Origin of the sequence: Vibrio sp. RM-41-2B, from assembly GCF_024744415.1 — a bacterium.
Lineage (GTDB): Bacteria > Pseudomonadota > Gammaproteobacteria > Enterobacterales > Vibrionaceae > Vibrio > Vibrio diabolicus.
On sequence record NZ_JAMQWD010000016.1, the window covers coordinates 57,672 to 115,342 of the forward strand.

The 57,671-nt window shown below is 45.3% G+C and carries 41 protein-coding genes and 2 tRNA genes (2 of these 43 cut by a window edge); 18 read left to right on the forward strand and 25 right to left on the reverse strand.

Annotated elements, in window-relative coordinates; genetic code table 11:
- The 10 genes from infB to rlmE all read right to left on the reverse strand — a co-directional run.
- Nucleotides 1-309: the 5' end (the start) of a translation initiation factor IF-2 gene (infB, locus tag NB463_RS12115; RefSeq protein WP_046875050.1), read on the reverse strand. 2,400 nt of this gene lie to the left of the window's left edge; 309 of the gene's 2,709 nt are visible here — the first part of the coding sequence; the start codon lies at nucleotides 307-309; its stop codon lies beyond the left edge, outside the window.
- A 22-nt stretch (nucleotides 310-331) separates the two neighbouring features.
- Nucleotides 332-1,819 carry a transcription termination factor NusA gene (gene nusA / locus NB463_RS12120; RefSeq protein ID WP_005380084.1) on the reverse strand — a complete coding sequence of 496 codons (1,488 nt, stop codon included), beginning with the start codon at nucleotides 1,817-1,819 and terminating at the stop codon, nucleotides 332-334.
- A 36-nt stretch (nucleotides 1,820-1,855) separates the two neighbouring features.
- Nucleotides 1,856-2,311 carry a ribosome maturation factor RimP gene (gene rimP, locus NB463_RS12125; protein ID WP_005394659.1) on the reverse strand — a complete coding sequence of 152 codons (456 nt, stop codon included), beginning with the start codon at nucleotides 2,309-2,311 and terminating at the stop codon, nucleotides 1,856-1,858.
- 225 nt (nucleotides 2,312-2,536) lie between these two features.
- Nucleotides 2,537-2,613 (reverse strand) — tRNA-Met (locus tag NB463_RS12130).
- A gap of 56 nt (nucleotides 2,614-2,669) precedes the next feature.
- A tRNA-Leu gene (locus NB463_RS12135) sits at nucleotides 2,670-2,753 on the reverse strand.
- Between the two features lie 16 nt (nucleotides 2,754-2,769).
- Nucleotides 2,770-3,108 carry a preprotein translocase subunit SecG gene (secG, locus tag NB463_RS12140; protein ID WP_005380080.1) on the reverse strand — a complete coding sequence of 113 codons (339 nt, stop codon included), beginning with the start codon at nucleotides 3,106-3,108 and terminating at the stop codon, nucleotides 2,770-2,772.
- Between the two features lie 221 nt (nucleotides 3,109-3,329).
- Complete coding sequence (glmM, locus tag NB463_RS12145; protein ID WP_258432203.1) at nucleotides 3,330-4,670, reverse strand: phosphoglucosamine mutase; 1,341 nt, start codon at nucleotides 4,668-4,670, stop codon at nucleotides 3,330-3,332.
- 19 nt (nucleotides 4,671-4,689) lie between these two features.
- Nucleotides 4,690-5,520, reverse strand: coding sequence for a dihydropteroate synthase (gene folP / locus NB463_RS12150; protein ID WP_031780413.1), 831 nt, complete (start codon nucleotides 5,518-5,520; stop codon nucleotides 4,690-4,692).
- A gap of 52 nt (nucleotides 5,521-5,572) precedes the next feature.
- Nucleotides 5,573-7,546, reverse strand: a complete 1,974-nt coding sequence (gene ftsH / locus NB463_RS12155) for an ATP-dependent zinc metalloprotease FtsH (protein ID WP_053809231.1) — start codon at nucleotides 7,544-7,546, stop codon at nucleotides 5,573-5,575.
- 108 nt (nucleotides 7,547-7,654) lie between these two features.
- On the reverse strand, nucleotides 7,655-8,284 hold the full coding sequence (gene rlmE, locus NB463_RS12160; RefSeq protein WP_005388985.1) for a 23S rRNA (uridine(2552)-2'-O)-methyltransferase RlmE: 630 nt from the start codon (nucleotides 8,282-8,284) through the stop codon (nucleotides 7,655-7,657).
- A 138-nt stretch (nucleotides 8,285-8,422) separates the two neighbouring features.
- Between rlmE and yhbY the strand changes: the two genes are divergently transcribed.
- On the forward strand, nucleotides 8,423-8,719 hold the full coding sequence (gene yhbY / locus NB463_RS12165; protein ID WP_005380066.1) for a ribosome assembly RNA-binding protein YhbY: 297 nt from the start codon (nucleotides 8,423-8,425) through the stop codon (nucleotides 8,717-8,719).
- A gap of 84 nt (nucleotides 8,720-8,803) precedes the next feature.
- Here the strand turns inward: yhbY and greA are convergent, their stop codons facing one another.
- A complete protein-coding gene (gene greA / locus NB463_RS12170; RefSeq protein ID WP_005380065.1) occupies nucleotides 8,804-9,277 on the reverse strand; it encodes a transcription elongation factor GreA in 474 nt (157 codons plus the stop codon).
- A gap of 545 nt (nucleotides 9,278-9,822) precedes the next feature.
- On the opposite strand from greA, the gene NB463_RS12175 reads away from it, so the two are divergent.
- Complete coding sequence (locus NB463_RS12175; RefSeq protein ID WP_012841444.1) at nucleotides 9,823-10,833, forward strand: porin; 1,011 nt, start codon at nucleotides 9,823-9,825, stop codon at nucleotides 10,831-10,833.
- A gap of 186 nt (nucleotides 10,834-11,019) precedes the next feature.
- Nucleotides 11,020-12,441 (forward strand): serine-type D-Ala-D-Ala carboxypeptidase, encoded by a 1,422-nt coding sequence (gene dacB, locus NB463_RS12180; protein WP_258432204.1) that lies wholly within the window; start codon nucleotides 11,020-11,022, stop codon nucleotides 12,439-12,441.
- On the opposite strand, the gene NB463_RS12185 is transcribed toward dacB, so the two are convergent.
- Nucleotides 12,420-13,265: a magnesium transporter gene (locus NB463_RS12185; protein ID WP_258432205.1), complete on the reverse strand. Its 846-nt coding sequence runs from the start codon at nucleotides 13,263-13,265 to the stop codon at nucleotides 12,420-12,422. The genes dacB and NB463_RS12185 overlap by 22 nt on opposite strands.
- 418 nt (nucleotides 13,266-13,683) lie before the next feature.
- Nucleotides 13,684-14,871, reverse strand: a complete 1,188-nt coding sequence (gene tyrS / locus NB463_RS12190) for a tyrosine--tRNA ligase (RefSeq protein ID WP_048625949.1) — start codon at nucleotides 14,869-14,871, stop codon at nucleotides 13,684-13,686.
- Nucleotides 14,872-15,001: 130 nt separating this feature from the next.
- Between tyrS and NB463_RS12195 the strand changes: the two genes are divergently transcribed.
- On the forward strand, nucleotides 15,002-16,294 hold the full coding sequence (locus NB463_RS12195; protein ID WP_046875053.1) for a peptidoglycan DD-metalloendopeptidase family protein: 1,293 nt from the start codon (nucleotides 15,002-15,004) through the stop codon (nucleotides 16,292-16,294).
- A 65-nt stretch (nucleotides 16,295-16,359) separates the two neighbouring features.
- Here NB463_RS12195 and vmeK read toward each other — a convergent pair whose 3' ends face one another.
- The 3 genes from vmeK to erpA form a co-directional block, all read right to left on the reverse strand.
- A complete protein-coding gene (gene vmeK / locus NB463_RS12200) occupies nucleotides 16,360-19,464 on the reverse strand; it encodes a multidrug efflux RND transporter permease subunit VmeK (RefSeq protein ID WP_258432207.1) in 3,105 nt (1,034 codons plus the stop codon).
- Nucleotides 19,465-19,473: 9 nt separating this feature from the next.
- A complete protein-coding gene (locus NB463_RS12205; RefSeq protein WP_170903298.1) occupies nucleotides 19,474-20,592 on the reverse strand; it encodes an efflux RND transporter periplasmic adaptor subunit in 1,119 nt (372 codons plus the stop codon).
- Nucleotides 20,593-20,697: 105 nt separating this feature from the next.
- Nucleotides 20,698-21,039: an iron-sulfur cluster insertion protein ErpA gene (gene erpA, locus NB463_RS12210; RefSeq protein WP_005380031.1), complete on the reverse strand. Its 342-nt coding sequence runs from the start codon at nucleotides 21,037-21,039 to the stop codon at nucleotides 20,698-20,700.
- Nucleotides 21,040-21,285: 246 nt separating this feature from the next.
- Here erpA and hemL point away from each other — a divergent pair, with 246 nt between their 5' ends.
- The 14 genes from hemL (at nucleotide 21,286) to NB463_RS12280 (ending at nucleotide 44,041) form a co-directional block, all read left to right on the forward strand.
- Nucleotides 21,286-22,581: a glutamate-1-semialdehyde 2,1-aminomutase gene (gene hemL, locus NB463_RS12215; protein ID WP_012841437.1), complete on the forward strand. Its 1,296-nt coding sequence runs from the start codon at nucleotides 21,286-21,288 to the stop codon at nucleotides 22,579-22,581.
- 346 nt (nucleotides 22,582-22,927) lie between these two features.
- Nucleotides 22,928-24,013: an AI-2E family transporter gene (locus NB463_RS12220; RefSeq protein ID WP_006743285.1), complete on the forward strand. Its 1,086-nt coding sequence runs from the start codon at nucleotides 22,928-22,930 to the stop codon at nucleotides 24,011-24,013.
- A gap of 76 nt (nucleotides 24,014-24,089) precedes the next feature.
- Entirely contained in the window at nucleotides 24,090-25,115 is a 1,026-nt protein-coding gene (rsmC, locus tag NB463_RS12225) for a 16S rRNA (guanine(1207)-N(2))-methyltransferase RsmC (RefSeq protein ID WP_005394693.1), read from the forward strand.
- 226 nt (nucleotides 25,116-25,341) lie between these two features.
- Nucleotides 25,342-28,728: a hybrid sensor histidine kinase/response regulator gene (locus NB463_RS12230; protein ID WP_048625952.1), complete on the forward strand. Its 3,387-nt coding sequence runs from the start codon at nucleotides 25,342-25,344 to the stop codon at nucleotides 28,726-28,728.
- Nucleotides 28,729-29,506: 778 nt separating this feature from the next.
- The gene (locus NB463_RS12235) at nucleotides 29,507-31,189 is read left to right on the forward strand and encodes an ABC transporter substrate-binding protein (RefSeq protein ID WP_005394703.1); all 1,683 of its coding nucleotides are present in this window, start codon (nucleotides 29,507-29,509) and stop codon (nucleotides 31,187-31,189) included.
- A gap of 170 nt (nucleotides 31,190-31,359) precedes the next feature.
- Nucleotides 31,360-32,346 (forward strand): ABC transporter permease, encoded by a 987-nt coding sequence (locus tag NB463_RS12240; protein ID WP_005394705.1) that lies wholly within the window; start codon nucleotides 31,360-31,362, stop codon nucleotides 32,344-32,346.
- A 2-nt stretch (nucleotides 32,347-32,348) separates the two neighbouring features.
- Nucleotides 32,349-33,374, forward strand: coding sequence for an ABC transporter permease (locus NB463_RS12245; RefSeq protein ID WP_005394707.1), 1,026 nt, complete (start codon nucleotides 32,349-32,351; stop codon nucleotides 33,372-33,374).
- A gap of 2 nt (nucleotides 33,375-33,376) precedes the next feature.
- Nucleotides 33,377-34,360: an ABC transporter ATP-binding protein gene (locus NB463_RS12250; protein WP_053809222.1), complete on the forward strand. Its 984-nt coding sequence runs from the start codon at nucleotides 33,377-33,379 to the stop codon at nucleotides 34,358-34,360.
- A gap of 48 nt (nucleotides 34,361-34,408) precedes the next feature.
- Nucleotides 34,409-35,404, forward strand: a complete 996-nt coding sequence (locus tag NB463_RS12255; RefSeq protein ID WP_104970922.1) for an ABC transporter ATP-binding protein — start codon at nucleotides 34,409-34,411, stop codon at nucleotides 35,402-35,404.
- A gap of 63 nt (nucleotides 35,405-35,467) precedes the next feature.
- On the forward strand, nucleotides 35,468-37,207 hold the full coding sequence (locus tag NB463_RS12260; RefSeq protein WP_053809220.1) for a glycoside hydrolase family 9 protein: 1,740 nt from the start codon (nucleotides 35,468-35,470) through the stop codon (nucleotides 37,205-37,207).
- 2 nt (nucleotides 37,208-37,209) lie between these two features.
- Nucleotides 37,210-38,100 carry an N-acetylglucosamine kinase gene (locus tag NB463_RS12265; RefSeq protein WP_053809219.1) on the forward strand — a complete coding sequence of 297 codons (891 nt, stop codon included), beginning with the start codon at nucleotides 37,210-37,212 and terminating at the stop codon, nucleotides 38,098-38,100.
- A gap of 8 nt (nucleotides 38,101-38,108) precedes the next feature.
- Nucleotides 38,109-40,028: a beta-N-acetylhexosaminidase gene (locus tag NB463_RS12270; RefSeq protein WP_053809218.1), complete on the forward strand. Its 1,920-nt coding sequence runs from the start codon at nucleotides 38,109-38,111 to the stop codon at nucleotides 40,026-40,028.
- Nucleotides 40,029-40,112: 84 nt separating this feature from the next.
- Entirely contained in the window at nucleotides 40,113-42,521 is a 2,409-nt protein-coding gene (locus NB463_RS12275; protein ID WP_258432210.1) for a GH36-type glycosyl hydrolase domain-containing protein, read from the forward strand.
- Between the two features lie 107 nt (nucleotides 42,522-42,628).
- Nucleotides 42,629-44,041, forward strand: a complete 1,413-nt coding sequence (locus NB463_RS12280) for a phosphoglucomutase/phosphomannomutase family protein (RefSeq protein WP_258432211.1) — start codon at nucleotides 42,629-42,631, stop codon at nucleotides 44,039-44,041.
- 150 nt (nucleotides 44,042-44,191) lie between these two features.
- On the opposite strand, the gene NB463_RS12285 is transcribed toward NB463_RS12280, so the two are convergent.
- The 9 genes from NB463_RS12285 to mrcB all read right to left on the reverse strand — a co-directional run.
- Nucleotides 44,192-45,223, reverse strand: a complete 1,032-nt coding sequence (locus NB463_RS12285) for an ABC transporter ATP-binding protein (RefSeq protein ID WP_258432212.1) — start codon at nucleotides 45,221-45,223, stop codon at nucleotides 44,192-44,194.
- Nucleotides 45,223-46,848 (reverse strand): ABC transporter permease, encoded by a 1,626-nt coding sequence (locus NB463_RS12290; protein WP_258432213.1) that lies wholly within the window; start codon nucleotides 46,846-46,848, stop codon nucleotides 45,223-45,225. The genes NB463_RS12285 and NB463_RS12290 overlap by 1 nt, the downstream gene beginning before the upstream one ends.
- 99 nt (nucleotides 46,849-46,947) lie before the next feature.
- Nucleotides 46,948-47,961, reverse strand: coding sequence for a Fe(3+) ABC transporter substrate-binding protein (locus NB463_RS12295; RefSeq protein WP_005386566.1), 1,014 nt, complete (start codon nucleotides 47,959-47,961; stop codon nucleotides 46,948-46,950).
- Between the two features lie 152 nt (nucleotides 47,962-48,113).
- Nucleotides 48,114-49,343, reverse strand: a complete 1,230-nt coding sequence (locus tag NB463_RS12300; RefSeq protein WP_046875065.1) for an ammonium transporter — start codon at nucleotides 49,341-49,343, stop codon at nucleotides 48,114-48,116.
- 27 nt (nucleotides 49,344-49,370) lie between these two features.
- Nucleotides 49,371-49,709, reverse strand: a complete 339-nt coding sequence (locus NB463_RS12305; protein ID WP_005396729.1) for a P-II family nitrogen regulator — start codon at nucleotides 49,707-49,709, stop codon at nucleotides 49,371-49,373.
- A 188-nt stretch (nucleotides 49,710-49,897) separates the two neighbouring features.
- Nucleotides 49,898-50,266, reverse strand: coding sequence for a YacL family protein (locus tag NB463_RS12310; protein ID WP_012841428.1), 369 nt, complete (start codon nucleotides 50,264-50,266; stop codon nucleotides 49,898-49,900).
- A 99-nt stretch (nucleotides 50,267-50,365) separates the two neighbouring features.
- Nucleotides 50,366-52,963, reverse strand: a complete 2,598-nt coding sequence (gene acnB / locus NB463_RS12315) for a bifunctional aconitate hydratase 2/2-methylisocitrate dehydratase (RefSeq protein WP_047008968.1) — start codon at nucleotides 52,961-52,963, stop codon at nucleotides 50,366-50,368.
- A 268-nt stretch (nucleotides 52,964-53,231) separates the two neighbouring features.
- Entirely contained in the window at nucleotides 53,232-55,562 is a 2,331-nt protein-coding gene (locus tag NB463_RS12320; protein WP_258432216.1) for a patatin-like phospholipase family protein, read from the reverse strand.
- 122 nt (nucleotides 55,563-55,684) lie between these two features.
- Nucleotides 55,685-57,671, reverse strand: partial view of a penicillin-binding protein 1B gene (gene mrcB, locus NB463_RS12325; RefSeq protein ID WP_258432217.1) — the 3' portion only. The gene runs 386 nt beyond the window's last position; 1,987 of the gene's 2,373 nt are visible here — the last part of the coding sequence; its start codon lies beyond the right edge, outside the window; it ends in the stop codon at nucleotides 55,685-55,687.

The window sequence follows — 57,671 nt, forward strand, 5'->3', positions numbered from 1 at the left end:
AATTGTGCTGCGCTTCACGTATGTACGTTTTTTGCGCACCTCAACCTGAACATTCTTACTCTTACCACCACCCGCGTTCACACTAAGTGTACTACGAGTTTTACGCTGAAGCGTAAGGCGAGTCGGCTCTGAATCACCTGATTTATCACCGTGTTCTTTCTTTAGATGAGAGAGAAGCTTCTGCTTCTCTTCATCAGTAACATTGTCAGAGCTCGCCTTTTTAATGCCAGCGTCAGCAAGTTGTTCAATCAAGCGGTCGACTGGCGTACCAATCTCATCACTCAGTGCTTTAACTGTTAATTGTGTCATGCCGCTTCCTCCTTGCCGAAAATTATGCTTCTTCGCCGAACCAACAGATGTTACGTGCGGCCATAATTAGCTCACCTGCACGTTCTTCGGTCAGGCCTTCGATACCTTCTAAATCGTCAATACCTTGGTCAGCAAGATCTTCCAGTGTCGCTACACCTTTCGCTGCCAATTTAAATGCCATCTCACGCTCAAGACCTTCAAGTGCAAGCAGATCTTCAGCTGGTTCTAGACCTTCAAAAGACTCTTCTTGTGCTAGTGCGATCGTCGTTAGTGCATCTTTTGCACGTCCACGAAGCTCTTCGATAAGTTCTTCATTCAAACCGTCGATTTCTAGTAGCTCGTTAACTGGCACGTATGCGATTTCTTCTAGCGTTGAGAAACCCTCTTCAACAAGAAGTTGAGCGAAGTCTTCTTCAATATCTAGGTACTTCATGAAGTTTTCAATAGATGCTTGTGATTCTTCAGCGTGTTTCTTCTGAAGATCAGCAACTGTCATAACATTCAGTTCCCAACCTGTTAGTTGAGATGCTAGACGCACGTTTTGACCATTACGACCGATAGCTTGCGCTAGGTTGTCAGCTTCAACTGCGATGTCCATTGAGTGTGCATCCTCATCAACGATGATAGAAGCAACATCAGCTGGCGCCATTGCGTTGATAACGAATTGAGCTGGGTTATCATCCCAAAGCACAATATCGATACGCTCACCACCAAGTTCGCCAGAAACAGCTTGTACACGTGCACCACGCATACCAACACACGCACCTACAGGGTCGATACGTTTGTCATTTGTTTTGACAGCGATCTTAGCGCGAGAACCAGGATCACGTGCCGCGCCTTTCAACTCGATAATATCTTCAGCGATTTCAGGCACTTCAACACGGAATAGTTCTGCCAGCATTTCAGGCTTAGAACGAGTGATGAACAGTTGGAAACCACGTGCTTCTGGCGCGACTTTGTAAAGAAGACCACGAACGCGGTCGCCTGGACGGAAGTTTTCACGAGGAAGTTGGTCATCACGTAGGATTACCGCTTCAGCGTTGTTACCAAGGTCAAGTACGATTGTGTCGCGGTTTACTTTTTTCACAACGCCAGTGATTAGATCACCTTCATTGTCGATGAACTGCTCAACGATTTGTGCACGTTCAGCTTCACGAACTTTTTGTACGATAACTTGCTTAGCCGTTTGAGTCGTAATACGGTCAAACGTTACTGATTCGATTTCGTCTTCTACGTAGTCGCCAAGCTCGATTGAGTCATCTTCGTACTGTGCTGCTTCTAGTGAGATCTCTTTTGTAGGGTTCTCAACATCATCAACAACTAACCAACGACGGTAAGTCACAAACTCACCAGTTTTACGGTCAATGGCAACACGTACGTCGATTTCGATTTCGTATTTTTTCTTTGTAGAAGTTGCTAGAGCAATCTCAAGAGCCTCAAAGATACGCTCACGAGGTACCGCTTTTTCGTTCGATACCGCTTCTGCTACCGCTAAAATTTCTTTACTCATTGTATTTAGCCTCTAAGCTTAAACTTTTTTAGGGAACTAAAATTTAGGGATCAGGTTAGCTTTGGAAATGTTACTTAGAGCAAACTCTTCTTGCTGACCGTCTACAGTAATTGTCACTGTTTCGCCATCAACGCCGTGGATAATACCTTTCCACTTACGACGGTTTGCTACAGCCATTTTCAATACGATGCTGACCTCGTGACCAATAAATTGCTCGTAATGTGCTGCTTTAAAAAGTGGTCTTTCTAAACCTGGAGAAGACACTTCTAGGCTGTAAGCAACAGAAATTGGATCTTCAACGTCTAAAACTGCACTAACTTGGTGGCTAACTTCTGCACAGTCGTCCACGTTAATACCATTTTCATGGTCAATGTAGATGCGTAACGTTGAGTGCGCGCCTGCACGAATGAATTCTAATCCAACCAACTCATAGCCTGATGCCTCTACTGGTGCTTCAAGCATTTCAGTAAGTTGTCTTTCTAAACCAGTCATTTAACCACTCCAGAAACAAAAAAAGGGCTCAGAGCCCAATCAAAAAACCAAGCAGTCTCTGAGCTATTTCAAAAAGCTCAGATAACAAAAAACCCCGATAGTCGGGGTTTTATGCTGCTGGACCCTGATACGTTAAGAATAGCCAACAAATGCTTCTCTTAACTCGTAGTGTGGTTAGCACTACGCAAACTTGCCAATCTACGATTTCTTCTTAAAGAAAGAGATTGGTTGCGGGGGCCGGATTTGAACCGACGACCTTCGGGTTATGAGCCCGACGAGCTACCAAGCTGCTCCACCCCGCGTCCGACTTGCTGAGCATTATACTCGCAAACAAGTGATTTACAAGTTTGTAAATACATGGTGCCGAGAGAGGGACTCGAACCCTCACACCTAAGGCACTAGCACCTCATGCTAGCGTGTCTACCAATTTCACCATCTCGGCATCAAAACCTTACAGCTTATTGAGGAATTTCATCACCCGCAGGGGCTGGAACTTCACTCGCTGCATCCTTAACTTGTTCAACAACTGGTTGACCTAATGTTGGGTCTACCCATTGTGATTCAGTCTGGTGCGTAGACATACGACCAAGCAACAAGCTAACGATAAAGAATACGGTTGCTAAAATAGCAGTTGTTCGGGTTAAGAAATTACCTGAGCCGCCAGCACCAAACACTGTGTTTGAAGCACCAGCACCGAACGAGGCTCCCATATCTGCGCCTTTACCTTGTTGAATCAACACAAGGCCAATCACACCAAGCGCTGCCAACAGGTAAATCACAAGTAGAACTGAAAACATTTTTTCCACCTATGTTCCAAATTGTTGAGCCAGCGCCGTTCAAGAGAATAAATCATAATTGAACAAGGCTAGCGACCTCCTAACGGGAGGCGGAGCAATACTAGCGAAAGCCGGTAACGCTGACAAGGGAAAATTAGTAAAAAATCAATGCCAATGCGCTAAGCGCTCAAAAAAAGGGCAAAAGATACCCTTTTCATTCACTGCACACTTTAACGCAATGATTAACAACTTGCTTTTACAGCTTCGGCAATTTTCAATGCAGAGCTTTGAACTAGCTCGCCATCCTCACCTTCCACCATAACGCGAATCAAAGGCTCTGTGCCAGATTTACGCAGCAATACACGTCCTTTATCACCCAGCGTCGCTTCTACTTCGGCGACGGCGTTTAGTACTGCTTGAGCTTCAAGAGGATTACTTTCCCCTGCAAAGCGGACATTTTCTAGAACCTGAGGATACAACGTCATGTCTTGCGATAGCTCATGCAAAGACATATCGCTGCCAACTACAGAAGCCAGCACTTGCAGTGCTGCAACAATCGCATCGCCCGTGGTGACTTTATCTAATAAGATCACATGGCCTGAGTTTTCAGCACCAATTTTCCAGCCTTTTTCTAGCAGTTGTTCCATGACATAACGGTCACCAACAGCGGCACGTACGAATGGAATGCCTAGCTGCTTTAAGCCATTTTCCATGCCCAAGTTAGTCATCAACGTACCAACTACACCACCCTTTAGCTCACCACGACGAAGAGCATCACGAGCAATAATGTAAGCGATTTGGTCGCCATCGACTTTGTTGCCAAGGTGGTCGACCATAATGATACGGTCACCATCACCATCAAATGCTAAACCAAGGTGCGCTTGCTCTTCAACGACACGCTTTTGAAGCGCACGAACATCTGTTGCGCCCACTTCTTCATTAATGTTGATGCCGTTAGGCTCTACGCCCATTGCAATAACTTCTGCGCCAAGCTCTTTGAAGACATTTGGAGCAATGTGGTACGTTGCACCGTGCGCACAATCTACCACAATTTTAAAGTTTGCAAGACTCAATTCAGATGGGAAAGTACTCTTACAGAATTCGATGTAACGGCCTGCAGCGTCATTTAGACGAGTGGCTTTACCAAGTTCTGCAGACTCAACACATTCAATGTCTTTATCCAGCTCAGCTTCAATCGCCAACTCGATATCGTCAGGTAGCTTAGTACCTTCAGAAGAAAAGAATTTAATGCCGTTGTCGTAATATGGGTTATGCGATGCAGAAATCACAATCCCCGCCTCTGCGCGGAAAGTTTGAGTTAAATATGCCACTGCTGGGGTTGGCATTGGACCAGTAAATGTTGCTTTAAGTCCCGCAGCAGCAAGGCCTGCTTCTAATGCAGATTCAAGCATATAACCGGAGATACGCGTATCTTTACCTATAATAACTTTCTTTGTGCCTTGTTTTGCTAGTACACGACCAGCAGCCCAGCCAAGCTTAAGTACGAAGTCCGGAGTGATTGGGTATTGTCCTACTTTACCGCGCACACCGTCAGTACCAAAGTAACGTCTTTTATTCGACATAAACTTTCCTTTATTATTTTTAAATATTGTTTTTCGTCATCTCAACAACTTTCATTGCTTCGATTGTCTCTTCAAAGTCATGCACACGAATGATCTGCGCGCCTTTCATTGCTGCAATCGTAGCGCAAACGACACTCGCATTTGTACATTCAGCCGCAGGCTTATCCAACAATTTAAAAATCATTGATTTACGAGACATGCCAGCCAAAATTGGCAGGCCGAATTCATGAAACTTTTCAAGATGAGCGAGCATATGATAATTGTGTTCTATCGTTTTGCCAAAGCCAAATCCAGGATCGAGAATCAGTTGAGATTTATCAATCCCTGCCGCTTCACATGCCGCGATACGTTCTTCTAGAAAGGCAGATACGTCGCTCATCACATCATCATAATGAGGTGCAACTTGCATGGTTCTAGGTTGACCTTTCATGTGCATCAGACAAATTGGAAGCTTTGCTTCTGCTGCGACTTCGAGAGCACCAGGTTCTTGCAAAGATCGAATGTCATTGATCAAATCTGCACCAGCATCAATAGCTTGACGCATAACTTCCGCTTTACTGGTATCGACCGAAATCCACACATCGTACTTTTCACGAATGGCCTTGATTACTGGGACAACACGTCGAAGTTCTTCTTCTAAAGACACATCTGGCGCGCCAGGCCTTGTCGACTCCCCACCAACATCAACAATGCTTACACCAGCCTTTATCATTTTATCAACTTGAGCAAGGGCGAGTTCAATCGAGTTGTATTTACCACCATCCGAAAAGGAATCCGGAGTCACATTTAGAATGGCCATAACATGTGGACGGGAAAGATCTAAAGATTTGTTATTTGCTGTAATCATCATCATAAACACAAAAACCCCGAGATAACTCGGGGTTTATTATTATCAACACTCTTTATTCAGAGTCTTTCTTTTCAGGCGCTTCGCTAGAAGTCGCTTCTGAAGAGCTAGACTTTTCTGCATCTTTCGCAGCGTCCGTTGCTTCTTCTTTAACTTCTGGCTTTGCTTGAGGCTTCTCGCTGTCTTCAGATTTGCCAGTTGAGTTATCACTCCAACCCGCAGGCTCACGAATTTCAGCTTTGCGCTCCATTAAATCATCAATTTGACGAGCATCAATGGTTTCATACTTCATCAGCGCATCTTTCATCGCATGCATGATATCCATGTTTTCTTGAAGAATCTTCTTCGCACGGTCATAGTTGCGGTCAATGATCTGACGAACTTCATCATCAATCAGCTTCGCCGTATCGTCAGATACATGCTTAGTCTGAGTCACGCTACGACCAAGGAACACCTCACCTTCATCTTCTGCATACAGTAGAGGACCAAGCTTTTCAGAGAAACCCCATTGAGTAACCATCTTACGAGCAATATCAGTTGCACGTTCAATATCGTTTGACGCGCCTGTTGAGACTTTATCAGCACCGTAGATGAGTTCTTCCGCTAGACGACCACCGTACAAGCTAGAGATCATAGACTCTAGATGCTGGCGAGACATGCTGACACGGTCTTGCTCCGGTAGGTACATAGTCACACCCAACGCGCGACCGCGTGGAATGATCGACACTTTGTACACTGGATCGTGCTCAGGTACTAAACGACCAACAATTGCGTGACCCGCTTCGTGATAAGCCGTTGACTCTTTTGTCTCTTCAGACATCACCATTGAACGGCGCTCGGCACCCATCATGATTTTGTCTTTCGCTAATTCGAATTCAACCATAGAAACGTTACGCTTGTTACCACGCGCAGCAAATAGCGCCGCTTCGTTGACTAGGTTTGCTAAATCAGCACCAGAGAAGCCTGGTGTACCACGAGCGATTAGAGAAGGCTCTACGTCACCTGCTAGAGGGACTTTACGCATGTGTACTTTTAGAATCTGCTCACGACCACGTACATCTGGCAATCCAACCACTACTTGGCGGTCAAAACGACCAGGACGTAGCAACGCTGGGTCAAGAACGTCTGGACGGTTAGTTGCAGCGATTACGATGATACCTTCGTTACCTTCGAAACCATCCATCTCTACTAGCATTTGGTTTAGTGTTTGCTCACGTTCATCGTGACCACCACCAACACCAGCACCACGCTGACGACCTACCGCATCGATTTCATCGATGAAGATAATACAAGGCGCTGCTTTCTTAGCTTGTTCGAACATGTCACGTACACGAGATGCACCGACACCCACAAACATTTCTACGAAATCTGAACCCGAGATGGTAAAAAATGGTACTTTTGCTTCACCAGCAATGGCTTTCGCTAGAAGCGTTTTACCAGTACCAGGAGGACCAACCATTAACACACCAGTAGGAATCTTACCGCCCAGTTTTTGGAAGCGGCTTGGATCACGCAAGTAGTCCACCAGCTCTTTCACGTCTTCTTTTGCTTCGTCACAACCAGCGACGTCAGCAAAAGTTGTCTTGATTTGTTCTTCGCTCATCATTCGAGCTTTGCTCTTACCAAAAGACATGGCGCCTTTACCGCCGCCGCCTTGCATTTGACGCATGAAGAAAATCCATACACCAATCAGTAAGATCATTGGGAACCAAGAAATGAAAATAGTACCAAGCAAGCTTTGCTCTTCTGGAGGCGTGCCCTGTACTTTCACGTTTTGGTTAATTAGGTCATCTAGAAGCTTTTGGTCATACACTGGCATGTAAGTAACCATTTTGGCACCGCCGCCACGACGAACAAAGCTAATTTCACCGTCTTTAAAAGTTGCTTCTTGAATCTGGCCTTGGCCAACTTCCTGTACAAACGTGGTGTAATCCACGGTTCTGCCATTGCTTTCTCCAGGGCCAAAGCTCTGGAATACCGACATCAATACGACGGCGATAACAAGCCACAGAATTAAATTTTTTGCCATGTCACTCAAGGTGTAAGCCTCTCGATAACTAATTGTAATTAAAGGTAGGGTACTACAGTTCATTCACTGTAGCTATAGTGTTAACACGCTCTCAAGAGAGCAAAATGGTTAACCTTTGTAACCAGTGGCTACAACAAAGACTTCTCGAGAGCGAGCTCGCGATGAGTCTGGTTTTCTAATTTTTACGGCTTTAAACATGTCTCGGACTTCTTTCACATACTGATCGAAGCCTTCCCCCTGGAAAACCTTTACGACAAAGCTACCATTAGGCGCTAGAACTTGTCGACACATATCTAAAGCCAATTCAACTAAATACATAGCACGAGGTTGGTCAACAGAGTTATTTCCCGCAATATTAGGTGCCATGTCAGACATTACTACGTCTACCATTGAAGGTTGGATTCTTTCTAGCAAAGCTTCCAATACTGCATCATCGCGAAAGTCGCCTTGTAAAAAGCTGACACCCGCAATTGGGTCCATAGGAAGCAAATCACACGCAATGATCTGACCACTGTCTCCTACTATCTTAGCAGCATATTGAGACCACCCGCCCGGTGCCGCACCCAAATCGACGACTGTCATCCCTGGCTTTAACAATTTATCTTTCGTTTGAATCTCATCGATCTTGAAATAAGCACGTGATCGATAGCCTTTTTTACGAGCCTCATTCGCGTATTTATCATCAAAGTGTTCTTTCAACCAACGACCAGAACTAGCCGAATGTTTTTGTTTACTCATTTTAATCCCAACAAGGCGCAAATTGGAGCTATTGTTTTAATAGGCGCTACCTATTACTCAATAAATTATAGTCTTCAGCAATAGATGGCGTTAAAATAGCTTTTTTCAACCCTTATTTTAAAGAAAATTGGCCGCGTAATGAACCTAAGCACCAAACAAAAGCAGCACCTTAAAGGCCTAGCTCACAGTTTAAAACCTGTCGTGCTAATGGGCGCAAATGGACTTACAGAAGCCGTGCTAGCAGAAATTGAAATCGCTCTTAACCATCACGAACTGATCAAAGTAAAAGTTGCTTCAGAAGATCGTGAAACAAAACAGCTAATCATCGACGCTATCGTACGTGAGACGGGCGCAGAAAAAGTTCAGACTATTGGTAAAGTGCTTGTGCTATACCGCCAGTCTGAAGAGCGTAAAATCGAAATCCCTCGTAAGTAATTCTACTTACGTTGCTGAAGAAAAAAGGTCGCCATTGGCGACCTTTTTGCGTTTTATTGGAGTAACAAAATTACTCTCAACAACTTAGATGTATTCTACTCGGTCGATTTCGAAGTCTTTCGCGCCACCCGGTGTTTGAATAGCAACCTCATCACCTTCCATCTTACCGATCAAGCCACGAGCAATTGGTGAGCTTACTGAAATACGGCCAGCTTTAATGTCTGCTTCGTCATCACCAACAATTTGGTATGTTTTTTCTTCTTCGGTGTCGATGTCAATCAAGGTTACGGTTGAACCAAAAATAACTTTACCCGTGTTCTCCATCTTCGTTACATCAATTACTTGAGCAACTGACAGTTTGTATTCAATGTCACGGATTTGTGCTTCACAGATACCCTGCTCTTCTCGAGCGGCGTGATATTCTGCGTTCTCTTTTAAATCACCTAACTCACGAGCTTCAGCGATTGCCTCTGAAATTTGAGGACGTAGTTTAAGTAGACGATCGAGTTCTGCACGTAGCTTTTGCTCGCCACGTAGTGTCATTGGAACTTTTTCCATTTTATAACCTCAAGCCCAAATGGGTCTTTGGACAAAAAAAAGCCCACCCTGCCATAGGGCTGGGTAGTGCGCTTAAAGATGCATTTCATTTAGTGTAAACAAACTCCCGGACGAAATCATCTTAATTCGAAAGGCTGTAAGACTATGCATTTTCGGCATAATGATATAAGTCACTTTTAGAACGATTCTAGAGTGCATCACTGTCGCAATTTGTTGAAAAACAACACTGTTCATTACACCAAAAACATCAAAAAAGATAAAAACTAATCAATGTCAGACGAATGTTATAGCCGAAAAATATCATTTAAAACAAAAAGTTAAATAAAAACCCAGAACAATCGAACAGTGTTCATCGATACGATTTATATCATTTTACTAACTCATACGGAAACTTTAGCAGTAAAACATGTCCAGCGAGTTGTTAGATCAAAGGCTTACAAGGGCGAATTATACCGCTCATTGGCCGATTATAGACCAACAACTTGTGAGAGATTACCTTTCCCCCATACAACAATGATTATGGACAGCTAACTAGGACAAATAAGATGAAAAAGACTCTAATTGCTCTTTCTGTATCTGCAGCAGCTATGGCAACTGGCGTAAACGCAGCTGAACTTTACAACCAAGACGGCACTTCTCTAGAAATGGGCGGCCGTGCTGAAGCACGTCTATCTATGAAAGATGGCGACGCTCAAGACAAATCTCGCATCCGTCTAAACTTCCTTGGTAAACAAGAGATCAATGACAACCTATACGGTGTTGGTTTCTGGGAAGGTGAATTTGAGACTGCTCAAAACGGTACTGTAGACGGCGACGACAAGAGCGATCTAGAAACTCGTCTTGCTTACGCTGGTCTTGGTGGTGCTTACGGTGAGTTCGCATACGGTAAAACTGAAGGTGCACTAGGCGTTATCACTGACTTCACTGATATCATGGCTTACCACGGTAACTCTGCAGCAGACAAACTAGCTGTAGCAGACCGTACAGACAACATGATGGCTTACAAAGGTCAATTTGAAAACCTAAGTGTTAAAGCAAGCTACCGCTTCGCTGACCGTGTAGAACAAAACGGTGAATACTCTGACAACAAACAAGACGGCTACTCTCTATCAGCTATCTACGCTGTAGCAGACACTGGTCTTGAGCTTGGTGCTGGTTACGCAGACCAATACGATGCAAACGAGTACATGCTAGCTGCATCTTACACAATGTCTGATCTTTACTTCGCTGGTATCTTCACAGATGGCGAAAAAATGACTGACACATTCAACAACACTGTTGATTACACTGGTTACGAACTAGCGGGTGCTTACACGCTAGGCCAAACGGTATTTACAACAACGTACAACAATGCAGAAACTGACAACGAGACTTCTGCAAACAACTTCGCTGTTGATGCTTCTTACTACTTCAAACCTAACTTCCGCGGTTACGTTTCATACAACTTCAACCTAATTGACGCTGGCGATAAGTTCGGCTCAACTAGCGGTAAGACAGTTGCGAACAAGATCGATGCTGAAGACGAGCTAGCTCTAGGTCTACGTTACGACTTCTAATTCCGGTCTTTGACTAGAATATCGAATGCCCGCTTCAAGCGGGCATTTTTTATACTCCATTTTAAGCCGCACGCCTTTCTCTCATGTCTCATTCATGATGACATATAAAGCATTTCTTTAGTTACCTAGCATATTGAAAGGACTTGCGTATACTCAATCACATAACTCACCTTAGAAAGTATCATTATGCGTTTACGTTGGCCCTTGCTCATATTCTCTTCATTACTTTCTGCTTTTTCACAAGCGTACCCTCATCAAGAAGTGTTGCCGGAAGGCTCTCGCATCAGTTTAGTCGCGGAAAAACTCAGTGAGAATGCTGAACTTGACGGTGTTCATCCTACCGAACAATTATTCCCACCAGCCAGTACATTAAAAATCGTCACAGCATTAGCGGCTAAGTTAGAGCTGGGTGATAACTTCCGCTTTCGAACCAAGCTAGAAGCGTCGAGCTCAGACGCAGTGATTTACTTTGTCGGCGATCCAACGCTCCAAACCAACGATTTAAAATCACTTCTTACCCTAGCCAAGAAAAATGGCTTAAAACGTATTGACGGTGACTTATGGCTCGATAACAGCGCATTCACTGGTTACAACCGTGCAGTGGGCTGGCCGTGGGATATCTTGGGAGTTTGCTACAGCGCTCCGGCATCGACCATCACACTCAATAACAACTGTGTGCAGGCTTCTATCTATACGCAAAAGGACGGTGGGACTCGAGTCTACGTACCTGAGCATCAACCTATTCGTGTCACAAGTACCGTAGAAACAGTTTCTAAAACCATTAAGAAAAGTCGTCATTGTGACTTAGGTTTAGTTGCAAATCCCGATAACAACTACAAGCTAACAGGGTGCTTGGTTGAAAGAGACAAACCATTGCCACTGAAATTTGCGGTTCAAGACCCTGAGCGTTACACCAGTCAAAGGTTGGCGGCTTTGCTCAAGGAGCTCAACATTGGGGTATCGGGAAAGATTAGGGTCGGTTCGGCTCCGGAAAAACAGCGCAAGCTAATCGCCATGCATCAATCAGAGGCATTACCAGACATTCTGGAAGAGATGCTTAAAAACTCTGATAACTTGATTGCAGATACATTAACCAAAACACTTGGCGCTAAGTTTTTTGTTCAGTCAGGTAGCTTTGCCAACGGTACAGAGGCGATCAAGCAGATCATTTTCGCCAATACTGGTATTGATATTCGTAATGCGCGCCTAGAAGACGGCTCAGGACTTTCACGAAACAATCGTATCTCCGCCACTAAAATGGCGGAAATTCTTCGTTATATTTGGAAGCACGAAGACGAGCTTAAACTGATCGCCATCATGCCGAAGTCAGGTGAGTCAGGCACACTAAAGTACCGACAAAGTATGCGAAAGTTGCCAATTAAAGGACAATTGATCGCCAAAAGCGGCTCCCTCTACGGAACTTACAACATGGCCGGATATGGCTTGGATAAAAATGGTCAACCTAATACCGTTTTTGTTCAGTTTGTTTCAGACTACTTCCCAGAAAAAAGGGACGATAACAAACCTGTCATCGCCCCTATTACACATTTTGAGCAGCTTTTTTATAGTGATATTGTGAACTTTAGTCAGGCGATACCCAAGAAATAGTTCACCACATTAAAGTATATCCACATCCCTGAGATATCGACGATAGATGCAAGCACTGGACTCACCAATACCGCTGGGTCCATCTTGCAAGCTCGTGCAATAATTGGTAGCAGCCCACCTAATGTTGTAGAAATCGTTACTTGGATGAATAACGCAACCGCTATTGCCAATGCGATATCGGTAAGTTCAAAGCCCCCAGTTGATTGACCGGCACTAAATAACATAATGCGTCCAATCATCACGATAGCGATCGCTAACGCAATAAATAGAGCAACGCGGCTCTCTTTCCACAAAACCTCTAGCCATTGGCGTTTTTTTAGCTCTCCAGTTGCAAGAGCACGAATCACCAAAGTTGCAGCTTGTGTTCCTGTATTACCACCAGCCGCAGCGATCACAGGCATGTACACCGCAAGCAAAACGAGCTGGCTAAGGGTGTCTTCATACTGAGCAATGATCAAACCCGACACAATCCCTAAAAGGGCCAGTGCAATGATCCACCCAATACGCTGCTTCACGTGCCCCAAAACACTAGTCGATAAATAACCATCAGGTGTATCAACTTCAGACATATGCAAACCCAATTGGTGAGCATAATGACGTGCGCGTTTGTCATGGCCTGCTTGCTCAAGTTGAGCAATAAGACTATTCACATAACCGACAGAGCAATGCTGCAAAATACCTACCGCATCATCGATCGGCATGATCGTAAGCAAATGGACTTGTTGCTCTTGCTCATACTGCAAAAATGCATTGCGAGCTGCACCAATTTCTACTTCAGAAAAGTTTGGTGTTGTTTCAATAAAAGTGTTGTTCATTACCGTCATGGCGAATCTCCCGATTGGCATTGGTAACGACCATCGACAAGGCACGCAAAGTCAATCTTGCATACTTAAAGTCACACAACAATTAAGATGCACAGAGAAAACCAATGCGGATGCACTGTCTATTCAGAATGTATGAAGGAAATAACGAGAAGAAAATTAGAAAAGATGCCTCACCACTTAGGTAAGGCGGAGATCGCCAATACCGAAGCGGGTTATTTCGCTCCCTTGCTCTTACTCACCCAACGACTGGGAGGATGGTCGGTATTGTTCATGTAAATCTCCGATAACGCTGCCATTATTGGCAGCGCGAGTATAGTAGCAAAGTTCAACATGTTTGGAAGGTTTACTTTGTCTTTTTCGCTAAATTTTTATACAAAAAAAGCGCCCATCAGGCGCTTTCATTTGCAGCGATTATTGATTACTGAATAGTAATACGTGCAAATTTACGTTTGCCTACTTGGAACACGTAAGTACCCGCTTCTGGAGCAAATTTGCTGTCCGCAATTTTTTCACCATCCATCTTCACAGCGCCCTGCTTAACCATGCGCATCGCATCTGACGATGATGGGCATAAGCCAGCTTCTTTCAACAGATTGCTCACTGGGCGACCTGCATCAAAATCAAATTCTGGCATTTCATCAGGAATTTGGTTCTTCGCAAAACGGTTTACGAATTCTTGCTCTGCCGCATCTGCATCAGCTTCGCTGTGGAAACGAGCAATAATTTCTTTTGCTAGCAATACTTTGATGTCACGAGGGTTTTTTCCCGCTTCTACATCAGCTTTGAATTGAGCAATCTCTTCCAGAGGACGGAAAGATAGCAGCTCGTAGTAGCTCCACATTAGGTCATCAGAAATAGACATGATTTTACCAAACATTTCGCTTGGCGCTTCGCTGATACCGATGTAGTTGTTTGCTGACTTAGACATCTTCTTCTCGCCATCAAGGCCCACTAGAAGAGGCATCATCAGTACAACCTGTGGTTTTTGACCGTGAGACTTTTGCAGTTCACGCCCCATTAGCAGGTTGAACTTCTGGTCAGTACCACCAAGCTCAACGTCAGTTTCCATTGCTACTGAGTCCCAACCTTGTAGAAGTGGGTACATGAACTCATGAATAGCAATTGGTTGACCACCCGCGTAACGCTTTTTAAAGTCATCACGCTCTAGCATACGAGCAACGGTTTGGTTTGCAGCAAGACGAATCATACCTTCTGCACCAAGCTCAGATAACCACTCAGAGTTGAACTGAATCTTAGTTTTTGCAGGGTCTAGAATTTTGAATACCTGCTCTTTGTAAGTTTCTGCATTACGCAATACGTCTTCGCGGCTTAGCGGTGGACGTGTTGTGTTTTTACCTGTTGGGTCACCAACCATTGCAGTGAAGTCACCAATTAGGAACGTCACCTCATGACCTAGCTCTTGGAACAAGCGAAGCTTATTGAAAATAACCGTATGACCTAGGTGAATATCTGGAGCCGTAGGATCCGCACCCAATTTAATACGTAGAGGACGGCCTTCTTTTAGTTTTGCGATAAGCTCTTCTTCTGGAATCAGCTCTTCAACACCGCGCTTAATCTCGGCTAGTGCAGCTTCAATGCTCGCCATTCTTGTTCACTCCCACAGATTTGGCAAAAATATAATAGCTGAACATATTACTTGAATAGCGATGCATTTTGAAACACGTTAGACTAGGTAGTTGTGAATTTTTCCGTTTAATTTAGCAATCAAGTACCTCATGCATTCGATTTTTGTCCGACTTCCACTCTTGCACAAAGTATTGATCGGTTTTTTTAGTGCGCTGATTATCTTCGCGCTCTTCTTTTTACCTGATCCGCAAGACCTAGACCCACAGCAGAGCCGATTAAAAGTTGGTCAACATTATCCTGTGCCAGTTTCCCTAGAACTCAGTGCACTAAACAGTTCGTCTCCAGCGTCCCCCGCTGTACTGCGTTGGGAAACGTACAAAGTGAAAAATGGTGAGAGTGCCGCCATCTTGTTTAGTCGCGTGGGGCTTTCTGCCCGTCTATTGCATGAGCTTGTCTCATCAGACAAAGAAGTGGAAAAGCAATTAACCCGACTTCGACCTGGCGATCGATTGCAATTCGGTTTTGATGAAAACAACGACTTAGTACAGTTAAGAAGAACATTAAGCGCATTCGAAACTTTTCGTATCACGTTAAAAGACGGCAAATACGTCTCAGAAGTCGATAAAAAAGAAGTCGACTTCCAGTACAACTACGCTGAAGCCACCATCAAATCAAACTTTTGGAATGCGGGAATATCTTCTGGATTAAATGGTAACCAAATCATGGAACTGGCTGGCATATTTGGTTGGGACATCGACTTTGCTTTAGATATTCGTAAAAACGACAGCTTCCGAGTGCTTTACCAAGAGGAAGTGGTAGAAGGTGAAGTAATCGGTCGTGGAAAAATCATTGCTGCGATCTTTAAAAACCAAGGCGATACCTTCACCGCAATACTGGATCAGAAAAGTGGCAAGTATTACGACGAAAATGGACGAGCAATGAAAAAAGCGTTCTTGCGCGCGCCGTTGGATTTCCGTCGAGTTTCGTCTAACTTCAACCCACGCCGCTTACACCCTGTAACGGGACGCGTTCGTCCTCATAGAGGCACGGACTATGCGGCACCAGTGGGCACCCCGATTTGGGCGGCTGGCGATGGTGTCGTTCAAAAATCGTCTTACAACAAATTTAATGGTAACTACGTTTTCATTAAACATAGCAATACTTACATTACCAAGTACCTGCACTTAACTAAACGTACAGTACGAGCTGGTCAACGCGTTAAGCAAGGTCAAACCATTGGTACGCTTGGCGGAACAGGTCGTGTAACAGGCCCTCACTTGCACTATGAGTTCCTTGTGAATGGTGTCCACAAAAACCCGCGTACGGTGAATTTGCCACAATCTAAATCCCTAACAGGCAAAGCAAGGCAAACTTTCATGGCAAACGCAAAAATTAGCATGGACAAGCTTGAGCGCTACAGCAAACTGTTAGCAATGAAGTAAATTGATGCATTGAAAAGGGCAGCGAAGCTGCCCTTTTTGTTTCTTTAATATCATCACGATGAAGCTTACTTTTCGGAGTGATGCTCTCTCCCGAGCATGAGCAAGCATGGTGTCAGAACCAGCGTTAGCAAAGTCGCAAACGCCAACCCACCCGCGACAGCCGTCGCAAGTTGAGACCACCATTGAGTGCTTGGTGCGCCAAACTCCACTTTCTGGTTAACTAAGTCGATGTTCATTTCTAACACCATTGGCAATAAGCCTAATATGGTGGTCACCGTCGTGAGTAAAACGGGTCTTAAACGCTGCACACCTGTGCGCAAAATAGCCTCAGATTTCTCTAAGCCACGTTTACGCATCTGATTATAAGTATCGATTAATACGATGTTGTTATTCACAACAATACCTGCAAGCGCAATCACCCCTATTCCCGACATGATGATGCCAAATGGCTTTTGGAAAATAAGCAATCCAGCAAAGACCCCAACGGTAGAAAACAACACAGCACTGAGGATTAAGAAAGCTTGATAAAAGCTATTAAACTGCGTAATTAAAATCAGAGCCATCACACCAAGCGCGACAATAAAAGCATTTTGTAAGAATGCTGATGAGTTTTCCTGCTCTTCATTTTGACCCCGAATCTTATATTCAATGCCTTCCGGTAAGTCGAGCTGTTCCATTCCAGCGGCAATCTTCGGTAGCTCAAGCGCCAAATTGTAACCTTCCACCATGTCTGCTTTGATATTGATAACTCGATGGCCGTCTACACGACGAATGGTATCTTGCTTATGATTTGGCTTAATTTGAGCAAAGTTCGTGATTGGCACCAAACCAGCTGCCGTTTTCACTCTCAGTTGGTCAAATCGACCAATATCGCGCTTATCTTGTGGATAGCGCACCAAAATATCGACTTCTTCATCCGCATCATCGGGCAAATAATCGCCTATTTTCAAACCGTTCGTAACAAACTGGACGGTATTCCCAACTAAGGTAGCATCCGCTGCAAAGCGAGAAGCGTCATCTCGCTGGATATCAATTTGCCAATCAATCCCTTCCTTATTAGTGGTATCACTCAAGTTGGTCAGTGCAGGATTACCATCAGCCCAGTGTCGGACTTTTTTGGCTGCTTCATCTAACGCACTAACACTCAAATTTCGTGATGACACTTCAATCACGAGATCATGCTCGACGGGCGGCCCTGCGTCCGGGAATTTATACTCAAGTTCAACACCATAAAAGCGATCTGTCGTCTCTTTTAGTTCCTCAATAATGGTTTTCACTTTGCGTCGATACTGCCAATCCACAGGAGTTATTTGAATCTGGCCAATCTCGTCCCCATTATCGCTCGATCCTGTGCGCGTGTAGACACTTTCAAACTCGTCATGACCGAGCATCACCTTCTCGATTTCGCGCATAACCACATCTTTTTCGTGAATAGACAGGTCACCATAAGAACGAACTTTAACGGTAAAAAAGGCAGGGTCCACTTCAGGGAAAAACTCTGCACCCAAGCCAGCTTTGTTGTAAGTGAAGCCGACACCTGCCGCTAGCAGTATCGCGCTGAGTAAGACTTTCCATGGATGACGAATCGCTACCGACAGAGTCTGGTAATAAAGCTTGGTAATGCCTGTCGCTTTTTCAAAGTTGCCGTTATGTAGCTCAACCATTTCTCGCTGAGCTTTCTGATTGACTACTTGAGGCTTGCCAATGATCCCACCGATGACAGGAACGAACAGTAAAGCCATCATCAGCGAAGCGGCCAAAGTAGCAATTAAAGTGAGTGGTAAGTACTTCATGAACTCACCGGTGATGTCAGGCCAGAAAAGCAGCGGAGCAAACGCTGCCAATGTGGTTGCAGTGGATGCGGTAATAGGCCAGGCCATTCGCTTTGCTGCATCTCGATAGGCTTCTTTACGTGGCGTTCCTTCTTGCATGCGCCGATCTGCAAACTCTGTCACCACAATGGCACCATCCACCAACATGCCTACCGCCATAATTAAAGCAAACAGAACGACGATATTGACCGTCAGCCCAAATACCGATAACACCAACAACCCAGTCAAGAACGATCCAGGAATAGAGATACCTACAAGTAATGCAGTCCTAACCCCCAATATGGCAATAATGACGATCACAACGAGAATGATTGCGGACAGAATGTTGTTTTGTAGATCACTGAGCATCAATTTGACATCGTCGGATTGATCCCAAGTATATTTGACTTGCAAATTGTTGGGCCACTCGGCTCGCTGTTGTCCTTGAGCCAGTACTTCTTTTACCAGCTCGACCGTTTCAATGATGTTTTCACCTGCCCGTTTTTTCACATCCAAAACGATGGCAGATTCGCCATCTAAACGAGCAAAACTTTCAGGGTCGCGAAATGCACGTCGTACTGTCGCCACATCGCCAAAGGTGATCACCTCTTTGCCATTCACTTTGATTGGCAGTTCAAGCACATCTTTCAGTGAATCAAACACCGATGGGACTTTTACCGAAAAGCGTCCATACCCAGTATCGACAAATCCCGCTGCAACCACTCGGTTATTCAAGGCGATTAAATTATAAATATCCGCTTGATCGAGACCGTAGCTTTCCATCAATAGCGGATCGACAACTATCTCCACGATGTCTTCGCGATCTCCTGCGATTTCAACCTCAAGAACCTGACGGAAACTCTCCAAACGATCACGTAGCGTTCTGGCAATCTGTACAATGGTCCGCTCTGGTACGGTGCCATATAGAACAACAGTCAAAACGGGCTCTTCAGATGCAAACGTGACTTCATTTACCGTTGGCTCATCACTGTCCTCTGGTAATTTTGGCTTCGCAAGGTCAACGGCGTCTCGGACATCTGCCATCGCTTTATCAAGATCCACTCCAACACTAAATTCCAGCGTCACCGAAGCATGACCTTCTGATGCCACAGAAGTCATCTCTTTTACGCCTTCAATAGAGCGCAACTCTTGCTCTATTGGGCGAACTAATAAACGCTCGGCATCGACGGGAGAAATGCCTTGATGTCCAACGGAAACGTAGATAATAGGAATGGTAATATCAGGGCTCGATTCCTTGGGGATTGTGACGTAAGTAATGACACCGGCAATTAAGATCATCACCAGTAATGTCAGCATGGTGCGAGCGCGGGATAACGCAGCATCAATCAGAGTGTACATAAGTGCTCCTTACTGCTCACTAGCCGCTTCAACAACTACGTCATCAACCTTGTTGGCCAGTACTTGATCGCCATCGCGTACAAACCCTTGCCCCAGCACGATAATATCGGCTCGCTCTCCTAACCCAGAGAGCCAAACACCATCATCCTCGGCCTTAACGAGCTGAATCGGAACAAATTCAACATGCTCATTACGCAGTGTTTTAACACCTAAATTACCTTCTTCATCGAGTGCTAGCATTGCAGCCGTAATCTTTACCGCTAACACTTCACTCAACGGCAACTGTACTTCAGCGCTCATACCGGCCGGAATTCTTGCGTCTTGATTATCAATTTCGATTTCAATTGGAAACGTATTAGTAGAAGCAGAAGAAACACGTCCAATGTAGCGTACCCGACCTTGATAATGCTGTTGGTTAATGGTTCTTACATCGGCTTGTAGACCTTCCTTAAGGTATTGTATATGCCGCTCACTGACATCAGCTTCAATCACCAAAGTGTCCAAATCAATGACCGTCGCAATAGGATCGCCAATCCCTACAAAGTCGCCTAACTCAACAAAGTGGTGATCAACAATGCCATCGAATGGTGCTTTCACCTCGGTATTTCTTAATGCCGTTTGCACGTTGCTCAAATTCGCTCGAGCATCCACCAATGCCGCTTGTGCTGTCGCAAACGCAACTTCGCCCTGTAGTCCGCGACTTTTTAGCGATTTAGCTGCATTAAACTCTTTCTCTTTAACCAACAGCATCGCCTGAGCCCGCTTGAGCTGAATACCAAGATCGCGCTTGTCGATGCTTGCGATCACTTGCCCCAGCTTGACTGTTTGACCTTTTTCTATATTGAGGCTGACTATTTTACCGGCGACTTCAGCGCCAAGGCGCGCTTGACGATTGGGTGCAGTCCGCCCATACAGTTCGATGGTTTTACTTGTGGGTTCAGCAATAAAGGTGTCGAACATCACCTTTGCAAGTGGCGTGGTGTTCGTTGAAGAGGATGAAGAATTGAGATTATCATCTTGTGCTTTCAGTTGACCGATTGCCAACCATGCAACAAGAAGCAATATGAGGATAAGAGATACTAGCCACGGGCGCTCGACAATGCGACGTCCGAAAGACGAACCAGACATATAAAGTCCTTTTTATTATTTCTCTGCATATTCTGCGAGAGCGACTTTACGTGACATCCTTCTACGTAAAGTTCAGGCAGCCACTGGCTGCCTGATTGGTGTTAATTACACACTGAACGATGCACCACAACCACATGTTGTCGTTGCATTTGGGTTGTTTACAAAGAAGCGCGCTCCTTCTAACCCTTCTGTGTAGTCAACAATGCCGCCAACGAGATATTGCAGACTCATAGGGTCTACAACCAGTGTTACACCACTGTTTACGATTGTCGTATCGCCTTCGTTTACATTTTCATCAAAAGTAAAGCCGTATTGGAAGCCGCTACAGCCGCCACCAGTAATGTATACGCGCAGTTTCAATGCTGGGTTTTCTTCTTCAGCAATCAATGCTTTAACGCGAGATGCTGCTGCGTCAGAAAAAGATAATGGTACGTTTACTTCGCTCACGAAGACCTCTCTCACTCGTGTAATGCGTCAAGCCTGAAGCAAGACGTCAAATTTGTGCTAATTGAGACGATTATCCAATACCTGACAAACTCGTTCAAGTATTCACCGCCGATTCTTTATAACAGATGCGGATATATAATATTACACTGCGAAACAACACATAAATTAAGCAAAACGTTTCTAACTTGATTATAGCTAGGTACAATGCGCTCCACTTGGTCCGAGCAATCAAAAGAGGATAACCCCATGACCAAATCATCAGAGCTGTATCAAAAAGCTCAGCAAACCATCCCTGGCGGTGTCAATTCACCAGTTCGTGCATTCAACGGCGTTGGCGGCTCTCCGCTATTTATCGAACGAGCAGACGGTCCACTGATTTTTGATGCCGATGGTAAAGCGTACATTGATTACGTTGGCTCTTGGGGTCCAATGATTCTTGGCCATAACCACGCGGTTATCCGCGAAGCCGTCATTGACGCAGCACAACGTGGCCTCAGCTTCGGTGCGCCAACAGAACTTGAAATCGCGATGGCAGAGTTAGTTTCTGAACTTGTTCCATCAATGGAGCAAATTCGCATGGTAAGTTCTGGTACCGAGGCGACTATGAGCGCGATTCGCCTTGCACGTGGCTTCACTGGTCGCGACAAGATCATGAAGTTTGAAGGTTGTTACCATGGTCACGCAGACAGCTTACTAGTCAAAGCGGGCTCTGGTGCACTGACCCTTGGTCAACCAAGCTCTCCTGGCGTTCCTGCAGATTTTGCTAAGCACACGCTAACAGCAACATTCAACGACCTAGATTCTGTACGCGAGCTATTCGCTGCTAACAAAGGCGAAATCGCTTGTATCATCGTTGAGCCAGTTGCAGGCAACATGAACTGTATCCCACCAGTGGAAGGCTTCCACGAAGGTCTACGTGAAATCTGTGATCAAGAAGGCGCCCTACTGATTTTTGATGAAGTAATGACAGGCTTCCGCGTGGCACTTGGTGGCGCACAAGCGCACTACAACATCAAGCCAGACCTAACGACACTAGGTAAAGTGATCGGTGGTGGTATGCCAGTGGGTGCTTTCGGTGGTCGTAAAGAAGTAATGCAATACGTTGCGCCAACGGGTCCGGTTTACCAAGCGGGTACGCTTTCTGGCAACCCTGTCGCAATGGCTGCAGGCTATGCATGTTTGAACCTTCTAAAAGAAGAAGGCAACGAAAAACGCCTAGCTTCAAAAACCAAACAACTAGCAGATGGCTTTAAGTCTCTAGCAGAGAAACACGGTATTCCTCTGGTTGTGAACCAAGTGGGCGGCATGTTCGGCTTCTTCTTCACTGACCAAGAAAAAGTGACTTGCTACGAAGACGTAACGAAGTGCGATGTGGAACGCTTCAAGCGCTTCTTCCACTTAATGCTCAAACACGGTGTCTACCTAGCGCCTTCAGCGTTCGAAGCGAGCTTTACTTCCCTTGCTCACGGTTCAAAAGAAATCGATGCCACGCTAGAAGCGGCTGACCGCTGTTTTGCAACTCTTGCAGAAGAAGCAAAATAATCGCTTAAAAGCTGCGATAACTAATTTAAAAAAGGACCATCACGGTCCTTTTTTATTGCCAATTCAATATAACCAATACTGCTAAAACACCAATAACAATGCCAAACCACGGTATTCGTTTGGCTTTTTTCTCGGTTTGACACTTTTTATCACCGTTGCAACAACCCATAGTTCATCTCTTGATTGATAACCGACTGATTTGTGGTCATTATAACAAGGTATATTGCTCTGCTCTAATTCGGCATTGTCATAAGCTTGAAAGAGTTAAGAGTGCTAAGTAATAAAGGTTCAACGCCATCTTTGAAGGCGCAAACCGTAAACGTCACCTGTAAGTTGGACTAATCTCATGCCAAATAATGTAAAAATAACGTCGAGTCACCGAGTACTAATGGTCGCTTTACTCGCCGCTGCTTTTGCTTGCTACTTATTGGTTGAGCCATACATCAATTCCATTGTGATGGCTTTTATCATTTCTTTGCTCATGTTTCCGGTACACGAATGGTTTGAGCGAAAAATTCCCAAGCACCCCAATATGGCCGCACTGCTGTCATGTGTCGTCTTGACGTTTATTATCGTTATCCCACTGCTATTTGTGTTTGCAGCCATTGTTCAACAAGGCTCTGTTTTTTCACAAAATACGTACAACTGGGTCACTAATGGCGGCATCCAAGATATATTTCAACACCCTTTTGTTATTAAAGGTTTAGCTATAGTTAATGAGTACTTACCTTTCGATAAAATCGAGCCCAAAGCCATTGCTGAGAAAATTGGTCAATTTGCTACATCGTTTGGCTCTAACTTAGTTGCTATCAGCGCAAAGATTTTAGGAGACGCCACCAACTTCCTAATGAACTTCTTCCTCATGCTGTTTGTGCTGTTTTTTCTGCTTCGTGACCACGACAAAATTATCTCTGCGATTCGTCATATTCTGCCACTTTCACGCAGCCAAGAAGACCGTATATTGACAGAGATAGAGCAGGTTTCTAAATCAGCCGTGATGGGCTCATTCCTAACGGCTATTGCACAGGGTCTGGCTGGCGGTATCGGTATGTGGCTTGCTGGCTTCCCTGGGTTATTTTGGGGAACGATGATGGGCTTTGCATCATTCATTCCAGTGGTCGGAACCGCACTAATCTGGATTCCTGCAGCAGCGTACTTGTTCTTAACAGGCGATATGACTTGGGCTATCTTCTTGACGGTGTGGAGTGTGGTCGTCGTTGGTTCTATTGATAACCTATTGCGTCCGCTGCTAATGCAAGGCAGCGCAGGCATGAATACCCTAATGATTTTCTTCTCGTTACTGGGTGGTCTGCATCTATTCGGATTGATCGGCCTGATTTACGGTCCACTGATTTTTGCCGTGACAATGGTACTGTTTAATATCTACGAAGAAGAATTCAAAGACTTCCTCAACCAGCAAGACAACAGCTAGTCACAGCTTAATCACTTCAAGCTTGGGGCAGATTGTGCGAAAATCTGCCCCAAATTATTTCTGATGAACCCAATTTATGTCTGCTTATATCGCTCCTAGCCAAATCGCTCAGCGTCAGCTCGAGTACTTCAACGGAAAACATGTTTTAGTTGCAGGTGAAGTCGAAGATCTCTTTCCACTTGAACTGACCAAACACTGTGAATCTGTAGAAGTCTTCACATCAAACTACAGCTTCTACCGTCAAATTCGCACTCATAACAAGGTTAAAAGCCATTTTGGTTCTGAGTTTAATACTGAGACACAAGCAGACATGGTGCTTTTGTACTGGCCTAAAGCCAAAGCCGAAGCCGAATACCTTCTGGCGATGTTGATGGCGAAACTAGGCGTGAACACTGAAATTGTAGTGGTTGGCGAAAACCGCTCAGGTGTTAAAAGCATCGAGAAGATGTTCAAAGAGTATGGCCCGGTCAATAAATACGATTCCGCTCGTCGTTGTTCATTTTACTGGGGCACTTGCCTCAATGAACCAAAGCCGTTCAATCAAGCAGACTGGTTTAAAACCTATACGGTCACACTTGGTGAGCAATCACTGACTGTTAAGAGTTTGCCTGGAGTATTCAGTCATGGCGAATTCGATTTAGGTAGCCGCCTATTACTCGAAACCTTACCTACTCTATCAGGTAAAGTCCTCGACTTTGGATGTGGTGCTGGGGTGTTAGGTGCTTTCATGGCAAAAGCCAATCCAGAAATTGCGATTGAGATGTGTGACATTAACGCGTATGCCATCACATCGAGTCAAGCCACACTAAAAGCCAATGGATTAACCGGCCATGTATTCGCCTCTGATATTTACTCAGACACTGCCGACGATTATCGTTTTATCATCAGTAACCCACCTTTCCACAGTGGTTTAGATACGAACTACAACGCAGCAGAAACACTCTTGGGTCAGGCTCCAAAGTATCTCGATAACCATGGTGAAATGATCATTGTCGCGAATAGCTTCTTAAAATATCCACCAATTATTGAGCGAGCGTTTAATAATTGCGAGACGCTAAATAAGACCAATAAGTTTTCTATCTACTACGCGAAAAAGTCATAATCTTCCCTCGCGCAGGTACAAACCTGCGCGATTTTTTCTCAAAAACTCAACACTCATAAGAAAAACTGCGTCACCCTGCACGCTTTACAACTAACTTTCTTGTCAAAGAAAAAAAACTCGTTAATTTTGTTAATTCTATCTAGTTGAACTTCTTATCCGTTTTTAACGAGAACCTCGGCAGCGAAGTACATTTTAGAACTGCCCTTTATGAGTTGTAATCTTATCCATGTTTAAATTCTACAAAAAACAGAAATTTAAGCGCCTTCAGAGTACACTGATGACCGCATTTCTGGTGCTCAGTATCACACCTCTTACCATTACTGCGATCTTTTTCCTACAGTCCCACAGTAAAGATCTGCAAGAACAAAGCACCTCACACTTGTTGTCTGTTCGAGATACAAAACAACAGCAAATTATCGACTACTTTGAGGCACGGGAAACCGAAGTCATGGGCTTTGTGCGCTCTGAACTGGCTTACGCCAGTGGTGGTCGATTCTACGGTCTCGTCAATGCTTTTAGTCGTTTAGGCAATGACATTGAAGAATCTCGTAAAAATGCCCAACAGCGCTACATTGAAGGCAGCGGAGATCAAATCAAAACGTCAACGTTACCCGAGTCTTCCAACTATGTCGGAAGTGAACGTTACCGACTCTTACATAAACGTTACCACTGGGCCTACTTGGAGCTCCTCAAGCGCTCTGATTTTAATGATATTTTGCTGGTCGATATCAACGGTAATGTCACCTACTCGATCAACAAAGACGATAACTACGGAACAAACTTATTATCAGGCCCCTACAAAGACTCAGCACTTGGCAAAACCTTCAAGCGTCTAGCTGATGACGTCACTGAACGCCGTAAGGTGAATGAAGACTACACCCCTGTGATTGTGTCTGATTTCGAACTGGAAGGTGGTAAACAAGTCGCTTGGTTAGGTGCTCCAATTGTTCAGCAAGGCTACCTACACAGCTATGCTATGTTCCGCTTACCAAATAATGGCATCACGAAGTTAGCCGCAGACGCCAACCGAGAGTCATCCATTAACACCTTACTGGTTGGAAATGATCACCAACCTCGCACAATTAACACCAAGCAAGATGACATTAAGAACAGCTTAGAAGTGATCGATAAAGCACTCTCTGGTGCATTTGGCGTCGGCACTTACACGAACGGTTTAGGTGAAGAGATCATCGCTGCTTATGCACCGATTGAGACGCGTGGTGTTATTTGGGCACTCGTCGTGCAATTACCAGAAAACGAAGCTTTCGCTCGTATTCATCAACTCGAAAAACTGTTTGTTATCGCCATGCTGATCGCCATCATTCTAGTGGTAATCGCTTCCCATTATTTATCAAACTTTATTACTTCTCCGTTGCTGAAGTTAACTTGGGCTGCCGAAAAAGTGTCTGCCGGAGATCTTGATGACACCACCTTTAATACGGTTCGCAAAGATGAAATTGGCCGTCTTGCGCTGAGTTTTGAACGAATGCAACGCTCTATTCGAGAGAAAATTCAAACCATTAAGAAGCAAAATGAAGAGCTCGAGAGCAACATCCAGATCATTCAAAAACAAAATGATGAACTGCAATTGGCCGACAAACTTAAAGATGAGTTCTTAGCCACCACTTCTCATGAACTCCGCACACCATTGCACGGCATGGTCGGAATCGCTGAGACTTTAGCGTCCGGCGCTAACGGTGCTATCCCTGCTAGCCAAAAATATCAGCTTGATATCATCATTAAAAGTGGGCAACGTCTCGCAAACCTTGTTGATGACTTATTGGATTATCATAAAATGCGTTACGGAAGCATGGATATCCAGAAGTCAGCGGTGAGTTTAGCCAGTGCAACGCGACTGGTACTAGAGCTTTCCAGTCATTTACTCGGAAATAAAACCATCCGTATCATCAACCAAGTACCAGCGGACTTGAAAGCGGTGTCTGCCGATCCTCAACGCCTTGAACAAGTGTTATATAACCTGATCGGTAATGCGATTAAGTACACCTCTGAAGGTAAAATCGTTATCTCCGCCAATGTGGTTGATGATCATGTTCGTGTGCAAGTTGTGGATACTGGGCAAGGTATTCCCGCAGAACATCTTGAACATATTTTCGAACCACTTATCCAAGCGGGACAAGACGCAAGTCGCTATCGTCAAGGTGCGGGGCTCGGGCTTTCGATTAGCCGTCAATTGATTGAGTTGATGGGTGGCTCGTTATACGTCAGCAGCCAGCCTATGGTCGGCACCACCTTCAGTTTCACGTTACCACTTGCTAGTGAAGAAGAGATCCAAACAACTCAAACCCTTGCAGCGCACGGACACTTCCAGATTCCTGAAATCGATGTAGAGAACAATGAAGACTTATCACTGCCAGAGAATCCAGACGGCCCGTTACTGTATGTCGCTGACGATGAGCCAGTAAACCTGCGTGTGCTTGAGAGTTTCTTACGTTTAGAGGGCTATCGCGTACGTACCGTCTCTGATGGACCAGAAACATTAGCACTCGTTGAGCAGGAAAAACCGGAACTCCTGTTATTGGATATCATGATGCCAGGCATGAGCGGCTATCAAGTCTGCAGTGAATTACGTGAAACTTATGACCATGCCGAGCTACCTATCATTATGCTAACCGCGCTTAGTCAAACAGAAGATCGTGTACGAGGCTTTGAAGCAGGAGCCAACGACTATTTATCTAAGCCATTCAATAAACAAGAGCTAGCTGCGCGCATCCAAGCGCACTTAACGGCAAGCCAAGCTGAAATGCGCCACATGGAGAATAAGATACTTGAATCTGAACTTCGCCAACGAGCGGCTGTAGAGGCAAGCTTATTAGAAACTCAAGGGCGATTGTTGGAACAACTGGAATCGGCTCCTGAAGCGATTATCTGTTTACGTGAAGATAAACGTATCCGGTTTGCTAATGAAGCTGCCTGCAAACTATTCAAGCGTAACTTAGAACAATTAAAACGTTCATCTGCCGATGAATTGATTGCACCTAAGTATCTGACCGTCAAACAACCTCATTACTGTGGCAAGATTGATATCTATATTGAAGATATTCGTCAAAACATCGAAGCAGACATTCTTAAACTACCTGAAGGCTCAGGCTTAGATGTCATGTATATCTTTAATGTTGGCGGAGGAGCCAATGCCGCTCGCATACACAACCTAGAAACTGCCGTAGAAGTGCTTTCAAGTTATGCTTTTGATGGCGATAAAGACCAGTTGCAGAAGCTGAAAGAACTCGGTGGAGAGTTTACACGCCTTGCAGACAAAGCGCTTGGTAACAAAAAAGACAAACAAGAGCTAATGCGAGAAATTCTGGTCGACGCAATGACACACGCCTTAGAGTATTGGGAGTCAGTCACTGGTGAAAGTAAATTCGCATTTGCCGAACAAAGTGGCTTATGGCGCGTTTATCTTGACCGTAGCACTCTGCAAACACGCACTTTGGATAAATACATGCGTATAGAAACTCTGCCGAAAACGCCACGTTGGAGAACGGTGTTGAGCTCGATAGAATTCATCCTTGAACACTGTAAAGAACAGAGTCCTGAGCGTGCGTACATCGAAGCTCAACGAGATAAACTACAGCGACTGTTGACCAGCTAATACCTATCAAAAAAACTAGCCCAGCGCATACGCTGGGCTTTTTATTATCCAAGCCTTCTCTTTCTCTAAAGACGAACAATACAGCGACTCTCTACCGTTACCACATTAAAATGCCGAATAAGCCTCTGGACAAAGTTGTCCATGGTAGGCATTCCAAACATACGCTTCTATCGATATAACCTACCCAAACCAGGTTGAATCGAGCGAATAAAACACTTCATTTTCACAATAAAAAAAGAGCAATAAATGAGAGAAAACTGTCGATAAAAGAGACTATTTTTCAGATAACAAACGGTTTTTAACCAACAATTGACAGAGATTGCGAACTCAATCACAACAGAACGGCAGATTAATTTTTAGCTAATTAATTAACACATTTTCTGCATGTGAGCGAGATCTCCGAACCAGGAAGAGAATCAGAAGGCTTTTATTTTAAATAGATTATAAGTTAGCAATCACTAACACTCACTATTAACAAGGATATAAACTGCGACGCATATCAACGTTTATTTTTTGGTCTACCTCTAGTCAAAATTAGCCAAAGTAACGTTTATAACGGAGAGTGACGATATTTTAACGTTTTTAACGAGAATCGAGTTTGATTATTTTATGGATAAGGTGTTTTCTTACTCCTGCCTAAGGCCTACAGGCCACTCTTGGCGAAACTCAATGTTGTAATGAGTAATGCATAAACAAGAGGTAGGTCTTGGAGAGTGTTTATCAATTGATGACATTCAATTCCATTTAGTGAAATGAAAGCAAATAGTAAGGAACAGCTATGCTTGCCAATATTAAAAAAACAGCACTAGCAACAGCAATTATTGCAACGGCTACTACAGGTTTTGCATCGGTAGCTACTGCGGCTGAACGCAGTGAACTGACTATCCACCCTAAAGAGTTTACAACTTTCGTTCGTAACTTTAACCCTTTCTTGGGTGCAACTAACCTGCACACAACAACCGACTTTATTTACGAGCCGCTCGTTGTTTTTAACGAAATGCACGGTAACACGCCAGTATTTCGTCTAGCAGAAAACTTTACCATGGCTGATGACCTAATGAGCGTGACCTTCGATATTCGTAAGGGCGTAAAATGGTCTGACGGCAAAGCGTTTACCGCTGATGACGTAGTTTATTCTTTCAACCTAGTTAAAGAGAAGCCAGAGCTAGACCAATCTGGTATCAACTCTTGGGTTACTGGCGTAGAGAAAGTTAACGACTACAAAGTTAAATTCCGTCTAAGCGAAGCAAACTCAAACGTTCCTTACGAAATTGCGAAAGTACCAGTTGTACCTAAGCACGTATGGAGCAAAGTGAAAGATCCAGCAACATTCACAAACGAAAATCCTGTAGGTAGTGGTCCATTTACCGAAATCGACACTTTTACACCGCAACTATACATTCAGTGTGAGAACCCGAATTACTGGGATGCTGATAACCTAGATGTAGACTGTCTACGAGTGCCACAAATCGCGAACAACGACCAATTCTTGGGCAAAATCGTTAACGGCGAAATGGACTGGACGTCTTCATTCGTACCAGACATCGACCGCACTTACGCTGCAGCAAGTCCGAATCACCACTACTGGTACCCACCAGCGGGTACTCAAGCGTTTGTAGTGAACTTCAAAAACCCAGACGCGGCGAAAAACGAAGCACTTACTAACGTTGACTTCCGTCGTGCGTTCTCTATGGCGCTAGACCGTCAAACGATTATCGACATTGCATTCTACGGTGGCGGTACAGTAAATGACTTCGCTTCAGGTCTAGGCTACGCATTCGAAGCTTGGTCTGACGAAGAGACGCACAACAAGTACAAAGGTTACAACACATACAACGCCGAAGGTGCGAAAAAGCTTCTTGCTAAAGCAGGCTTCAAAGATGTAAACAAAGATGGCTTTGTAGATACACCATCTGGCAAGTCTTTCGAGCTTCTCATTCAATCGCCAAACGGTTGGACTGACTTTAACAACACTGTACAACTAGCTGTTGAGCAACTAGCAGAAGTAGGCATTAAAGCACGTGCTCGTACTCCAGATTTCTCGGTATACAACCAAGCAATGCTAGAAGGTACATACGACGTTGCTTACACCAACTACTTCCACGGTGCGGATCCACACTTGTACTGGGACAGCGGCTACAACTCGAAGCTACAGTCTGGTGACGGTATGCCTCGCTTTGCAATGCACTTCTACAAGAACGATAAGTTAGACGGTCTTCTTAACAGCTTCTACAAAACCGCTGATAAGCAAGAACAGCTAGAAATCGCTCATGGTATCCAGAAGATCATTGCTCAGGACCAAGTAACCATTCCTGTGCTATCTGGCGCGTACATGTATCAATACAACACAACTCGCTTCACTGGTTGGTGGAACGAAGAAAATCCTAAGGGCCGTCCAAACATTTGGGCTGGTATCCCTGAGCGTCTACTTCACGTACTGGACCTAAAACCAGTTAAATAAGTAGAAGTTCATTTCAAGCGGCATACATCCCGTGTGCCGCCTATAAAAATCCCTTGTTAACGAAACCAAGATGTGGCGCTCGTCGTCAGGGGATTTTTCGCTCTAAATTTCGCTAGGAGCGACCTGAAACCAGAAACAGGGAAAAAATCTGGGTGAGTAAGGTGTGAGTTATGGGTTATTTTTTAAGACGTTTGTCGTTCTATCTTGTCGCGCTCTTAGTTGCAGCGACGTTAAACTTTATTATTCCGCGAGCAATGCCTGGTGACCCAGTTACCATGATGTTTGCTAACGCTTCTGTACAGGTGACACCAGAACGAATCGCAGCAATGAAAGAACTGCTCGGTTTCGTTGATGGGCCGATTTACATTCAGTACTTTTCGTACATTAAAAACATTCTAAGTTGGGAGCTAGGTACATCAATCCAGTTCTACCCTCTTTCAGTTAACTCTTTACTAGGTAGTGCATTTGGCTGGTCTCTCTTCCTAGCTGGTACTGCGGTTGTACTTTCTTTCTCAATCGCTTCTGTACTCGGTATTTTTGCCGCATGGAAGCGTGGTAGTAAGTACGATGCATTCGTAACGCCTGGTACATTGATCATTCAAGCTATCCCACAGATGGTTATCGCAATGTTAGCGCTGTTTACCTTTGCGATTGGTCTAAAATGGTTCCCATCTGGCTATGCTTACACGCCAGGTACTATCCCTGATTGGTCAAGCTGGGAGTTCATCAAAAACGTGGGTTACCACGCAGTACTGCCTCTATTCTGTGCAACCATCGTTCAGATCGGCGGCTTCCTCGTCAATATGCGTAACAACATGATCAACCTTCTCGCCGAAGACTACATCACGATGGCGAAAGGCAAAGGGCTGAGCGAGAACCGTGTCGTCTTCAATTACGCCGCACGTAACGCGCTACTTCCAAGTGTAACCGCGCTATCTATGTCTTTGGGTATGGCCATTGGTGGTCAATTGATCATCGAGATGATTTTCAACTACCCAGGTTTAGGCACCGTGCTACTTAACGCAATTCACGCTCGTGACTACCAAGTACTTCAAGGTCAGTTAATTATCATGACGATGTTCATGCTGTGCTTCAACTTAATGGCTGACATGCTGTACATGATTCTAGACCCTCGCCTACGTACGGGAGGCAAATAATCATGAAAGAACTATTCAAACTTATTTTAGGTAACTCATTCGCTCGAATCGGTCTTGGTATTGTTACCGTATTCGTATTCGTTGCGATCGCAGCTCCTTTACTTACGAAACATGCGCCAGACAAGCGAACCGGTAATCCACACGAATACCCTAGCTTTGTCGTAAAACAAGCACAAAATAATCCTGATGGCTGGGTAGCTAAAAATCTAGCAGATGATCGTCGTACGCTGATTATGTCGAAAAAGGCTGATCACGTTCTGGGAACTTCACGTATGGGTCGTGATATTTGGTCACAAGTGGCTTACGGTGCACGCGTATCGCTAGGTGTCGGCTTTGGTGCTGGCATCATCGTATGTTTCCTAGCGACGGTCATTGGTATCTCGGCAGGTTACTTCGGCGGCAAAGTGGATGACATATTAAGTGCAGCGATGAACATCATGCTGGTAATCCCTCAATACCCATTGCTCTTTGTACTGGCAGCCTTTATTGGCGAAGCAGGTCCACTCACCATTGCCTTGATTATCGCTGGTACCTCTTGGGCGTGGGGCGCACGTGTTGTCCGTTCTCAAACCATGGCTCTACGCGAGAAAGAGTTTGTGAAAGCCGCTGAAGTATTGGGCGAATCTTCATTCCGCATCATCTTCGTTGAAATTTTACCAAACCTAATCCCGATTGTCGGTGCAAGCTTCATCGGCTCAGTAATGCTCGCTATCAATACTGAGGCTGTAATCTCGTTCTTGGGCCTAGGCGATGCCAACACCATCAGTTGGGGCATCATGCTTTACAACGTGCAAACCTCATCAGCAATGTTGATTGGCGCATGGTGGGAAGTATTAGCACCTTGTATCGCCTTAACTCTTTTGGTGACTGGTCTTGCTCTACTTAACTTTGCCGTTGATGAAATTGCTAACCCACAGCTTCGTTCTCACAAAGGCATGAAACGCTGGAAGAAACTGGCAGAGAAAGACAAGAAAGAGCGCGCGCCTGAAATGGCACCACAAAATGCACTATGGAGCGGAGATAAATAATCATGACTGCACCACTAATTTCTATCCGTAACCTATGCGTAGATTACATCACAGATGCGGGCGATGTCCGCGCCTGTAACAACGTTAGCTTTGACATTGCGCCAGGTGAAGTCTTTGGCCTGGCAGGTGAATCTGGCTGTGGTAAATCCACAGTTGCTTTCTCGCTTATGCGTCTTCATAAGCCGCCAGCATTCATCACTGGTGGTGAGGTCATCTTCAACGGTGAAGACATCATTAAGTACAGCGATGAACGTATGCAATCATTCCGCTGGAGCGAGATGTCGATGGTGTTCCAAAGTGCAATGAACGCATTAAATCCGGTGCTTACGATGGAAGAGCAGTTTTGCGATGTCATCATGCGCCACACCAATATGACACGTGAACAAGCGAAAAAGCGCGCCGAAGGATTGTTGGAAATCGTTGATATTCATCCAAGCCGCTTGAATGACTACCCACACCAATTTTCTGGTGGTATGCGCCAGCGCTTAGTCATTGCGATTGCTCTGGCTCTCAATCCAAAAATGATCATCATGGATGAGCCAACGACGGCACTCGATGTTGTGGTTCAGCGTGAAATCTTACAAAAGATCTATGCACTAAAAGAAGAGTTCGGCTTCTCGATCCTTTTCATTACCCACGACTTGTCACTCATGGTCGAGTTCTCGGATCGAATCGGCATTATGTACTCCGGAGAGTTGATTGAAGTCGCCCCTTCTAAGCAAATTCTGGAAAGTCCTTACCACCCTTACACCAAAGGTTTGGGTAGCTCTTTCCCTCCACTAACTGGTCATAAAACCAAATTAACTGGCATTCCAGGCAACCCTTTGAATCTATTAGAGATTCCTCAAGGCTGCCGCTTCCAAGCTCGCTGCGACCGCGTCCACGAAGCTTGTACACGAGTACCAACTCAGCTGCGTCAAATTGAACCTGGTCGTTTTTCAAATTGCCACTTATACGGCGACACGATTGCTCAAGCTAAGGTTTAACAACAAAAAATAACGCTAGCTAAGAACAAAATTACACTGGAGAGAATTATGAGCAAACAACTCGGCGAACTGCTGATTGAGGGTAAACATGTCGTTAAGGACTTCCCTTTAAATAGTAACTCAATCAAGCAGTCAAAAATGCGCGCGATCAACGACGTGTCATTCAAGATGTACAAGAGCCGCGGTTTGTCAGTAGTAGGTGAATCAGGCTCTGGTAAATCTACTACCGCTAAAATGATAGCTAAAATGTACGCCCCTACAGAGGGTGTGATCGAATACAGAGGTCGTGATATCCAAGATATTACCTCTCGGCATGACTTGATGACATACCGTGAAGGCGTACAAATGGTATGGCAGGACCCATTTGGCTCACTAAACCCTACACACAATATCTTTCACCACATTGCTCGCCCGTTGCTGATCCATAAAAAGATTGCACCAGGCAACAAAAAGGAACTGGAAGAGCGTGTGTATGACCTACTAGAACAAGTTGGTCTGATTCCGCCAAAAGAAACCGCGCAAAAGTTCCCGCACCAGCTATCTGGCGGCCAGCGTCAACGTGTAAACCTAGCTCGTAATATCGCTGTAGGTGCAGAAGTGGTATTGGCAGATGAGCCAACATCAATGCTGGACGTGTCAATTCGTGCTGGTGTTCTTAACTTGATGGAAGAGATGAAGTTCGAGAAACAAATGTCTCTGCTTTACATCACTCACGACATCGCAACGGCGCGTTACATTGCTGAAGATCTCGCGGTTATGTACGTAGGTCACATGGTTGAATGGGGGGATACTGAGGAAATCATTCACGATCCTCAACACCCATATACGCAACTGTTGGTATCTGCTGTGCCTGATCCATCGAAGTCTATTCACGAGAAGCTGAAAGGCAACAAAGGGGAAATCCCACTTTGGACACCAGATTCAGTCGGCTGCCCATTTGCAGGACGCTGCGTACACGCAACCGATAAATGTCGCGAACGACTACCGGACGTCACTCAGCTTTCTGAGAACCACTTTGTTCGCTGTTACTTATTTGAAGATTAATTATAACGAGGGTCAGGTTCAGCCTGACCCATTCCTGTTTTTATCGTTTCCCGGAGACATTGAATGCTGCTACTGACTAACCACATTGGTTATGAACATCTGGGCTCAAAGAAAGCCATTGTCCAGACCGAACAACCACACTTGTCTTCTTACACTGCTCAATTGATTTGTGCCACTACCGAGCAAACCGTGGCAACTTTTGCGGTTGAAGAACAAGGTAAAGTGGCGAACTGGCATCAGGGCTATTTCTACCTCATCGACTTTTCATCTTTCACAGATTCAGGCGACTATTTCCTGCAAGTGGAAGATACGCGCTCTTCCTCTTTCACCATTGGCGAACATATTCTGTTGGATCAAACTTTGTCGGATGTGATCCACTACTTCAAATCACAACGTTGTGGTGGGATTTTCGATCAACAAGATCGACAAGTTCCAGTGCTCAACGCCAACCAAATAGTTGATGTGCACGGAGGGTGGTACGACGCATCTGGAGACGTTAGCAAGTATTTAAGTCATCTTTCATACGCTAATTATTTGAACCCTCAACAAACCCCAATGGTGGTTTGGAACATCCTAAAAGGACTTTCAGTGCTTGAAGGAAGCGAAGACATTGCAGCCTTCACACGTACACGTCTTATTGAAGAAGCCCTGTTCGGTGCAGACTTCCTTGTTCGGATGCAAAACGAAAAAGGCTTCTTCTACATGACAGTCTTTGATAAGTGGAGCAAAGATACTGCGCAACGAGAAATCTGTGCCTACGAAACGCAACTTGGTCACAAATTTGATGACTACCAAGCAGGCTTTCGACAAGGTGGCGGTGTCGCCATCGCAGCGCTGGCCGCGGCGTCGCGTTTAGGTGTTCACGGCGAATACGATCAACAAAAGTACCGCAATGCTGCTGAAAATGGTTACTGGCACTTAAAAGAGCACAATACGCAGTACCTCAATGATGGTGAAGAAAACATTATCGACGAATATTGTGCGCTACTAGCCAGTGTAGAACTGTTTACAGCCACCAAAGAAACTCGCTACTTGGAAGAGAGCCGTTTGTGGGCACAACGCTTAGTTGCCCGCCAAATGAGCGACGAGCAGATTCAACACTTCTGGTCAGCAAACGAAGACGGCAGTCGTCCATACTTTCACGCTGCCGAAGCAGGTCTACCCGTTATTGCCTTGTGCGAATATCTATCAATTGAAGACGACTCCGTACAGACAGAATCGGTAAAACGCATCGTTAACCGAGCGTGTGAGTTTGAGATCAAAATATCGAATAAAGTGACCAACCCATTCGGTTACCCTCGCCAGTATGTTAAAGGCGTAAATGAGTCAAAACGCGATGCATTTTTTGTCGCACACAACAATGAATCCGGCTATTGGTGGCAAGGCGAGAATGCTCGATTGGGATCACTCGCGACCATGGCATATCTTGCTCAACCGCATATAGCATCGCAAGAAATACAGCAACAACTTTCCGTATTCGCTCAAGATGCATTGAACTGGATTGTAGGCTTAAACCCATATGACATGTGCATGCTTGATGGCCACGGTCGTAACAACCCAGATTACCTTCCTCAATATGGTTTCTTCAACGCTAAAGGCGGTGTGTGTAACGGAATCACTGGCGGCTTTGAAGACGAGGAAGACATCGCATTTAACCCACCAGCACAAAAAGACGACATGCTACAAAACTGGCGCTGGGGCGAACAATGGATCCCGCATGGCGCTTGGTACTTACTCGCGATAATGAGTCAAGCTCAGCATATTTCTCAGTTGGCAACCTCTAAAAATATTAAGGAACAATAATCATGGGGATGTATTTTGTTGGTATCGATGGTGGCGGCACGTCATGTCGAGCCAGGATTAAAGATTCACAAGGTAATTTTCTTGGCGAGGCCAAAAGCGGCAGCGCCAACATAATGCTAGGCGCTGAAATTGCAATGGCTTCGATTCTTGAATCCATCACTTCGGCTACCGAGCAAGGCGGCCTGACACAACAAGATTTTGCATCGATGCACGTCGGCTTAGCCCTTGCAGGTGCTGAGCACAAGGCATCTTGGCAAGCCTTCATGTCTCTTCCTCATCCGTTTGCCAGTATGACTCTTAATACTGATGCTTACGGCGCGTGCGTTGGTGCACACAATGGCGAAGATGGCGCAATCATGATCGCAGGAACGGGTTCTTGTGGCATCTATCTTAAAGGATTGGATCAGCACGTTGTCGGTGGTCGTGAATTCCCGATTTCGGATCAAGGTGGCGGCGCAGTCATGGGGCTTCGTCTAGTTCAACAAGTTTTGTTAGCAGAAGATGGCATCAGAGAGAAAACGCCTCTAGCACAACACGTCATGGCACATTTCGAAAATGACGTTGATAACGTGGTGGCTTGGTCTAAACAAGCGCTTCCTCGTGATTATGGGCAGTTTTCTCCTGCAATTTTCCAACATGCAGAACAAGGTGATGCACTGGCAATTGAGATGCTGAAGCAAACTGCAGCTGATATAGAAATGTTTCTCGTGGCATTAAACAAGCGCGGCGCAACGCGTATTTGTTTAATGGGCAGCATTGCTGAACGTATTTTACGTTGGCTTTCGCCACCCGTTCAGCAATGGGTTGTTGAACCACAGTTTGACGCGATTGAAGGCGCAATTATGTTTGCAGGTAAGCCTGAACACAACCTTTACTCGCTCAATGCGGCGTAGGAGTAGATATGGAATATCGTGTTGATCTCGTCGTCCTATCAGAGCAAAAGCAAAACTGCCGTTTTGGACTGACGTTTCATAATTTAAGCGATCAAGATCTCCACAATTGGAGCCTGATTTTTGCTTTTGATCGCTACATTCTGCCGGATAGTATTTCGAATGGTCAACTCAAGCAAATTGGCAGCTACTGCACCCTCAAACCAGAAGGGTTGGTGCTGGCAGCTAACCATCATTTTTACTGCGAGTTCAGTATTGGTTCGAACCCATTCCGTTACTATTCTGATGGACTCAATGAAGCCTTGGTCAACTTTGAAGTCAACGGCAACCTTCAGCGAGCTCAAGTCGATGTTACGCCGATCGTATTGGCTTCACCGTACCGTGAACGTAGTGAGATCCCTTCCAGCTTGACGCATGCGCAGCCTTTATTGCCAAAACCAAACCATATAGAAGTCAGCGATCACTGCTTTAGCTTTAATCATCAAGCTGGCGTTGCGGTTTATTCAAACCTAGCCAATGCAGCTAAAGAGTGGTTACTTGAAGAGCTTAAGCGCATTCATCAATTTGAGTTCGCATCAGACAATGGCAGTCAGATCATCTTCAAAGGCAACCCAACCTTGGATGAAGGCGCTTACAAGCTGAAGGTAGCAGAAGAGTCGATCAAAATTGAAGCAGGTTCTTCGTCTGGTTTTACCCATGCTTGTGCAACGTTATTGCAATTGATCAAAGTTGGCGATCAACCAGCCTCAATGGAAGTGGTTTGCTGTTCAATCAAAGACCGACCACGTTTTCGTTATCGTGGAATGATGCTAGATTGTGCACGCCATTTTCACTCCGTTGAGCAAGTCAAACGTTTGATCAACCAGTTGGCTCACTACAAGTTCAATACATTCCATTGGCACCTTACCGATGATGAAGGTTGGCGAATTGAGATCAAATCATTGCCTCAACTAACCGATATTGGCGCATGGCGTGGGTTGGATGAAACCAATGAGCCACAGTACACGCACCTTGCTGAGCGTTACGGCGGTTTTTACACTCAAGAAGACATCAAAGACGTGGTTGCCTTTGCTTCGAAACGAGGCATCACTGTAATCCCTGAAATCGATGTACCAGGCCACTGCCGAGCTGCCATCAAGTCGTTACCACACCTATTGGTAGAAGCAGAAGACACCACCGAATACCGCAGCATTCAGCATTACAACGACAACGTCATTAACCCAGCTCTGCCGGGGAGCTATGAGTTTATCGATAAAGTGTTGGAAGAAGTCTCCGCGTTGTTCCCTGCGCCTTATGTTCATATCGGTGCGGATGAAGTACCTAACGGGGTTTGGTCAAAAAGCCCTGCGTGCCAAGCTCTAATGGAGCAACAAGGTTACAGCGACTACAAAGAGTTGCAAGGGCACTTCTTGCGTCATGCCGAAGACAAACTGCGCAAACTTGGCAAGCGCATGCTGGGTTGGGAAGAAGCACAGCATGGCGACAAAGTCAGCAAAGACACAGTGATCTATTCGTGGTTAAGCGAAGAAGCGGCGTTGAACTGCGCGCGCCAAGGTTTCGATGTGGTGCTACAACCTGCACAAACCACCTACCTAGATATGACCCAAGATTACGCACCAGAGGAACCGGGCGTGGATTGGGCTAACCCGTTACCGCTAGAAAAAGCTTACAACTATGAACCACTCTCTGAAGTGCCAGCCGACGATCCAATACGTAAACGCATTTGGGGCATTCAAACAGCATTGTGGTGTGAAATCATCAACAACCAGTCTCGTATGGACTACATGGTCTTCCCGCGCTTAACCGCAATGGCAGAAGCATGCTGGACAGACAAACAACACCGAGATTGGACCGACTATTTATCACGTTTGAAAGGCCATCTACCTCTGCTTGATTTGCAGGGAGTGAATTACCGTAAACCGTGGAAGTAATACAAAACTGATGTCGAAACATCACGCTTGAAGAGTTTTTAAATTTTGGCTGCAGATGCAGCTTAGTAAAAAGGAAAGACACAAATGAAATACGGCTATTTCGATAACGAGAATCGCGAATACGTCATTACTCGCCCTGATGTACCTGCTCCTTGGACCAACTACCTAGGTACAGAAAAATTCTGTACCGTTATCTCGCACAACGCGGGTGGCTACTCGTTCTACAACTCTCCAGAATACAACCGTGTTACTAAATTCCGTCCAAACGCGACATTCGATCGCCCAGGACACTACGTTTACCTACGTGATGATGAGACGGGTGATTACTGGTCAATCTCTTGGCAACCTGTTGCGAAAAGCCTAGACAAAGCAAACTACGAAGTTCGTCACGGCTTGTCTTACTCTAAGTTCAAATGTGAATACAGCGGCATTAGCGCAACCAAAACGCTCTTTGTACCAAAAGGCGAAGACGCGGAAATTTGGGATGTGGTCATCAAGAACACCTCTGACAAACCGCGTACGATCAGCGCATTCTCATTTGTTGAGTTCTCATTCAGCCACATTCAATCTGATAACCAAAACCATCAGATGTCTCTCTACTCTGCGGGTACGTCATACAACGAAGGCGTGATTGAATACGACCTGTACTACAACACCAACGACTTCGAAGGTTTCTACTACCTAGCATCAACGTTTGATCCAGATTCATACGACGGCCAACGTGATAGCTTCCTAGGTCTATACCGCGACGAAGCAAACCCACTAGCAGTAGAACAAGGTAAGTGTTTTAACACCGCACAAACGTGTTACAACCACTGTGGCTCTCTGCACAAGCAATTTACTATCCAACCAGGTGAAGAAGTTCGCTTTGCTTACATTCTGGGTATCGGTAAAGGTAACGGTGAACGTTTGCGTGCTAAGTACCAAGACCTTGCAGAAGTCGACAATGCATTTGCTGGCATCAAAGCACACTGGGATGAGCGTTGTGGCAAGTTCCAAGTGAAATCGCCAAACGAAGGCCTAGACACCATGATCAATGCTTGGACGCTATACCAAGCAGAAACGTGTGTAGTTTGGTCTCGCTTTGCTTCGTTCATTGAGGTCGGCGGGCGTACTGGTCTTGGTTACCGTGACACCGCGCAGGACGCGATTTCCGTACCACATGCAAACCCAGCGATGACACGCAAGCGCATTGTGGACCTACTACGCGGCCAAGTAAAAGCGGGTTACGGCCTACACCTATTCGATCCAGACTGGTTCGATCCAGAAAAAGTGGATGTTAAACCATCGAAATCCCCAACAGTTGTTCCTACTCCATCTGATGAAGACAAGATCCACGGTATTGAAGACACGTGTTCTGATGACCATCTATGGCTAGTTCCAACCATCTGTAAGTACGTGATGGAAACGGGTGAGCACAGCTTCTTCGACGAAGTGATCCCTTACGCAGATGGCGGCGATGCAAGCGTTTATGACCACATGAAAGCTGCGCTAGACTTCTCAGCTGAATACGTGGGTCAAACGGGCATCTGTAAAGGTCTACGTGCCGACTGGAACGACTGTCTAAACCTAGGTGGCGGCGAGTCTTCAATGGTGTCTTTCCTACACTTCTGGGCGCTACAAGAGTTTATCGACCTTGCAAAATACCTAGGCAAAGACGCTGACGTTGAGAAATACACCGAGATGGCGGCAAACGTTCGCGAAGCGTGTGAAACACACCTTTGGGACGAAGAAGGCGGCTGGTATATCCGTGGTCTAACGAAAAACGGCGACAAGATCGGTACTGCGCAGCAAAAAGAAGGTCGTGTACACCTTGAGTCAAACACACTTGCGGTGCTGTCTGGTGCGGTGTCTCAAGAGCGCGGCGAAAAAGCGATGGACGCAGTCGACGAAAATCTATTCTCTGAATACGGCCTTCACCTAAACTCGCCATCATTCGCTACGCCAAACGATGATATCGGCTTCGTCACTCGCGTCTACCAAGGCGTAAAAGAAAACGGTGCAATCTTCTCGCATCCAAACCCATGGGCTTGGGTAGCTGAAGCGAAATTAGGTCGTGGTGACCGTGCGATGAAGTTCTACGATGCACTCAACCCATACAACCAAAACGACATCATCGAAAAACGTATAGCAGAACCGTACTCGTACGTTCAGTTCATCATGGGTCGAGACCACCAAGATCACGGCCGTGCAAACCACCCATGGCTAACCGGCACATCTGGTTGGGCTTACTTCGCAGTGACCAACTTTATCCTTGGTGTGCGCACTGGTTTTGATGGTCTAACTATCGATCCATGTATTCCAACTAACTGGCCTGGATTTGAAGTCACTCGTCAGTGGCTAGACGCGACTTACAACATCAAAGTGGTGAACCCTGACTCAGTCAGCAAAGGCGTGAAATCTATCACTCTGAACGGCGAAGCAGTAAGTGGCGCATCAGTACCAGTTCAAGCGGAAGGTTCCGTCAACGAAGTGATCGTAACACTAGGTTAATCGCTTCAAAACGTCCCAATGCACTTTTGCTTTTTTAGCTTGTGCATTGGGTTCGCTAGCAAAATTTTAAGGCGCGGCGCCTTGCCGCCCTTATTGAGGTTCGAATCATGATCAAATTTGGTACAGGCGGCTGGCGCGCATTCATCGGTGAAGAATTCACCAAAGATAATGTACGTTTGGTGGCTCAAGCAGTCGCAAACATTACGAATAACGAATCTGTTGCTGATCTCGGCTTTGTCATTGGCTATGACCGACGTTTTCTGTCTGACAAAGCTGGCCGTTGGTTTGCCGAAGTTTTAGCAGCAAACGGCATCGTCGTTAGCTTTATAGATAAGTTTGTTCCAACGCCTATCGTAATGTTTAAAGCGAAGGAAATGGGCTGCGCTTACTCGGCATGTATTACGGCATCGCACAACCCGGCCGATTACAACGGCATTAAAGTCTTCATTGAAGGCGGTCGTGATGCAGATGAAATCATCACCCAAAAAATCGAATCACAAATCGATACGCTCACTGCACAAGATGTAAAAAGTGTCGATTTTGAACAAGCGGTTGAAGATAAGCTGATTCAAATTATCAACCCGATGAACGAATTCGTAGATTCGATCATTAACTTTATTGATATCGAGTCGATCAAAAAAGCCAACCTACGCGTTTTGATTGACCCGATGTTCGGTGTCGCAAAAAATGCGCTGCAAACCGTATTAATCAACGGCCGCTGTGACGTTGATGTGATTAACGATGGAAAAAACCCAGACTTCGGTGGGTTAATGCCTTCGCCAAGTGCTGCAACACTCTACCGTTTGATGCACCTAGTAAAAGAGCAAGGTTACGATATTGGCATCGGTACCGATGGCGATGCGGACCGTCTTGGTATTATTGACGAAAAAGGTAACTTCATTCATCCGAATGAAGTCCTGATTCTACTTTATTATTACTTATTGGAGTACAAAGGTTGGACAGGTTCCGTGGTACGTAACATCGCGACGACTCATCTTCTCGATAAAATTGCTGAAGACCACGGTGAAAAATGCTTTGAGGTACCAGTAGGCTTTAAGCACATCAGTTCTCAAATGGAAGCGGATGACTCACTGATTGGTGGGGAAAGCTCTGGCGGCCTAACCATTCGTGGCCACATCAAAGGTAAAGATGGCGTCTTCGCGTCTAGCTTGTTAGTTGAAATGATTTCAGTAACAGGCAAGAAATTGTCTGAGTTGTTAGATGAAATCTACGGTAAGTACGGCTACGCGTACATGGCAGAAGGTGATTGCAAATTCAAACCAGCGCAAAAAGAAGTCCTGTTCAACAAGATATATGTTGAAAAACAACTGCCTGAGTTTGAGTTCGATATTGGAAAAGTCAGCTACGAAGATGGTGCGAAAGTGTACTTCAAGAATGGCGGTTGGATCATCGCCCGCTTCTCTGGTACTGAGCCACTACTGCGTATTTTTGCAGAAATGCAAGATAAGGACACTGCGGAACGTGTTCTTCAACAGTTTAAAGACTTCTTGTCTCTATAACTGACCTTGTGCCCGCTTCGAGCACTTCGGCTACGCTTGTCATGTAATTCAAGCTGTCGCTAAGGGGAAGAATACTTGCCCGGCATCACTGCCGGGCTTTTTTATTGTGTGTAGGTAGGCATAAGAGAATAGTAAAGGTACCCAGTAACGTTATGCGAATGCCAGCACGCCCTGCGTTTCAATTTTCACAGCAACAGACTCACCAATATTTAATGCCTGCGATGCTGTAGCCAACAAACGGTCGCCATTCGCATCAATCACGTAGCGGCAATGGTCGCCCATAAAGTGCTGCTCCAGCACCGTTACTGAGCTCTCTTCATCGGATTGAATTTGCACATGCTGCGGTCTTAGCAGTAAAGAGCACTCCGCCTGTACTGGAATATCTTGTTGAGCCGTGGCTTCAACCACGCCCAAGTGGGTTTCATATTCTGAATTCGAAACTCGTTTAGCAGCAAGGTAACTGCCACCACCTAAGAAATCAGCGACAAATTTACTTGAAGGTTGGTAGTAAAGCTCAGATGCTGTGCCATATTGCTCGATGACTCCATTGTTCATCACTGCCATTTTATCGGCGAAAGCAAAAGCCTCTTCACGGCTATGCGTAACAAAAATGGCAGTCACACCTTGGGCCTTAAAAATCTTACGGATCTCACTTATCAACTCATGGCGAACTTGCGTATCAATATTAGAAAACGGTTCATCCAGTAACAGTAAGTCTGGGCTGTAAGCTAATGAGCGAGCAATCGCAACACGCTGCTGCTGTCCACCAGACAATTGATGAGGATAACGATCGCCATAACCTTGAAGATGCACGAGTTCTAACATCTCTTGAACTTTGGCATTTTTCTCTTTTGTCGAGCACTGCTTTAAGCCAAAGGCAATGTTTTGCTCCACCGTCAAGTGAGGAAAAAGTGCGTAATCTTGGAAAATCATCCCGATATTACGCTGTTCTGGCGGCAACCAGTTTTCCCCATCATCAATTGTGACGCAATTTAGACTCATTTCGCCTGACGTTAACGGCAATAATCCCGCAACGGCCTTTAATAGTGTTGTTTTCCCACAGCCACTGGCTCCTAGCAAACAGACAATCTGCCCTTGTTCTACCTCAAGAGACAATGATTCGAGTACGGTTTGATCGTCATATTGGCACGTTAGGTTTTTAATTGATAATGCACAGCTCATCAGTGATTTTGCTCCAGTGAACGGTTAACAACAACAAGCGGGATCAACCCAACAAGAACCAACAGAACCGCTGGCAAAGCGGCCAATTCTAAATGCTCATCCGAGGCGAAGTTATAAACGTATGTGGCTAGTGTTTCAAAGTTAAACGGACGAAGTAACAAAGCCGCATTAAGCTCTTTCATCGACTCGATAAACACTAATAAAGCCGCAATCAGTGCACCGCGCTTAACCAGCGGAAAGTGCACGCGCCACAGCATGGCATTGGGCTTACAACCCATAGTGCGCGATGCCATATCTAACGACGGAGAAATTTTATTTAAATTACTTTCGATACTACCAATCGCTACCGCGGAAAAGCGGACAACCATGGCAAATACTAGTGCGAACATGGAACCAGAAAAGATAAGTCCCGGCCTTCCCCACTCCATGGCTTTAGCAACGTCGTTGACACGATGATCCATAAACAGCACAGCGACCATCACACCGATGGCTAGTACCGTTCCTGGTACTGCATAGCCCATAGAAGAAAGACGCATAAATGCCAAGCTTTCTCGTTTACCATTGACTCGATGGGTAAAGTTAACGATCAGTGCGACAGCAACACCAATAATCGCAGCAATAACAGACACAACTAAGCTATTCCATGCGTATTCACGAAACTCTGAGGTCCAACTCTGCACAAAATAAGTGATCGCATAATCAATCAGCTGTAGTAGCGGCAAAATAAACGCGACCGAAACCAAGCCCCAGCACCAAACTAGTGCGGTCCACTTTTTCCAGCCCGTCAACTCGTAACGAAAATCTTCGTGACTGTTAAATTGGCTTTGAAAAAGCTTTTGTTTACGGCGGCTGTATCGTTCGGCACTAAGAAGCAGTACTACAATGACGAGCATCATGGCAGAAATCTTGGCTGCCGCATTAAGATTAGAGTACCCCAACCAAGTATCGTAGACCGCTGTGGTTAACGTATTCACCGCGAAGTAACTTACCGTACCAAAGTCACCAATGGTCTCCATCGCGACCAATGATAAACCCACTGCGATAGAGGGTCTTACTAACGGCATCGAGATGCGCCAAAAACTTTCCCATGGAGAGCACTTGAGCAAACGCGCGCTTTGCAATAAAGAGACATTTTGCTCCATAAACGCAGCCCGGCACAATAAATACACGTAAGGATACAACACCAAAGCCAACACAAAGGTCGCACCAGGCAACGTACGAATGTCAGGGAACCAATACTCGCCAGGTCCCCATCCGGTTACATCACGCAAAAAGATCTGAATCGGGCCTGCAAAATCAAACCAATCAGTAAAAATATAACCAATGATATAACCTGGCATTGCAAGAGGTAGCACCAATGCCCACTGCAACCATTTTTCGGTCGGCAGTTTACACATGGCCATTATCCAAGCGCTTGGAATACCAAGAATTAAGGACAGCACCATTACGCCAATAGTGAGCGCAACCGTGTTAAAAATATAAGTCGGCATGACTGTCGCCATTAAATGGGCAAACAAATCATCCGTTTCACCAATTGCGGTGTAGAAGATCGCTAAGATCGGCAAAACCAGTAACAGAGTTATTACCCCACTACTGGTTTTCCATAAAGAGTGTTTATCTTTCATCGCCTAATTACTGCAAGGCTGTATGAAATACAAATGCTGTTGCAAATACATCTCATATCCTTTAATCAAATGGGGGTACTGTTATACCCCCACAAGGAATTAAAGGTCAAATTTCACTTCGTCTAATAGCTTAATTGCCGCTTCGTGGTTGGCTGCAATATCGTCTAGAGAAAGCTTGTCTGCTTTAAAGTCACCCCAAGATTCCACAAGTTCAGAACGCTTCACGCCTTCTTTAACAGGGTACTCGTAGTTAACTTCTGCGTACATCTGCTGCGCTTTGTCACCCGTTAGGAATTCCATTAGCTTCACAGCATTGTCTTTGTTTGGAGAGTACTTCGCCATCGCCATACCAGAGATGTTTACGTGAGTACCTGTAGTCTCTTGGTTAGGGAAGTTGATGTAAACTGCATCTGCCCAAGCTTTTTGCTCTTTGTCATTAACCATTTTACCTAGGTAGTAGCTGTTACCTAGAGAAACATCACATAGACCTTCTTTGATCGCTTTAACTTGTGCACGATCGTTGCCTTGTGGTTTGCGAGCAAGGTTTGCTTTCACGCCTTCCAACCACTCTTTGGTTTCTGCTTCGCCATTGTGAGCAATCATTGCTGAAACTAGAGAAACGTTGTACGGGTGCTTACCGCTACGAGTACAAATTTTACCTTTGAACTCTGGCTTAGCCAGATCTGCATAGTTGAAATCTGCGCCTAGTTTACCTACGCGATCACGTGAAGAGTAAACACTACGTGAGCGTAGAGTTAGGGCAAACCACTCATTCTCTTTATCTTGGTATTGAGCTGGTACGTTTTCTTCAATGATTTTGCTATCTACTTTCTGAACTAAACCTTTGTTTGTCAGTTCAGCTAGACGACTGATGTCTGTCGTAAGGATAACGTCAGCTGGGCTGTACTCGCCTTCTTGAGCTAGCTTTTCTGCTAAGCCTTTTTTAGCAAATTTTACGTTTACTTTGATGCCAGTTTCTTTAGTGAACTCGTTGAACATAGGTTCAACTAGGAAAGGTTGACGGTAAGAGTAGACGTTCACTTCTTCAGCAGCCATTGCTGTTGGAGCTAAGGTAGCGCAAGTTAATGCTGAAAGAGTTAGCAGTTTTTTCATTGTTTAATCCTTTACCATGCTAATGATAACGTTTATCAGTTGCGTTATTATATGTATGTTCAATAAGAAGACAATGACAAATATTAAAAAACCTGCTCATCGGAGCAGGTTTTTATATGTTGAGAGTGTAACTATTTATTACAGGCTATTGATTACTTCACAGTGACAAATTCTGGGTACGCACCGACGCCACAATCATGCATGTCCATACCTTCCATTTCTTCATCTTCCGTGACGCGAATTCCAACGGTTGCTTTCAAGATAGCCCACACCACTAGACTGGCACCAAATACCCAAGCAAAGATAACGACAGCACCTAAAAGCTGTGCACCGAATGTAGCATCGCCGTTACTTAGTGGCACAACCATCAAACCAAAGAAGCCACAAACACCGTGTACTGAAATCGCACCGACTGGGTCATCAATTTTTAGTTTATCTAGGCCAATGATGCTGAATACGACTAGCGCGCCAGATACTGCACCGATAGCAACTGCATATAATGGCGATGGTGATAGAGGATCTGCGGTGATAGCAACCAAGCCAGCTAGCGCACCATTGAGAATCATCGTTAAATCCGCTTTGCCCCAAGTCGTTTTACATACAAACAGCGCCGCAATAGCACCTGCAGCAGCTGCTGCGTTTGTGTTTAGGAAGATCTGACCTACCGCTGTTGCGTTCTCAAAGTCTGAAACCATCAACTGAGAACCACCGTTAAACCCAAACCAACCAAACCAAAGGATGAAAGTACCTAGTGTTGCCAAAGGCATGTTTGAACCTGGAATCGGGTAGATTTCACCGTTTTTTCCATATTTACCTTTACGAGCACCAAGCAATAACACACCAGCGAGAGCTGCAGAAGCACCAGCCATATGTACGATACCTGAACCCGCAAAGTCGCTAAATCCAGCTTCTGCTAGGAAACCACCGCCCCATGTCCAATAACCTTCCATTGGGTAGATAAATGCGGTCAAAATCGCAGAGAAAACCAAGAAAGACCAAAGCTTCATACGTTCAGCCACCGCACCAGAAACGACAGACATTGCCGTTGCAACGAAGACGACTTGGAAGAAGAAATCAGACTCTAGAGAGTGATCAGCCCCTTCACCTTGAGTACCAATCAGCGCACCAAATGAAGGTAACCAGCCTCCTTCCCCGTTGTCGACATACATGATGTTGTATCCAACGATCAGAAACATCGTACATGCAATTGCGTACAAACAGATGTTCTTCGTAAGAATTTCTGTTGTGTTCTTAGATCGCACAAGACCCGCTTCTAGCATCGCAAAACCAGCTGCCATCCACATTACCAACGCACCGGAAATGAGGAAGAAAAAGGTGTCAAGTGCGTAACGTAACTCGGTTACTGTTGTTGTTAATTCCATAATAAGTTTCTCCAATCCCTTGAATTCTTAAAGTGCTTCTGCGTCCATTTCGCCCGTTCGGATACGCACCGCTTGGTTCAGGTCGTAGACAAAAATTTTACCGTCACCAATCTTTCCTGTTTGCGCAGCTTTTGTAATCGCTTCAACCACTCGCTCAACATTATCCGCGTGAGTAGCGATTTCAATTTTCACTTTTGGTAGGAAATCGACCTGATACTCAGCGCCGCGATACAGTTCCGTGTGGCCTTTTTGACGACCAAACCCTTTAACTTCTGATACCGTCATCCCTTCGATACCGACGTTAGCCAATGCTTCTCGCACATCGTCTAATTTAAACGGCTTAATAATGGCATTGATTATTTTCATTCAATTCTCTCCGAAGCTTTCATCCTGAAACACTTCTAATAATCCAATCTACGTGCCAAGTTTTTAAGTCATTGAATAATAAAAACTAACGTCAATTTACATATCTATAAACAAAAAGGGCGCACCATATCGGTGCGCCCTTTTCACAAATTTAAAGCAACAGAAGGAAAGTTACCCAAAACTGTGCACTAAATGTTCAAAAAGTCTTTCCATCGCTCGATAAGAATCATGAAGTCCTCTATTCCACAGCTTGCTGTACTTTCTGCATTGTAGAAATCGAATTCACTTTCCATCTCAACATCATGGTCATGGGCCAATGCGTTTTCTTGCACTAGGACTTCATCGCCCTGAATCATCAAGCTAATTTCTGTACCTGTTAGGTTATGCTCTTGAGAAGGCGCTGAAAATGACTGCTCAATTAGCTTTTCAACCTGAGCAATCTTCATAGGATCTTTGCCAATTTCTTCTTGTAGCCAGCGCCCAACAATCTCATGCCCCATGCTGCATTTTACGTAGTACTCGCCCATCAACGTGTTACGGATGAATTCAAATTCCATCGAGATTGCCTTTTCGTATCAATTTGGTGCGGAGTATAGCGAATTGCGCCCATAAAAAAAGCACCTCGTTTGAGGTGCTTTTTAATTGTGCAGTTAAACTTATGCAGGCTCTTGGAAGATCACTTCATCCGCTTTCTTGGTGTACTGATCCATTTTATGGAAGTTCAAGTAGCGGTACGTATCCGTTGCCGTAGCGTCGATTTGCTTCGCGTATTCTAGGTATTCTTCTTTGGTTGGAATCTTACCTAGGATTGCACCTACTGCAGCTAGCTCAGCTGACGACAGGTAAACATTCGCACCAGTACCTAGACGGTTCGGGAAGTTACGCGTTGAGGTAGACATCACTGTTGATTTGTCTGCAACACGCGCTTGGTTACCCATACACAGTGAACATCCTGGTGTTTCGATTCGAACCCCAGCACGGCCAAAGATACCGTAATAACCCTCTTCCGTTAGCTGATCCTTGTCCATCTTCGTTGGCGGAGCGATCCATAGACGAGTTGCAAGCTGTCCGTTGAACTTATCTAGCAGCTTACCAGCAGCGCGGAAGTGACCGATGTTCGTCATACAAGAACCGATGAACACTTCATCAATCGCTGTGCCTTGTACTTCAGACAACAAGCGAGCGTCATCCGGATCATTCGGTGCACATAGTACTGGCTCGTTGATTTCAGCCATATCGATTTCAATCACATGTGCGTATTCAGCGTCTTTATCCGCTTGCATCAGCTCAGGATTTGCTAGCCACTCTTCCATCGCGGTAATACGACGTTCGATAGTACGGCGGTCACCGTAACCTTCAGAGATCATCCACTTCAGCATTACAATGTTAGAGTTTAGGTACTCTTCGATCGACTCTTGCGACAGTTTCACAGTACAACCTGCCGCAGAACGCTCAGCAGAAGCATCAGAAAGCTCAAATGCTTGCTCAACTGTTAGCGTTTCTAGGCCTTCAATCTCAAGGATACGACCAGAGAATTCGTTGATCTTGCCCGCTTTTTCTACTGTTAGTAGACCTTGCTGAATCGCGTAGTAAGGGATGGCATGAACAAGGTCACGCAGTGTGATACCCGGTTGCATTTCACCTTTAAAGCGAACCAAGATTGACTCAGGCATATCTAGTGGCATAACGCCTGTCGCAGCTGCAAAGGCAACCAACCCCGAACCTGCTGGGAATGAAATACCTAGCGGGAAACGAGTATGTGAGTCACCACCCGTACCGACTGTATCCGGCAGTAGCATACGGTTTAGCCATGAGTGGATAATACCGTCACCCGGGCGAAGAGATACGCCACCGCGGTTCATGATAAAGTCCGGAAGTGTGTGGTGCGTGTTTACGTCTACTGGTTTTGGATACGCAGAGGTGTGACAGAAAGACTGCATGACAAGGTCAGCAGAGAAGCCCAAACACGCCAAGTCTTTAAGTTCATCACGAGTCATAGGGCCGGTAGTATCTTGCGAGCCTACTGTCGTCATCTTCGGCTCACAGTAGGTACCAGGGCGAATGCCTTCTACGCCACACGCTTTACCAACCATTTTCTGTGCAAGCGTGTAACCCTTGCCAGAATCTGCAATTTCACCAGGTTTACGGAATACATCCGAAGGCTCAAGACCTAGCGATTGACGCGCTTTGTCTGTCAAACCACGACCGATGATCAATGGGATACGACCGCCAGCACGAACTTCATCAATCAGTACTTCCGTTTTCAGCGAGAACTCAGCTAAAACTTCACCTGTTTCGTGATTACAAACTTTACCTTCATATGGGTAAACATCGATAACATCGCCCATGTTGAGCTTAGTCACGTCGACTTCGATTGGTAGTGCGCCCGCATCTTCCATTGTGTTGAAGAAGATAGGTGCAATTTTACCACCAAGCACATAACCACCAGCACGTTTGTTTGGAACGTAAGGGATATCATCTCCCATGAACCAAAGTACTGAGTTGGTTGCAGATTTACGTGAAGAACCAGTACCAACAACATCACCAACGTAAACCAATTGGTGACCTTTTTCTTTCAATTCTTCAATTTGCTTGATCGGACCAATATTGCCCGGTTGATCAGGATTGATGCCTTCACGCTCGTTCTTCAGCATCGCAAGTGCGTGCACTGGGATATCAGGACGAGACCAAGCATCAGGTGCAGGTGAAAGGTCATCCGTGTTCGTTTCACCTGTTACTTTAAATACAGTTAGAGTGACTTTTTCTTCAAGCTTAGGCTTAGAAAGGAACCACTCAGCATCAGCCCATGACTGAAGTACTTTCTGTGCATGCGCATTGCCTGCTTTTGCTTTCTCTTCTACATCATAGAAAGCATCAAACATCAGAAGTGTATGAGACAGTGCTTCTACAGCAATCTCTGCCAGTGCTTCATCATCCAATAGCTCAACTAGCGGTTCGATGTTGTAACCACCTTGCATAGTGCCTAGCAGTTCAGCCGCTTTTTCACGACTCACTAATGGTGATTTAACTTCACCTTTTGCTACTGCCGTTAGGAAACCCGCTTTTACATAAGCAGCTTCATCAACACCTGGAGGGATACGGTTTTCAAGTAGGTCAAGAATGACTTCTTCTTCACCTTGTGGGGGATTTTTCAGAAGTTCTACAAGTCCAGCAACTTGTTCTGCGTCTAGCGGTTTAGGAACAACTCCTTCAGCAGCACGCTCTTCGACGTGTTTACGGTAGGCTTCAAGCACGACTTTTTCCTCTCATTGCGGTTCCTCCTCTATTATTACTATTGTTAAAGTAAAGGAGTGAACATCCTTGGAAACTTGGCTCTCCATTGCCCTTGTTTTCATTCAATTATGATTGAGAAACAGCGCCGTAGAGGCCAAACTGTGGGCAAAATAATAGCAAATTTAACCTTAAATTAAAATCTTATCATTTTGACCAACATAGCAACTTACGACTAAAGTTCTGCTAATTTTGACCAAATATGCCAAGTTTTTGCTTTCTTATACCCGGTTAATTAAACGACGTTCCTACGATCAAATACACAGCATCCATATCCTGCTCAGTACGACCATAAGCCAACATAATTGGCCCGATTGGTGAGTCAACACCAAAGAAAATAGAGCCAGCATTGTAAAGTGGCGCTTCATTCAGCTTCAGATCATTATCTGACCAAACTCCACCGTATTCCACTGATGCACCTAGGTAGACTGGCGCTTCAAATAGTCCAAAGTCATTGTCGAACCATTTGTAACGGTACACCAAGCTACTAAAAAACAGGTTCTGTCCAATCAAGCTATTTCTTGGGATACCAGATAGGTTTAAAAAGCCGCCTAACTCTCTCGGATCAAGCGGAACCGATGAGTTTTTACTTTCTACAAAGCTATATTCTGCATGTCCGACTAAAGTATGACGCTGATGACTCACTGCACCTTTAAATCGTGCAGAGATTTCATACACGGTATCTTCAATAATTTTGTCAGTCTCTAAAAGGCTAACGCCTTGAGGACTTTGATCATGAGACACTAAATATTCGAGATCGACTAAAAGTCCACGAGTCGGAAATGCGAAATCATCAAGTGTATCTAGGCGATAGTTGGCAAACAGGCCACGACGTTCAAAATCCAATTTACCAGCAGAAGCCAAAGTAGAAAGCTCAATATCTCCGGTTGAGTAGCGAGCGCCAAATCGAAGTTCTTGCCACAATGTGGGTTGGATACCTATCGCTAACTCTGTTGTAAAATCATCGTAAGTGACCGGAAAAAAGTCATTTACTGACTCTAAATCTGGTGCTTGAGGCTCTGTTAAAGGTAAGTTTCGGCTCTCACTGCCATAGGAAATTCGCCCCGATACAAAAAGTTCTTGGCTAGATAAAACAGGAGAATACAACTCAGCTTCAATCAGCTTATCCGTGCCCATTTCTACGTTGAACGCCAACTCCGCGCCATGAGAGTTTAAATTGGTAAAGTTGGTCGATATTCCTATGCCGTACTGGCTATCTGTATCGAAGTCATCTTCAAGAAAAAATCGGAAGTTGAGATAATTAGGCCCCCACGACTTCTCGTTAACATCAAAAACCAACAATGTCTTACCATCAACATCTTCAAAGTGATAAGTGATTAACTCAAAACGATCCAACGCATAGAGATTTTCAACAGCTTTTTCTATTTCAGCCGTTGGAATACGACGACCTGTTTTCAATTGAATACGGTTAGTAAGTAATACATCACTGTAGTGGGTGTTATTCACTATCACAATGTCATCAACAATGCGTTTATCACCGTAAACCAGCGTCTTACGTACCTCTTGCTTGTGATCGATGTACTTTTGGTATTCTGCGTTCGATAAACTTAGACCAAGCAGCTTATCTTCAAGCTGCTTGGTAATATCGTAGCCCGCTTGAAAAGCCCAAGGCATTTTGTCGAACTCGACGGTTTCCATGGTGCCCACATTGGGACGAATATAAATATCTTGAGGTTCAAGCTCGTCCACTTGCTGTTGTGTACTACGACGAACGAGATAGTTAGAGAGTTGGTCCGCGACAGTAAACAGCCCGGTAAATTCATCTTCGGTTTTGTAGTCGGTGCTAATATCGACAGCAATAACAACATCTGCCCCCATGGCGCGAGCCACATCGACAGGCATGTTATTAACGACGCCACCATCGACAAGCATATGGCCATTGAGCTTATAGGGAGGGAGCGCTCCTGGTACAGACATACTGGCCATCATGGCGTCCACAAGGTAGCCATTGCCAAGAACCACTTCCTCTAGCGCAAGAATATCTGTCGCCACAGAGCGATAAGGAATGGCAAGATCATCAAAAGAATCGAATCGCCCTAAGTTCCCTGTAGTCTCACGCAATACTCGCAACATGTTCTGGCCTTGCACCACACCCGTTGGTGCTCGTACCTCACCGAACCTTAAGCCGAGGTCGGTATTAATTTGGTAGCGGTCTTCATACTCTTTGTCACGAACTCGACGTTGGCTACGGTCAACACGATCTCGATAACCGCTGCCCCAATCGACGGTGTAGATAAAACTCTCGATTTCATCAGCACTCATACCCGTGGCATAGAGCCCACCCACATAGGCGCCCATACTGGTACCGGTCACAATATCGACAGGGATCTGCATTTCTTCCAATGCTTTTAAAACCCCAATGTGTGCCGCCCCTTTCGCTCCGCCACCAGCGAGCACAACCGCCACCTTTGGTCGAGGTTCCAAGTCATCCGTTTTTGTTGGAGAGTTTGCGAGGGAAACAGAAGGAGTGATCATCAAAAAGGTACTAACCCAAAGCGCAAAGTTGCGAACCGATGGGCTTGATAACAGCTTTTTGAACATTCACTTCTTCCTTTATTGAATATCAGATCAAGTAGGGCGTGCTAGCAGTACTGTACTAACACGCCCTAATATGTACTAAGAATTAATCAGATAAACAAGCTAATGTTGTTGATTTGGCGATGCTACCAATCAAATATGCTATTTAACCAGTTTGATTTCTTCTCACACTGTTGCTTTATCTGACCGGTTTTATCCCAAACCGGCAGTTTGTAATCACTACGGCAGTTCATTTCTAAACCTCCATCAGATGCAGGCTTGAACCCTAATGTGGTGATTTCTCTTGGCCATGGGAGCTCTAAGCGCTCAGGAATACGCTGCTTCAAGTACTCTGCGTACACTCGTAATGCACCACTCGACCCCGTTAGATTCACGGGTTTATTATCGTCGCGGCCTAGCCAAATTGTCGTCACCTCACGACCATCAACACCGACAAACCAACTATCGCGGTTGTCATTACTGGTACCCGTTTTTCCTGCCAATGCAGCCCAACCAAACTGGCTTTGTAAGAAGCGGCCAGTGCCTTGAGCAACCCCTTGTTTCATCGCGTAGGTCGTTAGCCATGCAGCTTGTTCATCCACGGCTCTTGATGAACGAGGCAAGGATTGATACAGCACATTACCTTCCATATCCATGACTGAGCGCAGAGCGGTCAGTTTTGCACGCTTACCTGAATTCGTCAGTGTCTGATACATCTGCGCGACTTCAAACGGCGTCAAAGAAAACGAGCCCAAAAACATCGAAGGCACTGGGCGGATTTCGTCTTTGTTGACGCCCAAACGTTCTAAAGTATTGGATACTTCTGGGATACCAAGCGCCATGCCTAAGCGCACAGTTGGCACGTTGAGTGACTTCGCTAAAGCAATGTAGAGTGGCACATCACCACGGTATTTTCGGTCGTAGTTACGCGGTGTCCATACATTACCTTTACTGCTTTTCAGGCTTAGCGGCGTGTCGTGCAGCGTCGTGCCTAGGTTATATTTTTCCGGTTGTTCTAAAGCCGTCAAGTAAATCGCTGGTTTAACTAGAGAACCAATTGGACGACTGGCATTGAGCGCGCGGTTAAAACCTTCATAACCAACACGTTTACCGCCAACCATGGCTCGGATTTCACCACTATGACGATCAACCGCAACTGCGGCAGCTTCTAATTCTTTACCGCCTCGTTTAGCTAGCTCCGGGATCTTTTTCGCGATGGCTTGCTCCATTTTGCTTTGCGATACCGGATCCAGAGACGTAAACACGCGCAGTCCGGTTTCCGCTTTAAATCGCTCCCCCACTTTTTCTTTCAATTCAATGCTCAATTGCTGGAAATAAGCGGGCTGACGGCTCGCGATACGTGGTTTGCTCTGCGTATCAAGCGAACGACTGACGGCTTGCTCATACTGCTCAGATGTCAGCATGTTTTGCTGCATCAACAAACGTAATACAAGATCGCGGCGCTCTTTCGTACGCTCGGGGTAACGAATTGGATTGTAGTAAGACGGTCCTTTTACCATCCCAACTAACATCGCCAGTTGATCGATTCGCAGCTCTTGGATCGGTTGTCCAAAGTAATAACGCGATGCCAAGCCAAACCCGTGGATCGCTTCACCACCGCTTTGCCCCAGGTACACTTCGTTTAGGTAGGCTTCTAAGATACGATCTTTGCTGTAACGGTAATCCAAAATTAACGCGATATACGCTTCTCGAACTTTACGCCACAGTGTTTTATCACGAGTCAAAAACAGGTTTTTTGCCAATTGCTGAGTCAACGTACTACCACCTTGAACAGTACGACCCGCTTTAATGTTTGCAACCATTGCTCGTGCAATCGCGAGTGGAGACACCCCATCGTGTTGATAAAAATCCCGGTCTTCGGTCGCAAGCAGTGCATCAACTAAAATTTCTGGGAACTGATCACGACGCAAGAACAGACGCTGCTCATCTTGATCTTTCTCCAGCATCCCCAACATCTTCGGTTCTAAGCGTAAGTAACCAAGATCGCCTCGGGACTCTAAAGACTGAATACGCTGTAAGCCAGAGTCTGAAAAATGGAGCATCACGTGACGATCCGGCTCAGGACCATCGGCAAACTCGAATGGACGACGAATCAATTCAATCCGAGTGGAA

Bases quoted from the DNA above. Each gene is read 5' to 3' on its own strand.
- NB463_RS12255 (WP_104970922.1), top strand. From the start codon at position 34,409: ATGAGCAAACAACTCGGCGAACTGCTGATTGAGGGTAAACATGTCGTT.
- NB463_RS12195 (WP_046875053.1), top strand. From the start codon at position 15,002: ATGCATTCGATTTTTGTCCGACTTCCACTCTTGCACAAAGTATTGATC.
- secG (WP_005380080.1), bottom strand. From the start codon at position 3,108: ATGTTTTCAGTTCTACTTGTGATTTACCTGTTGGCAGCGCTTGGTGTG.
- NB463_RS12310 (WP_012841428.1), bottom strand. From the start codon at position 50,266: ATGGAATTTGAATTCATCCGTAACACGTTGATGGGCGAGTACTACGTA.
- greA (WP_005380065.1), bottom strand. From the start codon at position 9,277: ATGGAAAAAGTTCCAATGACACTACGTGGCGAGCAAAAGCTACGTGCA.
- vmeK (WP_258432207.1), bottom strand. From the start codon at position 19,464: ATGTACACTCTGATTGATGCTGCGTTATCCCGCGCTCGCACCATGCTG.
- NB463_RS12275 (WP_258432210.1), top strand. From the start codon at position 40,113: ATGAAATACGGCTATTTCGATAACGAGAATCGCGAATACGTCATTACT.
- NB463_RS12185 (WP_258432205.1), bottom strand. From the start codon at position 13,265: ATGACGGTAATGAACAACACTTTTATTGAAACAACACCAAACTTTTCT.
- NB463_RS12265 (WP_053809219.1), top strand. From the start codon at position 37,210: ATGGGGATGTATTTTGTTGGTATCGATGGTGGCGGCACGTCATGTCGA.
- yhbY (WP_005380066.1), top strand. From the start codon at position 8,423: ATGAACCTAAGCACCAAACAAAAGCAGCACCTTAAAGGCCTAGCTCAC.
- NB463_RS12320 (WP_258432216.1), bottom strand. From the start codon at position 55,562: ATGTTCAAAAAGCTGTTATCAAGCCCATCGGTTCGCAACTTTGCGCTT.
- hemL (WP_012841437.1), top strand. From the start codon at position 21,286: ATGACCAAATCATCAGAGCTGTATCAAAAAGCTCAGCAAACCATCCCT.
- rsmC (WP_005394693.1), top strand. From the start codon at position 24,090: ATGTCTGCTTATATCGCTCCTAGCCAAATCGCTCAGCGTCAGCTCGAG.
- NB463_RS12245 (WP_005394707.1), top strand. From the start codon at position 32,349: ATGAAAGAACTATTCAAACTTATTTTAGGTAACTCATTCGCTCGAATC.
- NB463_RS12260 (WP_053809220.1), top strand. From the start codon at position 35,468: ATGCTGCTACTGACTAACCACATTGGTTATGAACATCTGGGCTCAAAG.
- NB463_RS12235 (WP_005394703.1), top strand. From the start codon at position 29,507: ATGCTTGCCAATATTAAAAAAACAGCACTAGCAACAGCAATTATTGCA.
- NB463_RS12300 (WP_046875065.1), bottom strand. From the start codon at position 49,343: ATGGAATTAACAACAACAGTAACCGAGTTACGTTACGCACTTGACACC.
- NB463_RS12285 (WP_258432212.1), bottom strand. From the start codon at position 45,223: ATGAGCTGTGCATTATCAATTAAAAACCTAACGTGCCAATATGACGAT.
- rimP (WP_005394659.1), bottom strand. From the start codon at position 2,311: ATGACTGGTTTAGAAAGACAACTTACTGAAATGCTTGAAGCACCAGTA.
- NB463_RS12295 (WP_005386566.1), bottom strand. From the start codon at position 47,961: ATGAAAAAACTGCTAACTCTTTCAGCATTAACTTGCGCTACCTTAGCT.
- NB463_RS12305 (WP_005396729.1), bottom strand. From the start codon at position 49,709: ATGAAAATAATCAATGCCATTATTAAGCCGTTTAAATTAGACGATGTG.
- NB463_RS12250 (WP_053809222.1), top strand. From the start codon at position 33,377: ATGACTGCACCACTAATTTCTATCCGTAACCTATGCGTAGATTACATC.
- NB463_RS12230 (WP_048625952.1), top strand. From the start codon at position 25,342: ATGTTTAAATTCTACAAAAAACAGAAATTTAAGCGCCTTCAGAGTACA.
- NB463_RS12290 (WP_258432213.1), bottom strand. From the start codon at position 46,848: ATGAAAGATAAACACTCTTTATGGAAAACCAGTAGTGGGGTAATAACT.
- nusA (WP_005380084.1), bottom strand. From the start codon at position 1,819: ATGAGTAAAGAAATTTTAGCGGTAGCAGAAGCGGTATCGAACGAAAAA.
- NB463_RS12270 (WP_053809218.1), top strand. From the start codon at position 38,109: ATGGAATATCGTGTTGATCTCGTCGTCCTATCAGAGCAAAAGCAAAAC.
- tyrS (WP_048625949.1), bottom strand. From the start codon at position 14,871: ATGGCGAGCATTGAAGCTGCACTAGCCGAGATTAAGCGCGGTGTTGAA.
- dacB (WP_258432204.1), top strand. From the start codon at position 11,020: ATGCGTTTACGTTGGCCCTTGCTCATATTCTCTTCATTACTTTCTGCT.
- ftsH (WP_053809231.1), bottom strand. From the start codon at position 7,546: ATGGCAAAAAATTTAATTCTGTGGCTTGTTATCGCCGTCGTATTGATG.
- rlmE (WP_005388985.1), bottom strand. From the start codon at position 8,284: ATGAGTAAACAAAAACATTCGGCTAGTTCTGGTCGTTGGTTGAAAGAA.
- NB463_RS12205 (WP_170903298.1), bottom strand. From the start codon at position 20,592: ATGTCTGGTTCGTCTTTCGGACGTCGCATTGTCGAGCGCCCGTGGCTA.
- folP (WP_031780413.1), bottom strand. From the start codon at position 5,520: ATGATGATTACAGCAAATAACAAATCTTTAGATCTTTCCCGTCCACAT.
- NB463_RS12240 (WP_005394705.1), top strand. From the start codon at position 31,360: ATGGGTTATTTTTTAAGACGTTTGTCGTTCTATCTTGTCGCGCTCTTA.
- glmM (WP_258432203.1), bottom strand. From the start codon at position 4,670: ATGTCGAATAAAAGACGTTACTTTGGTACTGACGGTGTGCGCGGTAAA.
- NB463_RS12175 (WP_012841444.1), top strand. From the start codon at position 9,823: ATGAAAAAGACTCTAATTGCTCTTTCTGTATCTGCAGCAGCTATGGCA.
- NB463_RS12280 (WP_258432211.1), top strand. From the start codon at position 42,629: ATGATCAAATTTGGTACAGGCGGCTGGCGCGCATTCATCGGTGAAGAA.
- NB463_RS12220 (WP_006743285.1), top strand. From the start codon at position 22,928: ATGCCAAATAATGTAAAAATAACGTCGAGTCACCGAGTACTAATGGTC.